We start from the raw sequence: 57,671 nt of genomic DNA on the forward strand, positions 1-57,671 counted from the left end.
GTAGCCGTCGAGCAGGCCGTCGCCCGCGGGACCGATCACGCATGCGTCGACGGTGAAGTCTGTGTCGAGCGTGACGGCGCCGGTGAGGTGCACGTGACCCGATGCCGAGCCGGTGGTCGTGCTGCCGGAAGAGTCTTGCGATCCCGCGTCACCTTGCGAGGCCGAATCCGTAGCACTACTGTTGTGCGCGCAGCCGGCGGTCACAAGACCAAGGCATATGACAGACGTGAGCAAGAGCGAACGAGCATTATTCATCGTGATCTCCTTGAACGGGTGGGTAGTATCGCGTGTTCTCTTGGGCATCGTACGCTTGGCATCGTCCGAAAAGCATCCGAAAACCGGCAATATCGTCCCGGCGCAATGCCCAAACGTCGGCGTCAATAGCGGATGGCCGACACGAAGACAGAATGAGAATGGTTATGGCGATTGCAGGCCCCGAAGCCGGGTCGGACTGCCTGCAGATACAACTTTTCAGCCGACTGCAGCTTTTCTATCGCGGCGAGCCGCTCAAGTTCAACGCACCAGCCAAGACCGCCGCGCTACTGGCCTATCTCCTCATCAATCGCGACCGGCGCGTGACCCGCGAAACGCTCGCGTTTGCCCTGTGGCCTGACGAATCCGAAGAAAAAGCGCGCGCCAATCTGCGCCGCCACATCCAACTGCTGCAGCGCACGCTGCCCGCGGCCGCGCATCAACCGTGGATCTTAAGCGAGCGGGGCGAGGTCCAATGGAATCCGGAGAGCGAGTTCCGGCTTGACGTCCTTGATTTCGAACTTCTGAGCGGCGAGGCGGATAGCACCGCGGCCGCGATCGACTCGTATGTCGGCGATCTGCTCGCCGACAACTTCGACGATTGGCTTTTGCCCGAACGCGAGCGCTTGCGGCGGATGCAGTGCGCCAACCTCGAGCGGTCGACGGATGCGCACCGGCGCGATCTCGATTTCCGGGGGGCGATCTTGAGCGCGCAGGGGCTGCTCGCGCACGATCCGTGGCGGGAAGACACGATTCGCATGCTGATGTCGCTGCGCTACGAGTCGGGCGATCGCGCCGGCGCGCTCCGGGAATACGAAGCGTTCGCAAAGCGCTTGCGGCGCGATATGGATGTCGAACCGATGCCGGAGACGCAAGCTCGCTACGCATCCATCACGCGCAATGTCGGGTTGCCCGCGGCGAGCGCAGACGGCGAACCGCGGCGTGCGGCGGCCGGCCAGTTCGCGTTGCCATTCGTTGGGCGCGAACACGAACTAGCGCAGCTCAACGAGTGGTGGACGCGCGCGGCCCACGGTCACGGCCGGTTCGTGTTGATCGGCGGCGAGGCCGGCATCGGCAAGTCGCGCCTGATCGCGCAACTCAGCGGCATCGCCGAACGTCAGGGTGGGCGCGTCATCGCCGGCGGCACGACCTTTCCGGAGACGATGCCGTATCAGGCCGTTGCCGAAGCGTTGCGCGAGGCACTCGCGATGATCGCGGAACGTGAAATCGAGCCGATGTGGCTGGCTGCGGCGTCCGCACTTCTGCCCGAACTGCGCCAGATCGGGAGCGAGCTCCCGGCATTGCCCGTTCTCGAGGCCCCACGCGAGCAAGCGCGACTTTTCGAGGCGCTGGCGCGATGCGTCGAAGGAATCTCGCGCGCTCGCCCGCTGCTCATCATCCTCGAAGATCTCCACTGGTCCGGCGGCGCGACCGCCAATCTGCTCGAGTATCTCACTCGCCGCATTCGCGCCCTGCCGGTCTTGATTGCCGCGACGTACCGCAACGACAGCGCCGATCGCTCCCATCCGCTTCGGACTTTGCGCCGGACGCTGCATCGAAGCGGCGCATTCGGCCATCTCTCGCTCGGACGGCTCGCGCAGGACGAAGTCGAACGCTGCCTGGCTTCTATACCCGAGCTGGCGGACAAATCGGTCGACTTCGCCGGCAGAGCGCACGCGCTGTGCGACGGGAATCCGTTCTTTCTCGCGGAGATCGTGCGAGACTCCGTCGCGTCGAAATCGCCGGAGCCGGCACTTCCGCAGAGCATGGATGCGGCGATCGCAAGTCGCATCGGCCGGTTGTCGAACGATGCGAGCCGCATCGCTGAAGTCGCGTCCGTTATTGGACTTGCGTTCGATGTCGACGTGATCAGCGCAGCGTCGGGTCAGCGAGAAGAGCAGGTCCTTCGCAGCTTGGACGAGCTGTTGGACAGCTATCTCATCGTCGAACGAGGCGGGATCCATCTTGGGTCGCGATACGATTTCAGCTTCGCGCACGAGATCATTCGTGCACAGCTCTACTCGAAAATTCCGCAAGACGTCCTATTGCGCAGGCATCGACGCATAGCCCGGGTCATGGAAGAGCTCTACGCGCCTGCGGATATTCCGGCGTCAGAGCTTGCGCTGCATTTCGATCGCGGGGCGGAGCCGTCCAAAGCCGCAGCGTACTACCACATCGTCGCGCGCAACGCGCTCGCGGTCTTCGCGGATGAAGAGGCGAAACGTGCGCTGTGCCGGGCGCTTGACATCGGTGCCGACGACGTGCAGCGTAAGGATCTATTGCTCTTGAGAGAGGGCATCTATAGCCGCAGCGGCTCGCGGCCCGAACAGCTCGCCGACATCGTCTCGCTCAAGGAGTCGGCCATAGAGCTCGGCGACGAAGACGCCGGCCGCGAGGCGCTTCGCCGGCACATCGAATATGCTCGCGTCACGGGCGACGTCGACAGTCAAAAATCGTTGATGGACGCGTTGGACGAGAGCATCGCCCACGCTGACCTTGGAACGATGAGCGCGCACTGGCGCGCGACAGCCATGGAGCAACGCGCGGCGATGGGGATCGCCGCCGGCCAGTACGACGACGGAAGGGATCTGGCGCAACGCGCACAGAGCGTGTACGCCGCGCTTGAGGATGCCGGCGGCCAAGCGCGCGCGTTATGCCTGATCGCGGAATCGTATTCCCACCAGGCGCGAACGAGCGAGGCCCAGTCCGCGGTGGACTTGGCGCTCGCGTTCGCTCGAACCAGCGCCAACGAGTCGCTTGCGGCGCACGCGTTATCTGCCGCCTCGCTCGCGGCTCACTTGGCTGCCGACTACGATCGAAGCAGAAGCTTTGCCCTCCAAGCGTTGCAGATATACCGTGCCATCGGCGATCGCGAAGGAGAAGCAGACTGCCTCTCTCGTCTTGGGAACATCGACAGCCGCTTGTTCCATGTGCACGACGCGAGCAATAATTTCGCCAAGGCCGCCGGGATCTACAAAACGCTCGACAAGCGCCGCGGCGAAGCAGTGGTCATGTTCAATACGGGCCTGCTGTTCCTCAAAGTCGGCGAGTATGAGAGAGCGCTCTCCGGTTTCCGGCAAGCGAATGAGATCTTCGCCGTGCTCAATGATCTGCGCGGCCGTGCGGTCTGCGCCGTCAACGTCGGGATGCTTGCTTATTTTCAGCGCCGGTACGCCGCATCCCGGCGGCTGTCGCAGCAAGCGCTGAACCGGGCCCGACAACTCAGCAGTCCATACTTGGAAAGCGCGGCGCTGGGGAATCTCGGAGCTGCGGAGCGCGAATTGGACATGCTCCCCGACGCGATTGCACACTGCGAAGAAGCGCTGCGCATCAAGCGCGGCATGACGGGCAGTGCCGACATCGGCTCGGACCTTGCCGACCTGGGACTTACCTATTTGCGTGCCGGCGATCGTACGTCGGCGATCGCGGCGGCCGACGAGATTCTGAGTCTCGGCAACGACTCGCTGGAAAGCGTCATGTATCCGCAAAACGTGATCTGGAATGCGGCGCAGATATATGGCGCCCTCGGGCTGCAGCAAGAGCAACAGGCAGCGGTCCGGCGCGCTTCAGCCGCGCTTGACAAGCGTCGCGCCCTGATCCCGGATGACGCGTGGCGCCGGACCTACGACGAGCTGCCTTTCAACCTTGCCATCAAAGCGGCCGCTGAGGTGGCTGTCGGCTCGCTCTAACGTCGAAATCGGACGTATTTCGGACGTGCTCGCGGTTACGATGCGTGGGTGGACACTAGCATAGGCCGCACCAAACACATCTTCGTCGTCGAAATGTGGCGCGAAGGATCTCCCGACGAAACGCTATCGTGGCGAGGCATGGTCAAACATGTCGCCCACGGCGAGCAGCGTTACTTCGTGGATTTCGGTGATCTCACGCGCTTTTTGATGCTGCGGCTGCAAGCGGACCATTCACCTGAAGGGGACCAATCATGACGAGATTACCGTTGCCACTCGTGTGCGCCATCGTAGCCGCTCTCACGTTGGGCTTCAGCGGATGTGGCCAGAAGAGCGCCGACACATCGAGCAAGCTGGTTGTCTCGAGCGCGAGCGCCGCGCCGGACGCACAAGCGAGCTCGACGGACGCAAGCGATAGCAGCGGCGTGATCGACTACCGGACCAAGGATCCCGCAACGCTCGGCATTCCGCTTTACCCGGGTGCGAAGACAACCGAGGGCGGCAGCGTTGGCTCGAGCGACAAGACCGGCAGCGGCCAGGTGGTGAATCTCACGAGCCCTGATTCTTTTGACACCGTGTACGGCTGGTATAAATCGCAGCTCCCGGCCGACGCACAGAAGATGAAGACCAGCGTCATGGGTGCGTCAACCGCGACGTTCCAAGTGGGGCCCGGTGACGAGAAGACCGGCAAGTTCGTGACGGTCAGCAGCACCGGAAAGGGCGACACGTTCATCACGCTGAGCGTCGGAAACTCGACGGGGGCCGACGCCGGATCGTCGCCTGCGCCTTCGAATGCGAGCGCGGACCAATCAACCGGATTGCAGCATGACGATCTCGGCACATTTGGCGTGCCCACGTATCCGAACGCCACGGAAAGCGTCATGCTTCCGGCGATGATCGGCGACGAGGGAAAATCAGAGCACGGCCAGCTTACCACCAAAGACTCTTTTAGCACGGTGTATGCGTGGTACAAGCCTCGTTTGCGTGCGGGCTCTGAGGACGCAGAAGCGGCTGCGAGCAATCATATCAACAGCGACGGGGACGAAGGCGCGATGTTCGAGATCAGCAAGGACCCCGAATTCAACGTCGTGATAAGTCGCTCGAAGGGTGACGACGAGACCACGGTGGTGTTCCTGAGGCTGACGAAGGTCAAGTAGTGTAGTAGGGCGAGCGTCGCTCGCCCAAAACAGCAGATGTAGTAGGGCAAGCATCGCTTGCCCAAAAAAAAATTAGGGCAAGCGATGCTTGCCCTAGTACATTTGCCCTCCTAAATTTTCCCGTGGGCAAGCGATGCTTGCCCTAGTACATGTGCCGTCCTACATTTTCGTCTACTTACGAGGCGGTGACGGTCACCGCGACACGGGTGGCTTTTGCGTTCACCTTGACTTGCGCGGTTGAGCCGTTGGTCGTCACGCTCATGTTCCAGTCGCCGCCGGCACCGGCCAACGGCACGACTTGAAGTTCGACGCGCTGCGACGCACCCGGCGCCAGCGTGATCGCAGTTTTATTCGGCTCGCAAACCTTCGGCGTGCAGAACGACAGCAGCCAGTGCGCGGGCACGCCGGTCGCGACAAAATGCACCGTGCGCGTTTCCGCGGACGGATTGTGCACCATGACGTAGAGCTTCGCGGGCGTCGTCGTGGTGGACGTCGTCGTGGTGTTTCCGCTCACCGCGAGATGCCATGGCATCGGGTTGAGCGCGACGTATTGTTCTTCGGCTTGTTGTCCGACGATGGAATCCGGCGTCACCGCCGGAGCGTTCCTGAGTACGGCGCGCGCAGCGGCGACGTTGCCGGCCATGAGATACGTGCGGCCCGTCTTCAGCCAGACGCGCCCCAATTCGTACGCGGCTTTCTTCTTCGTCGGATCGGCGGCGTAGGTCGCGGTCGCAAGCGCGAGCGCTTTGCCTTCGGCAGCCAAGGCTGCGGTATAATTCTTGGCGCCGTTGTTCGCCGACGCGAGGGTGAGCCAGTTTTCCGGATCGTCCGGCGCGATGTTCGCGGCGGATTGCGCGTAGGCGACCGCGGCAGCGTATTCTTTCAGTTCATAGGCGGCGGAGTATCCCCCGCCGTACGCATCGACGTCGTCGGGTGTCAACGCGATCGCCATGTCGAACTGCTTTTGCGCGTTGGTGAAATCTTCGGCGTCCTGGAACGACTGACCGCGGAGCATCGCGGCTTGAGCGCCGTCCTTCTTCGCCTTGTCGTCGGTAGGCACCGGTGCCGCGGCGGCCCGCGCCGCATAGGCATCCGCCCAAACCACATTCATGGCATCGCGAAGCTGCGTGCTCTTATAGTAGTCGATCGTGGCCGAATCGTCGGCGTTCTGCAGTTTGTCGAGTCTGTCGGACGCAGCTTGGCCCGCGGCGATCGCGTCGTCGACTTTGCCTGCTTGAATCTGTGCGGCGATGGCGGCGGTTCCCGATGTGGCGGTAGCGTAGAACGCGGTGGCTGTCTTCGAATCCGGCACCGGCCGGCCTGCGATTATCGCGCCGAGCGCGAGTGCCATCGTGGGCGCGTCGAGCTGGTCGACTTGCCGGTAGCGGACGATCCCGTTGCGGTCGAGCACGAACGTGGTTGGTATCGCCCGAATATCGTAATTCTCTTCAACTTTGCCGTCGCCGTCCAGCGCCAGACGGTACTTCACACCTTTTTGCTTCGCCCACACCGAGACGAGTTGCGCGCTCTCGCGATCGTCGACACCGACGAAGATGACGCCGTTGCTCGAGAACCGGCGCTCGGCCGAGATGAGGTCCGGCGTTTCCGCGCGGCACGGCGGGCACCACGTCGCGAAGAAATTGACCACGACGACGTGACCGCGCAGCGCCTTCAGATCGATGGATCCTCCGCCGATCTGCGGCAGGGTGAAGGTGGGGGCGGTCGACCCGTTCGTGGGCGAAGCTGCGGAACTTTTGTCGGCGGACGCGGCCGTGATGGCGGCGACGGCCGCGAATGCGAGGCACAAGGATCGTGCGCTGTTCATGGATGGTGCTTTCTCAAAGATTTAAGAGCGAGCAAGGTCGGCGGTTGCCAGGTTGATTTTTCAAAGTGGAAGTGTTAGAGTCTTTCTACGCAAGCTGCCACCCACCATGGCCGCGCGGCTCTTTTCTATTTTCGTTTGGTGAAAACCCCGAGGAATCGAAGAATTGGCCTTCCAGGACCGGACCCTCACCTGTCGCGACTGCAGCGCGACCTATATCTTCACCGCCGGAGAGCAAGAATTCTACGCGCAGAAGGGCTTCCAGCACGAGCCCACGCGCTGCGTTTCGTGCCGGCAAACTCGCAAACGCGACCGCAGCAACGGAGGGCCGGCAGGTGAACGCACCATGTACGACGCCGTTTGCTCGCAGTGCGGCGCGGCGACGCAGGTGCCGTTTTCGCCGCGGGCCGACAAGCCGGTCTATTGCGCGGAGTGCTACAAAGCGGTAGTCCCGCGCCGGACGCGCGCGTAGCATATGACCTAGAGCACAGGTCCCCAATCGTTAGTCTTGTGTGAGAAGGCGTCCCGGCGGGGTGCCCTAGCGCAGGCCGCAACGGCCGGGGCGAGAATCAATCCGGTAGTCGACACCTATTCATACGGTAGAAACCGCTGTAGCGCGGGCGACCGATTGTGCTTGCCTGGGGACCATCGATGCACCTTACAGCCCGCGCGCTCCGTCGCGCGATCGGAGCCGCCTTCATCGTCTGCGCTTCAACCCTTGTGGGCTGCAGCGGCGACGGTTTATTCCCGGATGGCGGCGGCCCTCATTCAATGCCCGCCGCGCAACTGGACCATCTGGTGCGAGGCGCGGCAAGCGCCCACGGATTGTCTGCGGCTCTCGTTCGCGCCGTCATCGACGTCGAGTCCGGCGGCGATCCGTCTGCGATCTCGAGTGCGGGTGCGATGGGGCTCATGCAGTTGATGCCCGGCACGGCCAGCTCGTACGGCGTGGCCGACGCGTTCGATCCCAACGAGAACGTCGACGGCGGCTGCTCGTATCTGCACGATTTGCTCGGCCGTTACCACGGCAATCTGAAGCTCGCGCTTGCCGCGTACAACGCAGGTCCTGGCGCAGTGGATAAATACGGCGGCATTCCGCCTTACGCGGAAACGCAATCGTACGTCCGCAACGTTACGGCGCTATACGCAGCGGCAACCGCGTTGCCCAGGCCCCGCCGGTAAGCTTTAGAAAATGGCCCGCGTGACCCCCAGCCAAAGCAGCATCGCCGCACGGTCTTCCGTCAGTGCTAGCGCGCTTCATCAGCCGCTCGAACTCGACGCAGCCGAGCCCGGCGAGCGCCTCGATTGGCTTTCCGCAGGCCAAGGCTATCGCGCGCCGGACTCGCCCAAGCACGGGCTGAATCTGCTCAACCGGATCTCTATCCTCGATCGCTATCTGCTCGGGGAGATGCTGTCGCCGTTCGCGCTCGCGCTCGCGATCATCACGCTTCTCCTGATCATCAATCAGCTTTTCCTGGCCGCCGACTACGTCATCAATAAAGGCGCGCCCGCAGTGCTGGTCCTGCGCTATTTAGTGCTCCAATTGCCGGCGCTGTTCTATCTCGCGTTCCCGTTTGCGAGCTTGGTGGCGGTCCTTCTCGGGTTCGGACGCCTGGCCGGCGACAACGAAGTCACCGCTATGCGCACGAGCGGCATCAGCGTGCATCGGATCGCCGTGCCGTGCTACGTGCTCGGCCTACTACTTTCACTGACGTCGTTCGGCATCAACGAATCGCTCGCGCCGTATGCCGATAAACGCGCCGAAGACACGTTCCGGCAGATCATGTATCACTCGAGCCAGCCGATCATCGAGCCCGACCAATTCATGCGCACGCCCGATGGCCAGCACATGATCTACGTGGGATCGATCGATCCGACATCGGGCGCGATGCACAACATCGTGATCGAGACGTTTGGCAATAACCCGAGCCCCGATTCTATGCAAGCCGCTACGGGCCGGCAAATGGACGGCAAGATCGTCCTCACGGACGGTGTGTATACGAAATATGGCCCCGACGGCCTCGTGACCACGCAGAACAAATTCAAGACCATGGAGTTTCCGCTCGGCGATGCGAGCGTACTCTACTCTGGAGCGTTCTCGCCGTTCGCCGAGAATTCGAGCCAGTTGAGGACCGAGATCAAGAACCTCAAAGCCAGTGGCGAAGACACCAAGAACCAAGAGATGATTCTCGAGCAGAAGTACGCCATGCCCGTCGCGTGCCTGATCAGCATCCTCATCGCCGTGCCGCTTTCGATGATGTTCGGCAAGTACGGCCGTGGGGTAGGTGCGTTGATCGCCGTCGCAGCGGTGCTCTTGTACTACGCGGCGATGGCCATCGGCGGCGCGCTCGGCAAGAACGGCGCCGTGCCCGTATTCGTCGGCTCGTGGCTGCCAAATGCGGTGATGGCGGGAGTCGGCGTAGCACTGCTCTTCAACGATAGGCGCTGATGCGCACTGATCAGAGGTAGGGTCGATCGATTGATCGTCCGCCGCACGCTTGGCCAATTCGCGCACGGAGCAAGCAAAGCGTGCGCCGTCGCCTTGTGCGTTGTGCTCGCATTTCCGCCAATGGCGGCGCTTGGCACCGGGCGCGTTCATTCGGCCACCGCACGGGCGAAGACACACCATAGCTCGGCTGGCCGCGTCAACTCAGCCTTAGCGGAAGCGTTAAGTACGCCGGCACCAACGGCCACACCGACAGCGAGCCCGGCGGCGAGCCCGCTCCCGAGCCCCAGCATGAGCCCGATGCCCACGCCGACGGCGCCGCCGGCGGTCTACGCGACCGAGCCTCCCGACAACTCCGACTTCCCCAACTCGAACAATTCCGGCGGGCCGCCCGAACCAAACGCGACGTTCGCTCCTGCGCCCGGACCGTCTGCTTCGGCGCCCGCTGGGGTTCCGGCGGGCGACATTCGGATCACCGCGGACCGCATCGCCGGCAACGCCAAAGGTGACATGACGGCGCAAGGGCACGTCCACCTGACGACCGACAGCGTGGACATCTCGGGCGATCAAGCCGTCTACACCGCGGTGGACAAGACGGTGAGGATGACCGGCAACGTCCACTTTGTCGGCGCCGATGGCGACACGGCAACGGCCAAGTCGCTTGCGTTCAACACCGAGAAAAACACGTTTGCGATGTTCGACGTCGCCGGCCAGACCAACGCGGTAGCGGTTCAGGGCCAGCCGATCCAGGGCTACATCTACTATCGCGGCCAGGAAGTCGACGTCGCCGCCGACGGCCACTCGATCATCCGTCATGGCTGGATCACGACGTGTTCGCTCAATCACGTCGCGTATCATATCACCGGCAAAGAGATCGAGATCCGGCCGCACGACCGCATCATCGCGCACAGTTCCGCGCTGTATCTCGGAGGCTTGTTGGTGGCCGCGCTCGGCATCGTCGTGTTGCCGCTATCGGCGGAGGCGGCGCACCGTTCGTCCGCCATCGCGCCGGACTTCGGCTACAACTCGACCGAAGGCTACTTCGCGCGCACGTACATCAATTTCTATCGCAGTCCGAACTACTACGGCACCTACCACGTCGACTATTTTCAGAAAGTTGGCGTCGGGCTCGGAATGGACGTGTTCTTCGCGCGCAAAGACGGCAAAGGCAGCGGCTACGGCTCTTTTTATACATTGCAGAACAACGCGTACGAGCGAAATCTCAGCGGCCAGAAGAGCTCGTATCAAGCCCAGCTCAGCATGTCGCGGATGCTTGGTCATCACGTGACCGGCTCGCTGCAATTCTCTTACAGTGGCCAGAGCGTGGTGGCGTCCAACATTCCATCGTCCACGACAGCGGGTTTGACCTTCACGCACGCCGGCGCGCGCAGCACCACGACGTACATCGGCAATCTGTCGAGCAGCGGACCATCGAACAGCATCGGCGCCAGCGTCAACCACACGATCAACTTCACGCCGACGTTCAGTCAAGTTGTGGGCCTGCAGTTTCAGGGCAACACCAATCCGCTGAACTACTCGCGTCAGATCAACTTCACGAGCGACACGCGCTTTGTGGCCAGCGCATTTGACGGCGACTTAGAAATCTCGACGTCGCACGGAACGCAGATCACGCAGCCCGGGCCGCTTGTGTCGCCGTTTCCGTCGCCGCTGCCCACGCCGATGATCGCCAACACCAACGGCTTTCAGAAGGTCCCCGAACTCACGCTGCGCGCGGTGCCGTTTCAAATCTCGTCGTTGCGGCTTCCCGTAGAGGTCACCGTCACGGACGGCATCTATAACGACCAGTTCGACAACGCGCCGAACGGCATCAAGACTTCGCGGCTCGATCTCACGACGCAGATCGGCAGCGCATTTTTCCCCGTCGGTCAAAGCTCGGACGTCACCGCGACCGCGACGCTGCGACAGGACGCGTATGGCACGGGGGATCTGCTCGGGACCGTCGGTGAGGACGTCAGCTTGCGCACCCTCTTCGGCACGCATGCCGACAACACGCTGTCGTACACCAGCTTGAGCGTGCGCGGCTATACGCCGATGCCGTCGTTCGATTCGGCGTTCGGCACGGATGATCTCGGCGAAGATCTCAACATATACAACGGCAACAAGTATCGATTTTCAGCGACCACCAGCTACGACTTCCACCAGAAGTTCTTGAGCCCGGTCGCGTACCAATTGCTGTGGCAGCCGGCGCCGCTGGCGAGCCTCAGCCTCGGCACGACGTACGATCCGCACGGCACTGCGGGCGTCGAGCGGCCCGGCTACTCACCGCTCAACATCGCGCTTGCGACGCCCATCGGCGCGGACGATTATTTTCAGATGCAGTCCAACTACGACTTCAAGCTGCACGGCTTGCAAAACCAGTCGTATTTCCTAACGCACACGGTGAATAATTGCTATCAGGTCCGCGTCGCGTACCGCCAGGCGCTGAAAGAAGTGGATTTCTCGGTCAATCTTCTCGCGTTCCCGAACCAAGCGGCGAACTTCGGCATCAACAGCAACGGGCCGATCATCGCCCAGAGTTTCGGCCAATGACGAGCGTGGCGCTGCGGTTACTGATTCGGGATCGGGATGACGTCGATTTCGCCGCCGAGGATGTACGCGTTGGGATCGGACGGACCGCCGCCGGGTTTGCTCGCGCACGCCTGGAACGTGTAGACGTTTTTCGTCGACAGGCTGATGTTCGGAATGGTATCCTGCGAATTCAACCCGCACGTCATCTGGTCGAGGGCGTTTCCGTTTTCGTCGGCCGTGAACAACTGGACGAAGAGATTATCGGGCGTGGGCTGCGGATTGGCGGAAGAGGTCGGGCCCGGCGACGGAGTTGGGCGGACGTCGAGCTCCGAGATCGGGATGGTGATCAACATCGCGTTGTTGGTGCCGCCGGAGAAGCCCGCATTGGTGAAAAACGTGAATTGGTTTGCGGAAAGAAATATTCTCTGCCAGCGCACGAGCGTTTGGCCGATGCCGATGAACGACTTGTCAGCATAGTAGAAATTGTTCGTCGGAAGGCCGGTGATGCAGAAAAAATTCTGCGTCTGCGCGGGCGGGCACACGCCGTAGAAGAGCTCCTGATCCCAGTGCCCGTACGTCAGGCCTTGCGCCTCGGCAAGAGTTGGGTAGCCTGGCTGCTCCGGCGCGCCGTAGACGTTGTTCGCCCCCTGATTGATGTTCAACGCGATGATGTACGAATTGTTGCTCGGGGTGATGCTGCCGTTTTGCGACACGTAGAATTTGAACGTGATGGTGCCGGCTGCGGCGATCGTGCCGCTGGGCGGGAACACGGGGCCACGGCCGCATGCGGCGATCGCCACCGCGCCGAGCGCGACGGTCGCAGCGAGAGCGCGCCAGAAGCGGGTCGCGCCGATGGCTAAAGTCACATCCGGATCCTTAACGTATTGGGCGAAGTTTGGCATCGCATTTCTCGCGCCGGTCGCCCTCGCACTTGCTTTTCCGAAAACGGATTGGTGGCCGCTTTCGTTCATCAGTCTCGCGCCGTTGTTCTGGCTGTGGAGCAACGCGTCCTGGAAATCGGCCTTCTGGTGGGGCTGGCTCTCGGGCACCGTCTATTTCGGGCTCATGCTCAATTGGGTTCCCAACTCGCTCGGCGATTACATCGGCGCGTGGACCATCCTCGCGCTCATACTCTTGGCGAGCTGGCAAGGGCTAGCGTTCGCCGCGACCGCTATCGTCGTGTCGTTTATCCGGCGCCGCGGATTCGGGTTCGGCGCGCTGTGCGTGTTCGCCGCGCCGGCCGCGTGGTTCACGATCGAGTTCGCGCGGACGCGAGGCGGGATGGGTGTGCCATTCGCCAGCCTCGGGCTCGTCGCGGCGCACGTGCCGTGGCTGCTCCCCATGGCGGCATACGCCGGCGTCTACGGCGTCGGGGCCATCGTCGCATTGATCAACGGTGCGCTGACCGGCATCGTCTGGGGCACGGCGCGCGGGCGGACAGCCGGCTGCGCCGCCATCGTGGTGATCGCGCTGCTGGTGACGGCGGGCGACATCTCGCGCGCGCACGTCGTTCAACCGGCGACGCGGTGGAAAGTCGCGATCGCGCAAGGCGATATCTCGCAACGCGTCAAGTGGAGTCCGAGCATCTTCGCGCACACGATCCAAGTGTACAGCGATCTCACGCATCAGGCTGCGAAGAGCGGCGCGCGCATCGTGGTGTGGCCGGAGACGGTCGTCACGGCGTATCCGCTTCAGGAGCCGTGGCTGCTGCACGACCTCGAGGCCATCGCGATGTCGTCGCGCGTGTGGCTGGTGGCCGGCACCGTGGACAAATTGTCGCCGCGCGGTTATCGAAACGCGGTGATCGATATCACGCCCAAGGGCACGCTCGCCGACGTGTACGAGAAGCATCTGCTCGTGCCGTTCGCAGAGTTTCTCCCGTTTGATGGCGTCCTGCGCAAGCTACCGCTGTTGAATCAGGCGTCCGATTTTTTCCCCGGCCCGGGCCCTCATCTTCTCCCCGCGGATGCGGTGCCATTCGGCGTCCTCATCTGTTATGAATCCGGATTCTCGTCGTACGCGCGGCAGACGGCGAACGCCGGTGCGCAGGCGCTGATCATCGTCACCGACGACGCGTGGTGGGGCGACACGTCCGGCCCATACCAGCACTTGGACATGGCCGTCATCGATGCGGTCGAAACGGGCCGCTGGGTCGTGCGCGGCGCGGCCACCGGCGTCTCCGCCGTCATCGATCCGCACGGAAGCATTGTCTCGTCGCTGCCGCTCGACCGGCAGGGACTCCTGGTCGCAAAGATCGGCGGACCCATCGACACGCCCTACGTCCGCTTCGGCGCTTTGTGGCTCGTGCTGCTCTCCTTGGTCATGCTGGGCGTCGGATTGGGCCGGGGCCGCGCGCGCACCGTAGGATGGCGTTCGGCACGAGGACCGGCGTGATTGCAAGCGACCGCAGTGGACGTCCGACGTGGCGCTTCTGGCTGATTGCTGTCGCGGTTCTCTTTCTGGGCGGCTACCTTTATCTGTTCATCAGCGCGATTCTCGCGCCGCCAATGCCGCCGTTGGTCGGCTCCAACTCGGTGGTCATGCACACGCTGCACGTGATCGGCCAGCATGGGCCGAAGCTCGGCTGGAGCTTCAGCGCGGATTCGTCGTCCACGTCGCTCGACGGCGCCTACACGACGTATCAAAATGTCCGCGACGGCACGTACTACGATCACGGTAAACCGGCGTATCACATTTCCGCGCGTCAAGTCACGCTGGACACGCGCTCGCAGAACTACGCGGCCACCGGCGACGTGCACATCTGGGCGGTCACCGGCGTGCAACCGCGCGACATCAGAGCCGACGGATTGACGTGGAATCAGCCGCTGCAGACGCTCACATGCCCGACCAACATGACGGTGCACTATAGCGGCTCCACGTATAGCGGCGCCAACCTCATCGTCAACTTCCGCGACGGCACCATTCACACGGGCCCGTCCGCAGTGACCTACGGCAAGGACAAGAAAAAGCCGTAGTGTACTAGGGCAAGCATCGCTTGCCCCATCTTTTCCTTGTTTTTGTAGGAGGGTGAGCAACGCTCACCCCGTTTTTGTCTTACCCTCGTACTAGGGCAAGCATCGCTTGCCCCAGCGGCTCCAAGACGTGACGTTGTGATTGTGCCGCGACTGCGAACGCCTCCTCGTCATCCGCTCGTTGACTACTCGGGTCCGCGAGTGTTCTTCATTACGTTTTGCGTCTGGAATCAACGCCGGATATTCGCCATGCCTGCGGCTGCTGAGTCCATGCGCGATGTCATCTTTCGGTATCGAGAACGCCAGTGGTATTGGCTTCTTTCATACTGCGTGATGCCCGACCACGTCCACATGTTGCTGAAACTTCGATCTTCCGATCGCACTCTCTCGCGCGTAGTCGCTACGTTGAAAATCGAGCGCATGAAAAGCCTAAACCGCAGAGGCGAGACGCTTCGATGGAAATATGGCTATTACGACAAGATCCTGGTGGCAATGACGCGGAATTCGGCATCGCTCACTACATAACGCAAAATCCTGTGAGGGCCAATATAGTCGACGAGTCGGGCGACTATCCGTTTACGGGGATAGTCGATCGATTCTGGTAAGTTTAGACGCGGTGTTTGGTTGGGCAAGCGATGCTTGCCCTAGTACGGTTGCCCTTCTACGGCCGATAAAAAAACGGGGCAAGCGATGCTTGCCCTAGTACCGTTGCCCTCGTACGTGACGCTGATCAGATTATTTCTTGGCGAGTTGCTGTTTGAGCCAGTCGATGGCTTTGACCGGCGTGGGATCTTCGCCGTAGGCGAGCGCGAGGTAGCACGAGGCGTAGTCGCCGGTGTAAACAAGCGACATGGTGCGCGCAAACGCGCTCGACCCGCTCGCCCACGCCTCGTCGATGCGAACGTGGCGGTCGGCGAGAAGTTCCTTCGTGAGTTCGACGCGCCGCACGATGTGCGTGGGCTCTGTGTGGTCGCGCAAAATGACGACGCTCAAATTCTTTTCAACGCCCGCTTGGCCATGTGTTCCGCTCCACCCGACCGTTTCGTTGTGATTGAGCTCCGGGAACACGTTTGCCGCGGCGAGCGCCTTGGCGTTTTCCGAAATCTGCGTCTTCCAGCGGTAGGCCACGACGCCGCGCTCGGCTTGCGAACCGTAGACAATCGGGATCTTGCCGACCCACGCGTTCGCAAGCTGCTTCGCGGGATTGGAGGCTGGAGGCACATCGGGACCGAGCAGGTTGCGGACCTTGAGCAGCACGCCGGCGCCCTCGTCGATGTCGCTCAGGACCGAGTTTGGCAAAAGCCCGAGGCGGACCGCAGCGACGACGAGCGGCACGAACGCGTAGCCCACTGCTGCGCGCGGCTGCATGCCGGTGACGGGCAATTTGATGACTGGAACGCCATCGGTTTCAGCGAGCTCGTCGAGCTTGCCGCCGGTCGTGACCGCGAGAATCGGCGCACCCGCGCGGCGCGCTTGCGCGTAGACGCTGAGGGTTTCTTCGGTATTGCCTGAATTGCTCGCCGCGATCACGAGCGTGTCCGGACCGACGTACGCCGGCAATTGATAGTCGCGCACGACCGTGACCGGACACGTCAACCAAGGCTCGAATGTGGCGCGGAGCAGATCGCCGCCGATGGCAGATCCGCCCATGCCCGCGATCAAGACCGATGCGAAACGGCGTCCCGCGAGGGCGCCGAGATCGGCGCCGGCCGCGATTTTTTTCGCGTCGCCGCATTGCTCGGGCAAACCGTGGATGGCTCCGAGCATATCGCCCGGGTCGTTCGCTTTGAGGTGAGCTAGATCGGTCAGCGCGTTCGGCGACATCGATTAACCTCGGGAGAAGTCATTCAGCGGAGCGCTTCGCCTCTTCGATCAAGCGCTTTACTTTTTGTCCGCCTTTGTGACCTATCTCTTCGTAGAATGCTTGCCCGTATTTGTCCTTGACCGCGTTGCCGCCCTTTTGCCCGATGTTTTCATAGAAGCCCGCGCCATGGCGCTCTTTTGTGGTCTCGCCGCCCTTGCGGCCGATCGCTTCGTAGAACGATGGTCCGTACTTGTTGCGTACCGCATCGCCGCCTTTTTTGCCGGCTTCTCGGACCGTCATGTCACCGTTACGGTCCTTTTCTTTTGCTGTCATGCTGCTGCATTATCCTCGCGATCAGCCTTCAGTAAATCGAGAGACACGCCGCTTTAGACCAGAGTGCCGTGCGTATCATACCCGGATGCTCTCATACTAAACAGCCGTCAGGCCCAATCGGGAGGCTCATGTGCGAATTTTTGTGAAGGAGGTTTGATGCTGGACGTCGTGTTGGAACACGCTACAATCGTCGACGGTACGGGCGCGCCAAGCTTCCGCACGGATGTCGCGCTACGTGGCGAGCGCATCGTGCGCATCGGCGACTGCGTGGGCCGCGACGCGGCGCAACGCGTGGACTGCCGCACGCTCGTCGTCGCACCGGGATTCATCGACATGCACGGCCACTCCGACGAGGCGCTGCTCGCACTGCCGACCTCCGACAGCAAGATACTACAAGGCGTGACGCTCGAAGTCGGCGGCAATTGCGGTGCGTCGCCCGGGCCGTTTTCGCAGAGCACGCTTGCTGAGCGCCGCGCCGAACTGCAATCGCAATACGGCCTCGATCAGACGTGGGAGGATTTTGGCGGCTTCCTCGACGCGCTCGACGCCTCGCCACCTTCCATGAATTTCTGCTGTCTCGTGGGTTTGGGCGAGACGCGAAAAGCCGTGGGCGCGGTGACGCCCGGACCGCTCACAAAAGAACTGCTGGAACGGCAGCGCGCGCTCGTGCGCGAGGCATGCGAACGCGGCGCGATCGGCATATCGTCGGGGTTGATCTATCAGCCCGGCAGTTTTGCGGACGTCGACGAACTTGAAGACCTCGCTTGCGCCGCGCGCGATGCGGGCAGCCCGCTGTACGCGTCGCACATCCGCAGCGAAGGCGACCAGCTCGTCGAAGCTGTTGAAGAGGCGCTCAGCGTCGGTCGGCGCGCGGGCGTCGCCGTTCAGCTCTCGCACCACAAGGCGTCCGGCCGTAAGAACTGGGGAAAGGTCCACGACACGTTGGCCCTTGTCGAGCGGGCCCGTTTGAGCGGCGTCGACGTCGTGCTCGACCAATATCCCTACAAGGCGTCCTCCACCGGCCTCGATGTGATCCTGCCGGTGGACGTCAACGTCGGCACCAGGCGCGAGATCGCGGACCGACTCGGAGACCCTGCCTATTTCGCGCTCACCGCAGGCAGGATAGCCCTCGAGTACGGCGGCCGCTGGGACGAGGTGCTCATCGCCTCGGTCGCCAGCGAACGGAACAGGCACTTCGAGGGGCTGACCGTGGCCGGCATCGCCGAGCAGACAGGCGACGCCCCAGCCGCAGCTGCGCTTGCGTTGCTCCGCGATGAGTCGCTGGACGTCGCCGCCATCTACTTCACGATGTGCGAGGACGATCTGCGCGCCGTCCTGCAGTATGCGAACACGTGCATCGGCAGCGACGCGACGGTGCGCGCATTGGAGGGCATCACCGCTCGCGGCAAGCCCCACCCGCGGGCTTTTGGCACCTTTCCGCGGTTGCTCAAGCGCTATGTCCGGGAGTCGCGGCTGCTTTCGCTCGAAGAGGCTGTGCGACGCGCCACGGGTCTTGCTGCCGGCCGCCTAGGGCTGCGGGAGCGTGGGCTGATCGCCGAAGGCTACTTCGCCGACCTCGTGCTTTTCGATCCGGCGACGGTCGCCGATCTGGCCACATATGAGGAGCCTCACCGCTACCCTGCCGGCATTCACTCCGTCTTCGTGAACGGCAGCGCCGTGGTCCGCGACGGGAGGATCACAGGCGCCCGGCCCGGCAGGGTGTTGCGGCGCGGACGCGATCTTTAGTCGTCGTATGCGCTGCGTAACTTGACCGCGTCGCTGGCCACGGTATAATCAAGTAGATGGAGACTCCGCCGATCTCGGTTAGAACCGCGAGATGGTTTTTCATGGCCCTGCTGCTGGCAGCCTGTGCCATGCCGGCGCTCGCGTCGCCGCACGCCCGTACAACCCAGGCGGACCACACCCGTCCGTGGGTTGAGGGCGTCGATCCGGGTTTGGAAAATTCGCTTTTCGGCGCCACATACCGGGCGTTGCCCGAGCACAACATCCTCAAGGTCTATGCATTCGCGGCCGGCGGCTACGAATCGGCCGGCATCCGCTTTTCGGCTCGCGTTCCGCACGAGGGGCGCGACCTCACCGCGGAAGAGATCGCGCACGAAGCTGCGATCCTCATCCGCACGGCGTTCAACGACTATCCCGATGTCGAGGAAGTCGACATCTGGGGTACCATTCCGGTGAACCTACACCAGCTCAAGTCGATCGAGAACACCGTGTTTTCGGTATCCGCAACCCGAGACGTTTTCGAGCAGTTGGAGCGGCAGCCCGCGATGGCGGATGAAGCGTTCGTGGATGCGTTCGGGCGTGTCTGGTTCGCGCCGCAAGTGCCGCGATGAGCCGGGTGTGGGCAGGCGCCATGGCACTCGCCGCAAGTATGGCTCTGTTCGCCGGGCCTGCAGAAGCCGCCATTCGACCCGTTGCCCAGCCGTTGCCGTTGGCGGCGCCGGGAGTCCAAACGCTGCATCTCTCCCTCGAGAGAGCCGATCAGGTTTGGCGCGTCCCCATGCACCGGCGCTTGATCGCGCTCACTTTTGACGACGGTCCGTACCCGTTCTACACGCCATTGCTGCTGCACGTTCTCGACCGCTCTCACGTGGCCGCCACGTTTTTCTGCGTCGGCCGCTCGGCGCAAGAATTCCCCGAGCTGATCGACCGCATCATCGAAGCCGGCGACGAGATCGGCAATCACACGTTCAACCACTACGCGCTCAAGGGTCTCAGCGACGAGCAGATCGCCGAGCAGATCATGGAAGGCGGGGCCATCCTCTCCACGTTTGTCGGCCGGCCCCTCGATCTGTTCCGGCCGCCGCACGGCAGCTACGATCGGCGCGTCCTCGAGATCGCCGCAGCGATGGGCTACCGCACCGTTTTCTGGAGCGACAGTCCTGAGGACACGAAGGACATCTCGCCGGCGCTAGAAGTGCAGCGCGTGCTGGCACAAGCGGAGCCCGGCGGCATCGTCTTGCTGCACAGCGGACAATACCGCACGATCGAGTCGCTGCCGGTCATCATCGATAGGCTTCGCGCGCGGGGCTACACGTTCGTGACGGTCGGTCAGCTGCTGGCGTCGGGCAATCTCTAACTGTTGCCGCGTAGCCGCACAAGTTTAGCCCACGCTTCTTTAGCCTCGTGCTGCAGCGCCGCGAGATCGCCGTCGTTGCGGATCACGATATCGGCGCGAATTTCGTATTCCTCGTCGCTGAGCTGAGCCGCCATCCGCGCTTCGACTTGTGCGGCAAGTACGCCGTCGCGAAGAACCACACGCTCGACGCGCAACGCCCGCTTCGCGATCACGCACACGACCCGGTCGCAATACGCGTCGAAACCGGTTTGCAGAAGCAATGGAACTACCAGCACAACCATCGCCGATGCGGGCTGCGCTTTCATCGCGGCGATCGTCCGCTCGCGGATCGCCGGATGGGTCAACTGATTTAAGCGCGCTTCGCGAAGACGATCGCCAAACGCAGCCGCCGCGAGCGCCGCGCGGTCGAGCGTGCCGTCGGACTTGAGTATGGCGCCGCCAAACTCTGCGGCGAGCGAGTCGAGCACCGCGCTCGGCGGTTTCACGACTTCGCGCGCGATGACGTCGGTGTCGATGATCGTGGCGCCCATGCGCGAAAAAAAATCGGCAACGGCGCTTTTGCCCGCGCCGATGCCGCCTGTGAGGCCGATGATCATCCGTTATTCGATATCCGGGGGCTCGATCACCAACGGTTCTTCGACCGGAGGTTCTTCCGCGGGCGCGACGGCATCGCCGATGGTGTTGCCGGACGAATCTTCCTGACCCGCGAGATAGTCTTGAACCTCGGAGCCTTCAGTGCTTGATTCGTTGACCTTGGACAAGCTCGCGGTGATCCGTCTCGTGCCGGTGTTGATGGACAGCAATCTGACCTGCACCGTTTCGCCCTGCGCGGGCGGAGCCGCCGCGTCGAACTCCGACTTCGGCACCATGCCCGTGACGCCGGGCAACAGTTCTACCAAGAGGTAGTTCTGCGTGGCCTTGATCAACTGCGCCGGAACCACCGTGCCCTCGACGAGCTGATCGGGCACCGTCTTCCACGGATCTTCGAGCGAGTGCTTCACGGAGAGGCTGACCTTCTTCGCATCCGCGTCGAATTTCATGACCTCGACCATGACCTTGTCGCCGATCTGCACCACTTCGCTCGGATGCTTGATCCGCGACCACGACAACTCGCTGTTGTGGATGAGCCCGTCGATGCCGCCGAGGTCGACGAATGCGCCGAAGTCCGCAAGGCGCACGATCGTGCCTTCGCGGATCTGACCGGCTTCCAACGTGGAGAGCAGCTCCATTTTCTTTTGGTTCAGCTCTTCTTCGAGCACGACGCGCTGCGACAGCACGACGCGCCGGCGCTTGTGATCGAGGTCGATGACTTTGAGGCGCAGCTCTTTGCCGACGAGTTCGTCGAGATTGCCCACAGGATGGCGCCGGATCTGCGATGCCGGCACGAAGCCTCGCATGCCGAGATCAACGAGCACGCCGCCTTTGACGACTTGCGTCACTGTGGCGTTGATCGCGTCGTTGCGCTCGTGCGCTTCCAGAACTTTCTCCCAGGTCTTGAGCGCGCGCGCGCGCTTCTCCGAGAGATACATCGTGCCGTCGCCGTCGCCGTCGATGCGATGGACGAGCACCTCGAGCGTGTCGCCGATCTTCAGGTCGGCGATGGAGATGCCAGACGAGAGCTCGCGCGACGTGACCACGCCTTCGGACTTGCCGCCGATATCCACGAGAAGTTCGTCATTTGATTTTGCGACGATGAGGCCATGGAGCACTTGCCCTTCGTCGAGGGTTTTCAGGCTCTCTTCGTAGAGCCGTTGTTCGAGAGCGAATTCATCGTCGGCTTCTTGTGCGGGCTCGACGACATTTGTGTCGGACATTATTGGGGGTTCACCTATGCTTTTTCAAATTTCGACCGTTTGGCGGTCGATGATCTTGCTGGCGGACCGGATGTGAATCGGCTGCATTATCGCTGGCAATCGGAGCAATAGAAGGTGCTACGTTGGGCCAGCAGGATACGCCGTACCGGGGAGCGGCATTGCTTACACGGCAAGCCGACGCGCCCATAGACGACAAACTGCTTCTGAAAGCCGCCTTCCTTTCCTTCCGCGTCCACGTAGTCGTTTAGACTTGAACCGCGATGTTTAATGGCTCGTCGCAGCACGCGCCGTAGACTCTTGAGCAGCCCGATCCGTTCTGCAGCGGTGAGTCGGCCCGCCGGCCGGCGCGGCCTGATGCCCGCGTAGAATAGCGCTTCGCACGCGTAAATATTACCGACGCCTGCGAGGCGGCGTTGGTCGAGCAGCCACGACTTTATCGGCGTGCGACGTCCCGCGAGCAATTCCGCAAACATCTCCGCGTTGAGACGCCGGTCAAACGGATCGACGCCGATCGCGAGGACTTCAGCCGCATCGCCCTGGAGCAATCGTACGCGGCCGAACTTGCGCGGATCGTCGAACTTCATAGAATCGCCGTCATCGAAATCAATTCTTAGGCGCTCGTGCCGGCGCGCCGGCTCCGATGCCGGTCCGACCAGCAAGCTTCCGGTCATGCGCAAGTGGATCGTCAGCGTGCGGCCATCTTCAAGAACGATCGCGACGTATTTCCCCACACGTCCGACGTCGACGATTCGCTGACCGTCGAGCGACGCCAGCGGCAAGCTGCGTTCGTCAACGGTGCGCAACCACGCGACGCCGACGCCGCGGATGCGTTTGCCGCGGATCAGCTCGCGCAGACCGCGCGCGATGGTTTCGACTTCAGGCAGTTCGGGCATCGGATGCTACGCCATGTCTCCCCAACTGGGGCCGGACTTGAAATCGACCACGAGCGGCACGCGCAAGGTCATCGCGTTTTCCATCGCATTGCGGACGTCTTCGCGCAGCGCGTCGAGCGCCTGCATATCGACTTCGAAGATCAGCTCGTCGTGCACTTGCAAGAGCAACTGCGCCGGATGGCGTTGTTCTTCGATGCGCCGCGCGATGCGCACCATCGCCAGCTTGATGAGATCGGCCGCGCTGCCTTGCAGCGGCGCGTTGATGGCCACGCGCTCGGCAGCGGCCCGCATGGCGTGGTTCGGCGATTTCAGATCGGGCAGAAGGCGGCGTCGGCCGAGCAATGTCGTGACCTGCCCGTCGACGCGCGCTTTGTCGATCGCGCCGGCGATGTATTGTTTGATCTGCGGAAAGCGGGCGAAGTACGCGGCGATGAAATCGCGCGCTTCTCCGCGCGAGAAGCCAACGCTTTGCGCGAGGCCGAACGAGCCCATGCCGTAGAGGATGCCGAAATTCACGGCTTTCGCGCGTCGGCGCAGTTCTCCAGGCACCGGTTCGCCGGCGGGCACGGCGAAGACGGCGCGCGCGGTGTAGGCGTGGATATCCTCGCCGCTCTTGAACGCGTCGATCAGCGTCGGATCTTCCGACATGTGCGCGAACAGACGCAGCTCGATCTGCGAGTAGTCCGCCGCAAGCAGCACGCGCCCTTGCGTGGGCGGGAGAAAGGCGAGGCGGATCTCGCGGCCGAGCTCGCTGCGGACCGGTATGTTCTGGAGATTTGGATTCGTGCTCGACAAGCGGCCCGTGGCTGCGCCGAGCTGGTTGAGCGTGGTGTGGAGTATGCCGTCGCGTTTGTCGATCAGAGCCGGAAGCGCGTCAACGTAGGTGGACTTGAGCTTAGACACCTCGCGATATTCGAGCACGCGCGCTGCGATCTCGTGCTCGCTCGCTAATGGCGCAAGCACTTCTACGCCCGTAGCCCAGGCCGTCTTCTTCTTCGATCCGCCGGGCATCTGCAGTTTCTCGAACAGAATCGCGCCGAGCGCCTTGGGAGAGTTGATGTTGAACTCTTCGCCCGCGAGCCGGTGCACCGCGCTTGTGGCTTGTGCGATCGCATCGTCGAGTTTGCGGCGGATCCGGTCGAGCTCTCCGATGTCGAGCCGGAAGCCTGCCTGCTCCATGTGCGCGAGGACCGCAGCGAGCGGCATCTCGATATCGTTGAACACCCCGGACATGCCGGCGTTGGCGAGATCGTCTTGCAGCGGCTCGGCGACAGTGGCGATCGCAGCGGCGGCCGAAGCGTGCTCCGCCGAAACGCCGTGCCCGGCTCCGAACAGTTCCATCGGCGCTGCGGTCGCATCGTACGGCATGACCGGAGGCGCGCCGTATGCCGCTGCGACGCCCGCAAGGTCGGTGTTCGCGCGATCCGGATCGAGCAGCGCGTATGCAAGGGTCAGGTCGAACCTCACGCCGCGCGGCACGATGCCGTTGCGGCCGCCGAAGCGCGCCAGCTCTTTGGCGCCGAAAACGATCTTCGACGGAACGTCCGCGGTCAGCAGATTCTTGAAATCCGCATGCGCTTTCTCATCGTCCAACAGCGCCGGCGCCGGTGCGACGACCGCATCGCTCCCCGGCCACGCAAATGCAAAGGCGACGGGCGGTGCGCCGGGCGCGCCGATCGCGGCGAGCGCGATCTCAGGTTGCGCCATCGCACGCGAAAGCAGATCGCGCGCATCTGCGGGCGTCGCGGCGAGGATATGGCGGAATTTTGGTTGTGGCCGTCCTCGGTCCGGCATCGCGCGAGCGGTCGCGGTCGCGGATGTGCCAAGGACTTCCTCGGGTTTGGGATCGCCGCGACCTTCATTCCGGCTGAACAAACCGCGGAACTCGAATTCATTGTACATGGCGGCGAGACGTTCGCGCTCCGGCTCGCGGTAGGCACATTCATCCCACGTCAATGCGATCGGTAGCGTGCGTTTTGCCAACGAGACGTCGCGGCAGCGGCGGGCGAGGTCGGCGTGTTCGACCAGCAGCGCGCCGATGCGGTCTGGTTTCACCTCGCGCGCGTGCGCGAGAACTTCTTCGAGCGTGCCGAATTGGGCGATGAGTTTAACGGCCGTTTTCTCGCCGATGCCCGGCACGCCGGAGAGGTTGTCGGACGGATCGCCCTTGAGCCCGCGATAGTCGGCGAGCTGCGATGGCCGCAGGCCGTAGCGTTCGAAAACCGCGGCCTCGTCGTAGCGCATGAGGTCGCTGAATCCGCGCTTGGGTGTGAGCACCGTGCAATGCTGGTCCACCAGTTGCAAGAGATCCAGATCGCCGGAGACGATGACCGACGCGAACGCCTGCGACGACGCGCGGGTGGCAAGCGTGGCGATGCAATCGTCCGCTTCTTCGCTCTCCACTTCCACTGCTGCGACGCCGTACGCCGCGAGCACTTTTCGCACGAGCGGGAACTGCGAGCGAAGCTCGTTGGGCATGTCCGGCCGTTGCGCTTTGTAGGTCGGCATGGCCGCGAGCCGCTCTGCGGGGATGCCCGCGTCGAAACAGGCGACGGCGTGCGACGGTTTTTCCGAGGCAAGCGCGCGCGCGAGCATACGCTCGAAGCCGTACACGGCGTTGACTGCCGCGCCCGACGACGTGGTGAGCGGCGGCAACGCGAAGAACGCGCGATAGACCAGCGCGTAGACGTCGAGAAGGAGCAGCTTGCGTTCGGACACGTGAGTTGCCGATCAGATGCGGGCGGGCATCATGCGGGTTTGGCCATATCCGGGAGCGCGCGCGTTTCCCCGCTTCGCGCGGAGCGTCCTTCGCTTTCACCCGGCAGCATCGCGGTGGCCAACGTGCCGGCGACCGAGATGCCGACGAGCACCCACAGGACCGTTAGCAATCCCGACATATCGGCAAGGCGGCCCAATCCCGCCACGGCCAAGCCGCCGACGCCCGACGTGAATCCGATGACGAGCGATGCCGCAAGCGCGAGCCTGCTCGGCATGAAGTCCTGCGCCATCACCACGCTGATCGACGTCGTGGATATGATGCAGGCGCCGGCGAGCGCGAGCGCGACCACGCCGGCCGCACCCGGAGAGATGATGTAGAACGCGAGGAGCACGGGAACGCATGCGAGGCTCGCGAGCATCGTGCTCTTGTTGCCAACTTTATCGGCGATCGCGCCGCCGAGAATCGTGCTCGCTGCTCCCGCGCCCAATACCGCGAACAACAGCGGGCCGGTGGACGATGCAGGATGATTCAGCACGTGCACTGCGTAGAGCGGCACGAAGATGAGGATGCCGCTATAGATGATCGACCGCAACGCGACGACCGTTACCAACATCGTCATGGCTCCGCGGCGCGAACGCGTTCGGCCTTTGGGTGAGGCGGCGAAGTGCGCGGTCTCCGCGCTTTGGATGGCCGGCGCGATGAATGCCGTGATGATGGTGACGATGATGCCGGGGATGAGGTATATCCATGTGCCCTGCGGGCCGACGGAGACGACGATCGCCGTAACGACCAGCGGTCCGAGCGCAACGCCGATGTTGCCGCCGATCGTGAAGAACGACATGCCGGTGGCGCGTTTGGTGCCCGAGACGAAGCGGGCAGATTTCGTGGCTTCTGGATGGAAGATGGCCGAACCGATGCCGGTGATCGCGACGGCGCCGAGCACCAGTGGGTAGGTCGGCGCAAGCCCGAGCACGGCGAAACCGCCCGCCGCGAGCAGCACGCCGAGGGGAATCAGAAAACGCTTCGCCCCGCGATCGGAGATCACGCCGAATATCGGTTGGGTGATGGAAGACGTCACCTGGTATATGGTGGAGACCGCCGCGAGCAGCAAGTACGACAACGCGAATTTGCCCTGCAGATATGGAAGCATGGCGACGAGCGCGCCGCCGGTGACGTCGACGGTGAGGTGGCCGAGACTCAGGAGCGAGAGCGCACGCCGCTTCACTTGGGAATATCCGTGTGGGGCCCTTCACTGTGGCTGGTCGACTCTTCACTGTGGGGCCGACCTTTATGGTCGGCCAACCCTTCGCTCGTAGCGAGCGTATGGCCGGCGAGTATCTCCCCGACGACAATTTGCGTTCGCGTCGACTCGACGACTTTGTGGCGGCCGAAGTACGCCGCGAGCTTTCCTAGATCCGCGGCATCGCGCACGGAGAAATTCCCGACGAGCGGCGCGCACGATAACCCGCGTTTGCTCGCGGCGACGAGTAGATCGGTGGCTGCGTCGCCACCGGCAAAATCGACTTCAGCAAAAAGATCCGTGGGTGCGTTGATCGCGGCGAGGTAGATCGTGCCGCGGTCGCCGGCGCCGAACGCAAGACCGTATTGATCCACTTGTCCGAGCGCGGAGTACACGACATCATTCGGCACGTGCGGGGCATCGAGGCCCATCAATGCGACGTGCGTGAACCCGCGATCGAACGCGGCTTGCGCGCCGCCGTTCCAGCGCGCGCCGGTGTCGGATCCGGGCACGCCGGCGATCTCGCCTGCGCCGCCCGCCACTTCGGCGAAATCCGCGGCGTCTTGAGGCGGCACACACCACAGGAGCGAACAGGCTGCTTCGGCTCGTCCAAAACGCTCGGCGATGTCCTCAATGATGGCGCGGGCGAGGCGCGCGTCGTCGACCTTTCCGATCCGCGATGAGAGAACAGACGCCGGCCGCCGGTCGGGATGCTCGGCGATCACCGCAAGCACCGCCTGCCGTTTTCCGATGCTCAAAGATGACAATTCCTTTTGTGTAGTAGGACGAGCATCGCTCGCCCAATAGCCAAACGGTGCGCGCCGGCGTTAGAGGTTCGCGCGTCCGGGGCGTGGGAATGGGCGCGGATGGTCGGCTTTTCGCCCGCATTTGAGTTGCGGCCTTCGACGCTCGCACTGTTCGCGATGCTCGCTGTGGTGCTCGTCGCAATCCCGGTGTTCGCGCTCCTGCGTGCGCGGGCGGATGATCCGGACCGGGCACATGAGCGGAGTGCTAAACACGCGCGATACGCACGCACTCTGCTCGTGCTGTGGGGAATCACCGCGCTGGCTTTATATGCACTTCGACTGTACGGACTTGGTCCAGCCGATGTCGGGCTCCGCACTCCCAACGAACCTTGGGAATACTGCGCCGGGCTAATAGTGCCGGCGATGTTCGCGTTCCTGAACATCGGACGCGGAAGTGTCGATCGCGATTATCTGCGCCGGGTGGGCCGGGTGATTCCGATCGACTCGTCCGATTGGATTTGGTTCGTGCCACTATCCGCGACCGCTGGCATCTGCGAGGAGTTCCTCTATCGCGGGTACGCGCTGACCCAGATCGCCGCGTTGACCGGCAGCCTCGGCGCAGGTTTCGTCTTGTCGAGCGCCGCGTTTGGGCTGGCCCACGTGTATCAAGGCAGAATGGGCGTCATCGGCACAATGATCACGGGCGCGCTCTACGCCGGCGTTTTCTTGCTCACAGGCTCGATCGTGCCGTGCATGATCGGACATTTCGTACAGGACATCGTCGGCGGGCTCGCGTTGTCGCGGCAAATTCGCGCGGTCTCCTCTGGTCCGACAAACACGCATTAGGCTGGCTTGTCCGACCCTTGGGCCGACGATATATTCGGCCGCGGCGACGAGGTAGACGAAACGCACTGCAAGCGGTAGGGCCGGCTCGCGGGCCGCGCGAAGAGCCACGGGCTCAACCAGGAGGCCCTCCGTGACCTACGTCATCTGCCAGCCGTGCATCACCGTCAAGGACAAGTCGTGCGTCGACGTCTGTCCGGTCGATTGCATCCACGGCGGCGACGAAGACGAGCAGCTCTATATCGATCCGAGCACCTGTATCGACTGCGGCGCGTGCGTCGCCGCGTGCCCGGTAACCGCCATCTACGCCGAGAGCGAAGTGCCGGCCGAGTGGACGAACTTCACGAAGATCAACGCCGACTACTTCGACAAGAAATAATCTCCAATTTGTATTAGGGCAAGCATCGCTCGCCCAAAAAACGGGGCAAGCGATGCTTGCCCTAGTACGGTCGACCTCGTACAACTAGGTTTTGGGTTTGACGAATTGCCAGCCGAAGCGGCCCTTTATGCATAGGTGGCCGTTGGTCACGTCGTGATCGATAGGTGACGAGACCTTGACGATCTCGCCGTCTTGAGCGTGCACGGTGAGCGTGCACCCCACGCCGCAGTATCCGCAGATCGTGTCGGTCTTCACTTGGCGTGATTCGTCCCAAGTGCCGGCCGCGCGCATCTCGTGCTCGGATGTGAACATGAGCGCGCCGGTCGGGCAGACCCCGATGCAATTTCCGCAATAGACACACGCCGAATCGGGCAGTGGAACTTCATATTCGGTGGCGATGTGCGCGTCGAAACCACGCCCGGCGGTGGCGATCGCAAACGTGTTCTGCGCGTCGGTGCCACAGGCTTCCACGCACTTGTAGCACAGAATGCATTTCGAATAGTCGCGGACGTACAGCTCGTTGTCGACCTTGACCGGCTGGGCAACCGTTCGCGCCTGCTCGCCGTAACGCGCCGGCTTTGCATCGTAGCGCTGCATCTGGCGCTGCATATCCGCGGCGAGTGAGACGTCCACCGAGGATGCGAGAAACTCCAACACCATGCGGCGGCTCAGCCGGACGCGCTCGCTGTCGGTCTTCACCTTCATGCCGTTCTCGCATTTTCGAGAACAGGCGGGCACCAGCGTGCGCGCGCCCTCCAGCTCGACCACGCAGACGCGGCACACGTTGACCGGCGTGAGATTTTCGAGGTAGCACAACGTCGGCGTTTCGACGCCTTGCGCGCGGCATGCGTCGAGAATGGTCGCGCCGTCGGGGACCGTGACGGCAACGCCATCGACCTGCAGTTCCACGCTCATGCCTGATGCCGTCCTGCGAATAGATCGAATTTCGCGATCGCCGATTCGATCGCGCTCGAGGCCGTTTGCCCAAGTCCGCAGATCGACGCGTCGCGCATGACCTGACCGATTTCGGCGAGCAGCCGCCGGTCCGCCGAGCCCGCGTCCCCATCCCCACCGGCCGCGAGGCGATGCAACAGCTCTTCTTGACGCACCGTCCCCACGCGGCACGGCACGCATTGCCCGCACGATTCGTCTTTGAAGAACGCGGCGATGCGCCGCACGATGACGCGAAGATCGACCGTCTCGTCGAAGATCATGATCACACCCGAGCCCAACGTGGCCCTGATCGCGCGAACGCCGTCGAACGTGAGCGGCGTATCGAGCTCATCGGGGGTGACGAACGCGCCGGCGGCTCCGCCCAGCAGCACCGCCTGCAGGCGCTTGCCGCCGCGCACGCCTCCGGCGAGATCGAGCAAGGCGCGCAACGTGATGCCGAACGGCACCTCGTATAGTCCTGGGCGCTCTGCGTGACCGGAGATGCAGAAGAGTCTTGTGCCGGTGGCGTCGGCTGTTCCCGTTGCGGCGAACGCCTTGCCGCCGTCCTGCACGATGTCGAGCACGTTGACCAGCGTCTCCACGTTGTTGATGATGGTTGGTTTTCCGAAGAGACCCTTTTGCGCGGGGAATGGCGGCTTGTTGCGCGGTTCTCCGCGATAGCCTTCGATGGAATTGAAGAGCGCCGTCTCTTCGCCGCAGATGTACGCGCCGGCGCCGCGGCGGATCTCGATGTCGAATCGCAGACCATTGCCCATGATCTCGTCGCCGAGCAGGCCGTGATCGCGCGCCTGGCTGATGGCGCGCTCGAGCGCGGCCCGCGCGCGGGAATATTCGCCGCGGACGTAGATGAAGCCGCGCTCGCACCCGCCGGCAAACGCGGCGATGGTCATCGACTCGACGATGGCGAATGGGTCCTCTTCCATCAAGATCCGGTCTTTGAACGTTCCCGGCTCCGATTCGTCGGCGTTGCAGACAAGATAATGCGGTCGTTCAGGTTCACGCGCGACCGATTCCCATTTGCGGCCGGTGGGGAATGCCGCACCACCGCGTCCGACCAATTTGGAATCGAGCACCTCGCGAATGACGCCCGCCGGACCAAGTTCCAGCGCGCGGCGCAACGCGTTGTATCCGCCGGCGGCGCGATAATCATCGAGACTTGCCGGGTCTATGTGACCGATCCGGCGCAGAAGACGCAACCCCGGATCGCCATATTGCGGCAGCGAGACCCGCGGCTCGTAATTGATGTCGCGCCGTCCGTCGAGCGCCTTGCCGATGTCGCTCTCAAGCGCAGGTGCTATCGGCTCTTCGTGATGGTCGGGCCCGGCGACGGAAAGCATGGCTGCCGGCGCTCGTTCGCACAAACCCAAACACGGACTTCGCAGCCACGTCGCACGGCCCATTCGCGACGCAGCGCCCAGCGCCCGTTCGGATCGCTCGAGTTCGCCGCAGAGGTCGGCCGTCGCAAGGCACGCGATATCGTCGCAGACGTGCACCACTGTCGGCGGCCGCTGCTTGGTGGCGAACAGCCCGTAGAAGCTCGCCACGCCGAATGCTTCGGCGGGCGGTATCGTGAGCCGGCGGCTTATGTGATTGAGCGCGCCTTCGCTGATCCAACCGACCCTGTCGGCCAGCGCGTGCAACGCAGGAAGCAAAAGGTGGCGCTGGTCGCGGGCCGATTTTCCGCCGGCGGCGAAATGGCGATCTGCGGCAGTGCGCTCTCGTCCACCCGTCCAGCCGGATGCCGCTTCGCCCAACAAAGCATCGACCGCCTCGCGCTCCTCATCGGTTGGCTGAGCGGATGTGAAGTGGAGGTCCAACGATCAGTCTCCCGCGATCGACGCTACGGGCGTGAGCTTATCGATGTGAACGGCCGTCGCCTTGAATTCGGCCGTACCCGATTTCGGATCGTTCGCTTCGATCGTCAGAAAATTGGAAGCGACATCGAAATGAAAGGTCATGAAAGCCAGGCCGGGCCGCAGGGTCTCGTCGACACGAACCTTGACCTCGACCGCACCGCGACGCGATCGCAGACGCACGAGCTCGCCTTCGGCGACGCCGTAGCGGACGCAATCCTCCGGCGAGAGATCGAGACTCTCGCCGCGCCGCAGCGGTGACGAATACGCCGCCGTCTGCACGCCGCTGTTGAACGAATCGAGCCGGCGGCCGGTGGTCAGCAGCAGCGGATATTCGTCGTCGATGACGTCGACGGGCGGTTCATGCACGACTGCATGGAACGGGGCGCGCGGCCCGCGGAGCGGCTCTTCCCACAATCGCGCGTGCAGAAAACGCTCGCCCGGATGGTTCTCGTCGTAGCACGGCCAGCGCAGCCCGTTGTTCGCCTCCAAACGCGCATACGACATGCCCGCGTGCATCGGGCTTAAACTGCGGACTTCGTTCCAGATCGCTTCGGCGGTAGGCGTGCCCCAATCCATGCCAAGGCGGCCCGCCAATGCGGACACGATATCCAGGTCGTCGCGCGCGCTTCCTGGCGGGTCCACCGCTTTGCGCACGCGCTGCACGCGCCTTTCGCTGTTGGTGACCGTGCCTTCGGCTTCGCACCAGCCGGCGGCGGCGGGCAGCACCACGTGCGCGAGTTGCGCGGTGCGTGTCAGCGTGAGATCTTGCACGACGAGGTGATCGAGCGACGACAACAGATGTTCGGTGCGATGACGGTCGGCTTCCGAAACCGCCGGATTCTCGCCGAGCACGTAGAGCGAATGCAATTCGCCGCGCTCGATCGCGTCGAACATCTCGTTCATGCGCCATCCTCGCTGCGCCTGGAGCTTCACGCCCCATGCGCGCTCAAATTTCGCACGCGCTTCGTCGTCGGCGAGCGGTTGAAATCCGACGAGGCGATCCGGTATCGCACCCATATCGCCGCCGCCCTGCACGTTGTTCTGGCCGCGCAGCGGATTCAACCCGCTTCCGTAGCGGCCGACGTGGCCGGTCAAGAGCGCGAGATTGATCAGCGCCAAGACGCTGTCGGTCGCGTTGTGATGTTCGGTGATGCCAAGCGTCCAACAGATCATGGCGCGATCGGCGCTTGCATACGCGCGAGCCAATCGACGGATCGCGTCGGCGGGCACGCCCGTGATTTCCGCGACGCGGTCCGGATCGTAACCGTTCAGCGATTCGCGATACGCTTCAAACCCACTGGTCGCGCGTTCGATGAAGGTGCGGTTCTCGAGCCCGAGATGCAAGATCTCATGCGCGATCGCGTTGGAAAGCGCGATGTCGCTGCCGACGTTCACGCCCAGCCATTCGTCGGCCCACTGGGCCGTGACCGTGCGGCGCGGATCGACCACGTACAACGAAGCGCCGCGACGGATGGCCTTGAGAACGCGATGAAAGAAGATCGGATGCGTCTCGCGCGCGTTCGACCCCCAGAGTATGATCAGGTTGGTCTCTTCGACCTCCCGATACGAGCTGGTGCCGCCCCCGGCACCGAACACTGCCGCCAGACCGGCGACGCTAGGAGCGTGTCACGTGCGGTTGCAGCTGTCGATGTTGTTGCAGCCTATGGCGACGCGGACGAACTTCTGCGCCAGGAAATTCAGCTCGTTCGAAGCCTTCGAGCAACTGAACATCCCGACCGCGTTCGGCCCACCCTTTTTGACCGCTCCGGCGAACCCGGCGGCAGCCCTATCGAGCGCTTCGTCCCATGTGGCAACCCGCAAATGATCGCCGTCGCGAACCAGCGGCTCGGTAAGGCGCGCGGACTGTCCCTTCATGCGTTACCCCTATGGAGTTATATGATGAAGTCGGCCTTCGCGGGGCCAAATATTCGCCCCTCCGGCAGCGCCTAAGGGGCTAGCTTGCCCTCGCCGATATTATGTATACAGCAAGTCTAAACGACAAAGCCGGCCGCCTCCCCGATGCGGCCAGACGGGGTTCCGATTTCCTCCAGTGGGCGATAACTTCAAGACACGCATCACTAAACTACTCGGCCTGATGAGCGGCGGCCTAACCGGGCTGCCTGCTGCGCGCGAGGATCAGCGCGGCCTTGCGCCGCTGCCGTCGGGAGTGCGCACCGCAATAGACGATCCGCCTGCGCCCGCCCCAGTTCCGGGCGGCGACGATGACTTCGACATCCTGCTCAACGAGAGCCGCATCAGAACGGTATTCCAACCGATCGTCTCGCTAGCTGACGGCACGGTGTTCGGTTACGAAGCGCTTTCGCGCGGACCGATCGGCACGCACCTCGAAAGCGCCGACGCGCTTTTCAATGCAGCGAAGGTCCGCAACGTCACCCGCCAACTCGAACGGATCTGCCGGTTCAAAGCGATCGCGAGCGCGTCGAGTCTGCCGCCGGGATGTTATCTCTTTTTGAACATCAGCCCGGGCGTGCTCGAAGAGCGAAACGCGGGCTTGTCGCGCGACGTCATGGACCAGCATCATCTCGCGCGCGAGCGCATCGTCCTCGAGATCACCGAAAAAGAAGCCATCAACGATTTCGACCTTTTCAAACGCACGCTGCAGCACTATAGCCGCCAGGGTTTCAAGGTGGCCATCGATGACGCGGGCGCCGGCCACAACAGTTTGCGCGCCGTCACCGAAGTCCGTCCGCACTACATCAAGCTCGACATGGCCCTCGTGCGCGACATCGACCGGGACCGCGCGAAGAACGCGCTCGTCTCCGCGATCATCATGTTCGCCCGGCGGATCGACGCCCGCGTGCTCGCCGAAGGCATCGAAACGATCGAGGAGCTCTCATCGCTGATCGAGATCGGCGTCGACTACGGACAGGGTTACTTGCTTGCGCGCCCGGCCGCCGGGTTCGTCGAACCCAAGCCGGAGATCGCCGCATTCATCCGCGAGCGCTCGGTGGCCAGCCGCACGATGCCTGCGCCGAAGCGGTCGGCGATCGGCACGATCACGCGCCGCGCGCCCGCGCTTCCGCCGAGCGCCTACACGAGCGAAGTCCTGGAGATCTTCGACCGCCATCCGGATTTGGACAGCGTGGTCCTCACCGAATTCGGCGCGCCGGTCGGCTTGGTCAGCCGCACAAAGCTTTACGAGCGGCTCTCGCACCAGTTCGGCTACTCGATCTATTCCAAGCGGCCGGTCCGGCTCGTCATGGACGATTCGTATCTCTCGGTCGACGCGAAGGATTCCATCGACGACGTCGCGCGCAAAGTCGTCCATCGCCGCCGCACCGAGCTCTACGACGAGATCGTCGTGCTCGAGAACGACATCTATGCGGGCGTGGTTTCGGTCCGCGACCTCTTGCACACGATGACGGAGTTCCAAGCGTCGGTATCGCGCCACACCAACGCGCTCACCGGTCTCCCGGGGCGCGCGCTCGTACAGCAAGAGATCGAACGGCGTGTCGCGTCCAGCAAGCCGTTCGCGCTTTTGCACGTGGACATCAACCATTTCCGTGCCTACAACGACCGGCATGGATACGGCCGGGGCGACGAGGTGATCCGCGCGCTTGCCGATTGCCTCGCGCAAGCCGGTCGCGATCTCGACGGCCCGCAAAGCTTTGTCGGTCACATCGGCGGCGTGAATTTCGTGATGTTGTGCTCCGAAGAGCACGTCGACGCCATCGGACGAGCGGTGCTCGAACAATTCAACCGCAGGATTGCGGCCTTGCACGTCTCACGTGATCTTGCGGTGCTCAGCGATGAGCCGTCGACCGGACCATCCGAGGTGACCCTCGCACTCGTCGGCATCACCGCCAACAGCACGACGGCGCCGTCCTATGCCGGTCTTGCCGGCCGCGCGCAGCGCTACAAGCGGATGGGCCGCGGTGTCGCGCAGGACTCGTTCGTGCTCGACGGCCGCATCGTCATCGGCAACGTCGGCAGCGTCACGGTGCTCGGTCGTCCGAACGCCGGATTAGGCCCGCAGAGCGCCTAGGTACGGTCCGCGCCGCGCTTGGCGCATGGCAGCGTGAACGTAAACGTCGTGCCCTCGCCCTCGGTGCTCGACACAGAGATGCTGCCGCCGTGCGCTTCGATGAGGCCCTTGGAAATCACGAGTCCGAGACCGGTGCCGGGCCTGTTGCGTCCGCCGCGATCCACTTGTGAGAACTTTTCGAACAATCTCGGCAAGGCCGACGACGGAATTCCGACGCCCGTATCGATGATGTCCACGCGCAAGTACGCGCCTTCCGAGCGTGCGCGCACGCTCACCGAGTCGCCGCGATGCGAATACTTGATGGCGTTGGACAAAAGGTTCGACATGATCTGTTCCACGCGATCGGGGTCCACAACGACGGGCGCCAGCCCGCGCGCGAAATCGGTCGTCACCGTCACGCCATACTCTTCGGCGTAGCCGGTCATGCCGTCGACCGCGCGCTCGAGTAGGCGTTCGGGGTCGCACGGTTGCTTGCGGATGGTGAGTTTGCCGGCTTCGATTTTCGACGCGTCCAACAAGTCGTTGATGAGGCGCAAGAGCCGCTCGGAATTGTTTCGCACCATCTGTAGCAGCTCGAATGCATTGCCCGAGTCCGCGGGGACTTGCTCGAAGAGCAGGGCGGTCGCCCCTTTGATCGACGTCAGCGGCGTGCGCAGCTCGTGGCTCACGGTGCTGATGAAGTCGGCTTTTAATTGTTCGAGCTCGCGCGCGGCCGTGATGTCGCGAAACGCGTGCACCATGGCGGTCACCGCTCCCGACGCGTCGCGCAGCGGCGACGCCGACACGGCCACCCAACGTGACGTCTTTGCGAAGAAGACTTCGTAGTTCTGCACGGTCTGCCGCGAGCCTGAGTCGGTCTTCGCCGCGTCGAACGCGTTGCGGTCCAATTCTTCCAAAGAGCGGCCGCGGCGGTCGGCGCCGCTCAGCGCGCCGTAGCCCTGCGCGAGCACTTCGTCCGCCGGTGCGCCCGCGATGCGCGCGGCGGCGACGTTCCAAAGCGAAAACTTTGCATCCGCACCGGTCACGTACACGCCGTCAGCGGTGCCTGCGAGCACTTGCTCCAGCGTCGACTTTTGGTCGTGGATCTCGCCGAACAAAATCGCGCGGCCGAACGCCAAAGCCAGTTGGCCCCGCACGAGCCTCATGGTTTCGAGATCGGTCGAAGAGAAAAGCCGCTTGCGGCGTGAGACGAGTTCAAGCGCACCGACGACGCGGCCGCGATCCATGAGCGGCAGCGCGACGAGCTGCGTCACGCCGAGCAGCTTCCAGATCGCTTTCACGGGCGCGGGAAGATCGCTTGCGACGATGTCGTTGACGATCACGTTCTCGGTGGAACTGACGGCGCGTCCGACGGCGCTCTGTTTGTCTGCGCCGACGGTGCGGTCGAGCGAGCGTGTATCCGTCGGGGCGATTCCCGCGCGCGTCACGACCGATACTTCGTCGTGCGCTGCATCGTAACGCCACAGCACCGCACCGTCGGCGTCGAGGATATCGAGAACGGAAACGAGCGTGGCGGGAAGTACGGCGCTCAGATCGGCGGCGCCATTCAATGCGGCGCTCACGTCGTTCACGCCCTTCAGTTGATCGTTGAATCGCCGGATCGCTTCGTCGCTGTCCATGCGCAGAAAAACGTCTTTGTTCGCGGATTCGGTGCCGCGCGCGTGCTGCAGTTCGAAGAGCGCAGCGGCCTGCGCCGCGACGGCTTGCGCGCGTGCAGCAAACGACGCCGTCGCCACCGCTCCCGCGGCCGGCGCCGCTGCGGTGAGGCACACCGCGCCCACACAGATGCCTGCGACGGTGATCGGTGCGGTGGCAAGACTGCGGGTGGTGGTCGCTTCGCACGTCTTGCGAGCGAGATCCAATGCACGGGTTTCAGCGGGTATGAAGGGCGATGAATCGTCGACGGAGACACCGCGAACCGCCGCGATGCGTATTATTTGCGAGTCGAGTTCGATCGACGAAATGAGGGAAACGCGCGCGCAGTTCTCGGTCTGCGATGCGAGCGCGACAAGGCCGCGCAACGAGTCGACGAGACCGTTCTGTGTGTATTCGCGGGACGGTGATGTGAGAACGATGGGCGCGGACGCTTGTGCGGCCGGCCTCGCCCGGCGGGGGGCTGCCATTACATATATTATCGGCAACGTTGGGCCGATAAGGCCGGTTTCGCAGTCAAATGGGCCCGCTAACTTGACAGCCCCTAATGGCCGAAAGTATGATTGAGGTCACCTTTGTCTCAAAGTCTACAGACGGATTCGTGCCCATGTCGCTTTTCGACTCCATACTCAAGGTCTTCGCCAACCGGAGAAGCAGCAAGCGCGGTAACCCGCGCCGGATGCCTCGGCTGATGGTCAGCCATCCCGTGCGGCTGCGCGCCACGTCCACACTCAACGATCAGCCGGCGCTTCTCGAGGACCTTTCATCGGGCGGCGCATGCGTGCGCACGGCGCTCCGGATGCGCTCCGGCGATAGCGTCGTCCTCAATGCCCACCTCTCATCCGCGGTCCGATTCGAGCAGCTGGCAAAAGTCGTCTACGTTCAGCGCCAGCAGAGCGGCTATCAATCGCGTTACGGACTGCGTTTCGTCGACCTGCGTTCAGAAGTCAAGCTCGCCATCGCGCAATACGTCGCCGAAGAACAACACGGTCGCAAATTCGGCGTCCAGCCTTTTTCGCACACGGCAGAGCCCGCGTAGCCAAATTTTTGTAGGGGCCGACTTTTCAACCGTACTAGGGCAAGCATCGCTTGCCCCATCTTTTATCGATCTGTAGGAGGGCAAGCATCGCTTGCCCCATCTTCTTGTCGATCTGTACTAGGGCAAGCATCGCTTGCCCCACCTTTTCAACCGTACTAGGACAAGCATCGCTTGCCCATCCGCCAGGCCGCGCTCGACGCCCCGCAGAACGTGGGCGCGTCGTGCATCTGATCGCCCAAGCTTGGGCATTTGCGGTCACGCATCAAGGCTCCATCCAAACCGCGATCCGCGAACATCTCGCGCTGAGCGCGACCGCGCTCGGCGCGGCGGCTGCGGTGTGTCTTCCGCTCGGCGTGCTCGCGTCGCGACATGCATGGGGACGCGCCGCCATTGCAGCCGTGAATGCCGTGCGCGTCATCCCAAGTCTTGCCATCCTTGCGCTCGTGCTGCCGTGGCTCGGGCTTGGATTCGCAAGCGCGCTGGTGGCGCTCGTGGTGCTCGCGTGTCCCCCGGTGCTTGTGAATACCGACGTCGCGTATCGCAGCGTCGATGCAAGTGCCGTCGAAGCCGCGCGCGCGATGGGCATGACCCGCGCCCAAGTGCTGTGGCGCGTCGAGACGCCGCTGGCCCTGCCCGTCGTGCTCACCGGCTTGCGGGTGGCTGCCGTGGAAGTCGTCGCGTCGGCCACGCTGGCAACGCTCATCGGCGCCGGCGGGCTTGGCGACATCATCGTCGCGGGTCTTGAATTGAACGAACCGGCGGAGCTGCTCGTGGGTTCGCTTGCCGCTGCGGCGCTCGCGCTTGCGGCGGCGGCCGCGTTCGCGGGCGGCGAACGTCTGGCGGCGGCGCGCCGATGAAAGGATCGACGATATGGCCTCGCAGATGATGACGCGCTCCGCCGCGCTCCGCGTTCTCGCGGCGGCGGCTCTGATCCCGGCCGGCTGCGGCGGGAAGCCCGCTTCCGTGATCAAGGTCGGATCGAAGAATTTCACCGAAGAACTGCTGCTCGGCGAGATGTATTCGCTCGCGTTGGAGCGCGCCGGATACAACGTCGAACGCAGGCTCAATCTGGGCAGCACGCAGATCGCGATGGAAGCCATGCAGCGCGGCGAGATCGATCTCTACCCGGAATACACCGGCACCGCGTTGGTCGTGCAACTAAAATTAGCGCCGATGAGCGACCGGCGCAAGGTGTTCGATTTGGTCAAGGCGGCGTACATCCGGCAATACGACATGACGTGGCTCGATCCAGCGCCGATGAACGACATGCAAGCGCTCGCCACCACGCAGGCCGTCGCTGCCAAATATGGACTGCGCACGCTTTCGGAATGCTCCCGTCTGGCGCCGCGCCTGCGGCTTGGCGCCGGCCATGAATTCATCGAGCGCCCGGACGGCCTGCCGGGCTTGCAGCGCGCTTACGGCGGCTTTCACTTCGCGTCGGTGAAGATCACGGCGCTCGGACTCAAATACAAAGCACTGCTCGCCGGCGATGTCGATGTCGCGCTCGCGTTCGGCACCGATGGTGAGATCGACGCCGACAAACTCGTCGTCCTCGACGATGACCGCCATTTCTTTCCGCCGTATCAAGTGGCGCCGGTCGTCCGCACGAACACGCTCACGCAGTTCCCGAAGATCCCGAGCGCTTTGAACGCCCTCAGCCCGTTCATCACCGATGCGACGATGCGCCGCCTGAATTGGCGCGTCGACGGCAACAAGGAAGAACCGGCCGATGTCGCGCGCGATTTCGTCACTCAGGTCCTTGCGAATCCGGCAACGACGTAGGTGAGCGATTCCGTTCCCGCCGTCCGCTTCGATGGAGTCGTCAAACGATTCGACGGCGCGAGCAGGCCGGCAGTCGACGGCGTATCGCTCGATGTCAGGCGCGGAGCATTCATCGTCCTGCTCGGTCCGTCTGGCTGTGGAAAGACCACGCTCCTGCGGACGGTCAATCGACTGGTGACGCCAAGCTCCGGCGCGATATATGTCAACGGCGAGGATGTCGCTTCTTCCGATCCGGTTCGCCTGCGCCGCGGGATCGGCTACGTCATCCAAAACGTCGGCTTGTTCGCTCACATGACCGTGGCCGAAAACGTTGCGATCGTTCCCGGTCTACTGGGTTGGGATAGCGACCGCATACGGGCTCGCGTCGACGAATTGCTCGAACTTGTCCACCTTCCGGCGGATGAGTACCGCACGCGGCGGCCACGAGCGTTGTCGGGCGGGCAACAGCAGCGCATCGGCCTTGCGCGGGCGCTCGCGGCCGATCCCGCAATTCTCTTGATGGACGAGCCATTCGGCGCAGTCGACGCCATCGAGCGGACGCACCTGCAAGACGAGATCGCCGCGTTGCAAGCGAGACTGCACAAGACGGTGCTGTTCGTGACCCATGACGTCGACGAAGCATTTCGGCTGGCCGACGTCGTGATCATCATGCGCGACGGGCACGTGGAGCAATGCGCGACGCCGACGGAAATCCTTGCGCGGCCTGCGACGCCGTTCGTGGCCGAGCTTGTCGGCGCGGGCGATATCGTGCGGCGGCTGCGCGCGTTGCGGGTGAACTCGGCCATCGATCATACGTCGTCCGGCAACCAGCTCGGACTTTCCTCGATCGCGGCGCAAGCCACGCTCGGCGAAGCACTTGCTTTGCTTCTCGACGGCGCGAGTGCGCTCGAAGTGAAAGACGATGCAGGGGCTGCGCTGGGTGTCGTGACCGTTGCGAGCGTGCTCGCTGCGGCGCGGCGCGCGTAACGCTGTGTCGTACCTGTTCGGCCATCCGGATGTCGTGTTCGCCGCACTTGGTCAGCACATAGCATTGAGCGGCGCTGCGCTCGCCGCGGCTTTCGCCATCGCATTGCCGCTGGGCGTGGCGGCGGCGCGCGTGCCCGGACTGCGCTTACCCGTCTTTGGTGTTTTGAACGTGATCTACACCATTCCGAGTCTCGCGCTGTTCGCCATGCTCGTGCCGTTCCTAGGCCTCGGCTTTGCTCCGGCGGTCTGTGGCCTCGCGCTCTACGCGCTGATGATCATGGTGACGAACGTGACGGCGGGCATCACGTCGGTCGATGCGGCAGTCGTCGACGCGGCGCGCGGTCTGGGGATGAGCACGGCCCAAGTGTTGTGGCGAGTGGAGCTGCCGCAGGCGCTACCTGTGATCATCGGCGGGGTGCGCATCGCGTCGGCAGCGGTGATCTCGATCGCGACCGTCGGCGCGCTCGTCGATGCCGGCGGACTAGGGACGCTCATCCTAGCCGGCATTGATCAAGATAATCTGCCGAAGGCGATCGCCGGTGCGATCACGTGCGTCGCGCTGGCGCTCATCGTTGACGGCGGCCTGCGCATGGTGGAGCGCCGCGCCGCACATTGAATTGAAAACCCGTAGGAGGGCAAACGTTGATTGCCCCGTTTTTTTGTGTGAGCAACCCGTACTAGGGTGAGCAACGCTCACCCATTTTTTGGGCAAGCGATGCTTGCCCTAGTACAGTTGCCTCCTACGATACTTACTAGGCGCGGAGCAGGTTGCTGCTGAACATTCCGGCCGCGTCGGTCCAGGTGTTCGTCAATTCAAAACCGGTCTGGCTGGCAAGATCGGCAAGCCGTTCTCGATCGTACTTGTACGACGATTCGGTGTGGATGGTCTCGCCGCGATCGAAATGGACTTCTATCCCAAGGGCCGCGATCGGCACAGTTTGCTCCTCCCGGCTGACGAGATGCATTTCAACCCGGCCGAGACTTTCGTTGTAGTGCGCCCGATGTGCAAATTTCCGAAGGTCGAACTTTCCGCCCAACTCGCGGTTGATGCGCGCTAGCACGTTGAGATTAAAGGCCGCCGTGACACCCTCAGAGTCGTCGTAAGCCGCTTCGAGCACCGCACGATCCTTTTTCAAGTCGGCGCCGAGCAAGAGCGCATCACGGTCTTTGAGCACTTCGTGCACCGCGCGCAAGGTGTTGACCGCGTCGTGCGGTTCGAAATTGCCGATGTTGGAGCCCAAGAACAGGACCATACTGCGGACGTCGCCGTTGCTCGAGATACTCTTCAGGCCCTCGAGATAGTCGGCGGCGACGCCGTCGACCATGATATTCGGATATTCGCGCGACAGCGCCTCAGAGCTAGCTTTTAACGCCGACGGCGAGATGTCGATCGGCCGGTAACGAAGTGTGGGCTGGCGTTCGAGCGCTGCGCTTATGATGCGGCGCGTTTTGATCGCGCTGCCGCTGCCCAATTCGATGAGGTCTATCGGAGAGCCGACCGCGTCGACGATTTCGCGCGCGTGACGGTCGAGGATCTCATCTTCGGCTCGCGTGAGATAGTATTCGGGAAGAAGGCAAATCGCGTCGAAGAGCGACGAACCGAGATCATCGTAGAAATATTTCGGTAAGAGCCGTTTCGGCGATGCCGACAACCCGGCTTTGACATCCTGAGCAAACGGCACGCTGGCACCTTGCGCGCCCGCGCTGGAGGTCCCTGCGCTTCGCGCGCGAACCGCGCCCGCCATGGAAAAGCTCATCAATTTCGACGACGGCGCGTCGACCACGCTCGAGACGTGGGGCCAAGACGAACCCGCGCTGCTGTGCGTGCATGGGATGACAAGTTCTCGAAAAGCGTGGACCCGCTTGGCTGAAACATTCGCCGGCCGTTATCGCATTTGTGCGTACGATCAACGCGGGCACGGCGATTCGACCGAGTTCAACGGGCCGATGACGCTCGCACGCGGCGTCGCAGATCTACGCGCGGTCGCCGGACACATCGACGGCAATATCGCGGCGCTCGTCGGTCATTCGTGGGGCGGCGCGATCGTGATATTGGCAGGATTCGATTCGCTCGCGAAGTCCGTCGTCGCAATCGATCCGGTGCTCAGAGTCTTGCCCGATACGTGGCGCCGCGAATACTTGGATGACGCCGAGACCGACTTCGCCAAACCGTTCGACGAGTTGGCGCAAGATCTGCGCGGCCGTCTCGCGGAGTGGCCGGCGATCGATGTCGAAGGGAAGATGCACGCCGTGCGGCACATGACCGCCGAACCCATCGCGCGCCTCGGCAGCGATAACCGGGTCGAAGAGGGCGGGTGGAATATTCTCAGCGACGTTGCGGCCTACCCTAAACCGCTGCTCGTATTCGCAGCGCAGCCGGGCGAATCGGTCATGTCCGACGACGATGTAGCCGTGCTGCGTGCCACCGGCGGCGTGAACGTAACGGTGCACGAATATCCCGATCACGGCCACAATCTGCATCGCACCGCGTTCGAACGGTTCGTTGCGGATCTGACGGCGTTCCTAGATAGTCAAAGATAGTTCTCTTAAAAAGGTGGGGTGAGCGATGCTCACCCTAGTACGGGAACAAAAAAATGGGCAAGCGATGCTTGCCCTAGTACGATGGCCCTCAGAAACAAAGGGTCGTTCGTTACTTCGCGGCCATCACGTGCAGGTCGTGAAGATCCTCGAGGATGTTCAGCGTCACTGCGTCTTTGACGTCCGAGCCGGTCAAGCCGATGTCGCCTTGGATGCGCTTGACCGTGTCGTCGCCGTGGATATAACCCTTCACAGCGTCGTTGTGTTTCTTGATCGTGTCTGCATCGGTCTTGCCGTTGGCCTTTACCCAGGCCTCGAATTGGACGTACGTGGGCTTCGTGGTCTTGACGAACTCGATCACTTTCTCGCGTTCGAGGCCCAAGTCGGAGATCGTCATCTGATCGAAGCCTTTGCCGCAATAGTCATGGCCGTCGGGCAACATGCCCGCGTTGCCGAGTGTGAGCTTCGTCCATAGCCGCGGCAGGTGCATGGCGCCGAGCGGTCCGACCGTCGACGAGCTGATGATGGGGATGTATTTGGTGTCGGTTGCGGTAGCCATTTCAGAGAGACCTCCAATAGTAGAGAGCGAGTGAAGCGAAATGCGTCGTCAGTTCTTGGACGCGACGGCGCGCCGCGATTTGAACGTCAGTTCTGCGATGCCCGATTTGTCGAGTTCTCCCAACCCAGCCGCGCACATCGCGTCGAATTGCTGTTTCGATGCGGCCGCGACGGGAAGATCGAGTTCGGCCTCGCGCCCGAGCTCGAGCGCGATCCCCGAATCCTTCGCCGCGTGCGCGGCAGAGAAATAACATGCATGATCGTGGTTTTGCATGTCCTCGCCGTCGGTTTCCAAAACCCGAGAATTGGCGCCGGTCTGCGCGAATATTTCGCGGAGCATCGTGAGATCCAATCCAAGGGCTTCGCCTAATCCAAGTCCTTCGGCGAGCCCGGCGGTGTTGATGTTCATGACCATGTTGACAAGCGCTTTGACTTTTGCGGCCCGGCCTGCCGGTCCCACATAGCGCAGCGACGAGCTCATCTTGTCGAGGATGGGTTTGACGTGATCGAACGTCAATCGTTCGCCGCCGCACATGAGGTAGAGCGTGCCGTCTCGGGCTTGCGAAATCGAGCTGGCCATGCAGGCTTCAAGCGACTGCGCGCCGCGCGCCTTTGCGAGCGTCTCGACTTCGACGTGCACATCGGGCGTGATGGTGGCGCAGTTGATGAAAACCTTGCCGGCGGCGCCGTCCAACAGCGAGGCGCCCGATTCCGCGAAGATGCTCCGCATGGCCGCGTCGTCGGTGACGACCGTGATGATGACGTCGGAAAGTTCGGTGACTCTGGCCAGCGTGCGCGCAGCCTCGGCGCCGATCTCCGCCGCGAGCGCGCCGGCCGACTCAGGGCGTGCATCGTACACGGCAGCGACGCTGAAGCCGGTGTCTTTCAAACGGCGCGCGATGTTGGAACCCATCCGTCCAACGCCGACAACGCCGATCTTCGGAGAAGACGCCATGCAGTTATGTCCTCCTCGCCCAAAGTCGGGGCGGCTGTGGTTAGGCGCGCCCCGTTCGCTTTCCCCTTGTGGCCCCTACGGATACACGCCGCGCAGCATGGTGGCTTCCGCAACGCGGCCGACAGCCAACACGTATGCACCGCGACGCATGTTGATCTTGTGCTGCTTCGCGCGATCGTAGGTGTCGCGGAACGCGCGGACCATCATGCGCTTGAGGCGGTCGTTGACCTCGTTCTCCTCCCAGAAGTTCTCCTGAAGGTTTTGCACCCACTCGAAATACGAAACCGTCACGCCGCCGGCGTTCGCCAAGATATCGGGCAGCACCATGATGCCGCGATCGAACAAGATGTCGTCTGCTTCGGGCAGGGTGGGGCCGTTCGCCGCTTCGGCAACCACTTTGGCGCGGATGCGCGGCGCGTTCTCGGCGGTGATGACTTTCTCAAGCGCGGCCGGGATCAACACTTCGCACTCGTATTCAAGCACGTCTTTGTTCGATGCCGCAGCGCCGCCGCTAAAGCCAGTCACCGAACCGGTTTCGGCTTTGTATGCGACGAGTTTCTTGACGTCGAGTCCCTTGTCGTTGGCGATGCCGCCGTGGCTGTCGGACACTGCGACAATCTTGTACCCGGCGTCTTGCATGAGTTCGGCTGCGTGCAATCCGGCGTTGCCGAAACCTTGAATGGCCACGCGCGCGCCCGCTTGCTCCATGCCCAATTCTTTCAGCGCTTCGTCGACGACGAACATGCACCCGCGCGCCGTGGCTTTGTCGCGGCCGAGCGATCCGCCGATCGCGATTGGCTTGCCCGTGACGACGCCGGGAATCGAATAGCCGCGCAGCATGGAGAACGTATCCATGATCCACGCCATGATCTGCGGCGTGGTATAGACGTCGGGTGCGGGGATGTCGCGCTCGGGGCCGATGATGATGGAGATCTCGCTCGTATAACGGCGCGTGAGATGTTCGAGCTCGCGCATGTCCATATTTTTAGGATCGCAAATGATGCCGCCTTTTGCGCCGCCGAACGGAATGTTTACCAGCGCGCATTTCCAAGACATCCACATCGCAAGGGCCTTGACCTCGTCGAGCGTGACGTCGGGATGGAACCGGATGCCGCCCTTCGCAGGTCCGCGCGACATGTTGTGCTGCACGCGATAGCCTTCGAACACGCGGATCGACCTGTCGCTCATCTCGCACGGCACTGAAACCGTGAGGATTCTCTTGGGGACGCGCAAATACGCGTGAATACCGGAGTCCAGACCGATGAGCGTGGCGACATCGTCCAACTGCGCCTGCGCCATCTCCCAGACGTTGCGCGACGCCTGCGCCGCGGATCGATCGAGCGTTGACGACATGAAGTCTCCCCTCGCGCTGTGAAGCGCAACAGCAATGCGGCCTCGGCATCCATGCCGGGGCCGCAAGGCTTCTGCGCGAGCGGGACCGTTTTCCCGTCAGCCGGACGTCACAGTGTGCGACGCCACGACGTATGGGGCCGATTTTCCTAATGCCGATATAGCCGGGCCCAATCAAGCGGCCCAAACTGTCGGTTCATTTTCTTTTAATAAGGGGACGGCCGATACTACGAGCGATCGACCCAGCATTTGTTAGGAGATGGTGCCGAAGACAGGACTTGAACCTGCACGTCCTTGCGGACACAAATACCTGAAACTTGCGCGTCTGCCAATTTCGCCACTTCGGCGCGAGCATTTATGTTCGGAGAGCCTAGGAGCGCTCCTTCCCCGCCGCGCCGACCAAAGAGGGCGCACTCCGCTGCGTCCGTAAGCGAATGTGCGTGGATACGCACGTCGGGCCTCATACGGCCAGTCTTGAGCGCACTCTGCCGCGCGCATATTATTTCGACGACGCGATCTATAACCGCGAGCGCGAACGGATCTTTTTCCGCGACTGGTTCTTAGCATGCCGAGACGAGCAGATCACCGTGCCGGGTGACTATCGAAGTGTCGGCGTGGCCGGCGAAAGCGTCATCATCGTGCGAGGCAAGGACGGCGCATTGCGTGCGCACTACAACGTCTGCCGGCATCGCGGCAGCAGGCTCGTCCCCGAAGAATCGTGCGGCACGTTCGCAGGCGGCATCCGCTGTCCATATCATTCGTGGACGTACGAATTCGACGGCCGCTTGCGCACCGCGCCTTTTCTCGAAGATGCGGACGGCCTGCACAAAGATGAGCTCGGCTTGCATCGTGTGGGCATCGACGTTTGGGGCGGCTTCGTCTTCGTGAATCTGACACCGGAAGCAGCGGCTGCCGAGGGACGCACGCTTGCCGTGCAGTTGGAAGGCGTGCCCGAGCGGCTGAAGCGGTATCCACTTTCCGAGCTCCGCATCGGCGCCACCATCACGTACGAGATCGCAGCCAACTGGAAAGTGATGCTCGAGAATTACAACGAGTGCTATCACTGCGCCGGCGTGCATCCGGAGTTATCCGCGCTCGTTCCTTCGTTCAAGAAAAAAGGCGGGGCGGACTTGGATTGGGAGCGCGGCATTCCCCATCGCGAAGGCGCGTACACATTCACCTTTAGCGGCACGACAGACCGCGCGCTGTTCGCCGGCCTCGACGACGACGAACGCACGAGGCACAAAGGCGAACTGATCTATCCCAATTTCTTACTGAGCCTCTCCGCCGATCACGTCGCAGCTTTCACGGTCTTTCCGCGTGGTCCGCTCGAGACCACGATCGTCTGCGACTTCCTCTTCCATCCCGACGAGATACGCAAAGCCAGCTTCGACCCGTCGGACGCAGTTGAGTTTTGGGATCTCACAAATCGCCAGGATTGGAAGATCTGCGAAAGCGTGCAGCGCGGCATGGGCTCGCGCGTGTGGGAGTATGGATACTACGCGCCGATGGAGCGCTGGAGCTTGGATCTCCGGCGCTACGTGAACGAACGGCTCGGCCCTTAGTGGCGCGCGATTTCGACTACATCGTCCTGGGCTTGGGCGGCATCGGCAGCGGCGCCGCGTATTGGTTGGCCAGGCGCGGCTCCGTCACGGTGCTCGGACTCGAACAGTTCGAACTTGGCCACGTGCGCGGCGAGTCGCAAGACCACTCGCGCATCATCCGGCTGTCATATCATGCGCCGAACTACGTCCGTTTGGCGAAGCGGGCGTACGAATCGTGGGCCACTCTCGAAGCGGAAAGCGAATCGCAACTCGTGCTCAAGACCGGCGGCTTGGATCTCGGCCCGCGCGCGGGGGCGATTCCGCTGCAAGGCTACGCCGACGCGATGACGGCGTGCGACGTGCCGTTCGAGCGGCTCGATTCGCGCGAGATCATGCGGCGTTGGCCGCAATTCACGCTGACCGACGACATCGAAGGGCTATTCCAAGCCGAGAGCGGCATCGCAATGGCGGCGCGAGCGAACGATGCTCATCGCAAGATGGCGCGTGCCCATGGCGCGGTCTTGCGCGACAACGCGCCGGTCGAGCGGATCACCGACCACGGCGGCGAGATCGAGGTCAGCGCCGGCGGCACGACCTACCGCTGCGGCAAGCTTGTGATCGCCGCAGGTCCGTGGACCAATCGCGCGCTCGCCAATTTCGATATCCACATGTCGCTCGAGATCACAAAAGAACAGGTGACGTATTTTGCGGCGCCCGATCCATCGGCGTTCGCGCCCGGCCGGTTTCCGGTGTGGATTTGGATGGACGATCCGTCGTTCTACGGCTTCCCCGTTTTCGGCGAGGCCGGCCCGAAAGTGGCGCAAGACGCCGGCGGCAAACCCGTGGACGCCGACACGCGAACCTTCGAACCTGATGCGGAAAACTTCGCGCGCGTCGAAGGGTTCTTGCAGCGTTATCTCCCGTCGGCGCTCGGTCCAGTGATCTATACGAAGACGTGTCTCTATACGCTTACGCCGGATCGCGATTTTGTGATCGACACCGTTCCCGGCCACCCCGACATTTCGTTTGCGATCGGCGCCGGACACGCGTTTAAGTTCGCGTCGGTCATCGGGCGCATTTTGGGCGAGCTAGTCGCAGACGGCAAGACACCAAGCGATATCGCCGCGTTCGGCGCCGGCCGTGAGATCCTGACGATGACCGATCCGCCGAAGTCGTATATGGTATAATCCGAAACGTGAACCCCTCGGCCAGCGTTTCGCAGTCATGAAGAAGCTGATTATCGCCCTCCTGCTCGTGGCGCCCGCTGCGGCGTCCGCCGCGCCGCTCGTCCCTTATCTGCCGGTGCCCAAGGACTCGGCGGTCATCTTGGACACCGGATCCACCAACACGCTGGGTTATCGCATCGTCGTGCAGCAGTCAGGCGACGCAGAGTACATCAACGGATCGCGGCGCGCGAAGGTCGAGTTGCCACCGTCGCTCGCGGCACAGTTCTTCAAAGACGCTCAAGCCGCCATGCCGCTGACCGCTCGGGGCGCATCGGATTGCATGAAGAGTTCGTCGTTCGGCTCATCGTTGTTCGTGTGGTGGAAGGGTTCGCGTTCGGGCGATCTCACGTGCGGCGGCGCGAGCGCAGTCGCAAACGATGCGCTGAAGATCGCGCAATCGATCGGCATGTCCACAAGCGTGCGCACGCCGCTCGTTCGTCCGATACCGATGCTCACCAATGAGCCACGCAAGCCATTGCCTCCGCAGCCCATGCCGAGTCCGTCGCCGTAAAAAGATTTTCGGCCCAGAACGTTTCGACGAGTCAACGAAAGGACGCCAACGGACTTAAAGTTTCGCGATGAGGCCCGCGGATGCTCACTCGCGGGCTTGGGCGCGGTGCTCTTTATTACGTCGCTTGTCGAGGGAAGCGGCCCGGCATTTGGATGGAGTGGTTGCGTCTACCACTGTGGCTTTAGACTATGTCGCCGTTACTTCGCTCGTGGCCGTCATTCTCGGGACCTACCTTGCTTACAGGAAACCGCCAAATATGTGACGCTCTTTGCGGGTCGTACGATAGACCTGAGTTGAGCAAGAGAATTCGCACGACGCTCGGATTTCGCGCCCATTCCGGATGGGCGACGGTGGTCGCCCTCAAGGTTCCGGTCCACGCACCGTCGGTGATCGAGCGGAAAAGAATCGCGCTCGCCGATCCCGAGACGCCGGGCTCCATGCAGCCTTTTCATGCGGCGGCAGAGCTGAACAAGACGGCCGCCGCAAGGTTTATCGCGCTATGCACCAGCGCCACGAACGCGATGGCAAAGCGAGAGCTTCGCGCGGTCGTCAAGGATTTGTCCGATCGTGGTCACGTGGTGGTCGCCTGCGGCAACCTGCTCGGTTCCGGACGTTCGCCTGCCACGCTTGCCGCGGCGCTCGCGTCGCATCCCATGTTGCACACGGCGGAAGGTAAATTTTTCCGCGAGGCGCTCAATGTCGCAAGCCGGCATTTAGGATTGCAGGTTTCGGGAATCGTGGAAAAGTAGGCGCTCGAGATCGGGTCCGCGGTGTTCGGGATAAGCTCGGAACAATTGCGACGAACGTTGAACGAACTGGGCCGGCCACTGGGCTCGCCCTGGCGTCAAGACGAGAAGCTCGCAACGCTGGCGGCTTGGCTCGCCCTCGCGGAGGGACGCACTAAGAAATCGCTTAGATCCCGGTGACCACTTTCACGAGCGCGCTCCCGAACGGCACGCCGATCCCCGTTGTGAGATCGTAGCCGGTCAGCGCATTGTAGCCGGGATCGAGCTGATTCGGGTTGGTCAAGTTGAATACGGCGTTATTGCCGTACGTGACATCATAGACTGTCTGCGCGTAGCTCGGCAAACCATAGAGCTTGTAAAATATCACGTTTGGATTGCCGAGCCGGTATGGATGCGACGATGGCCCAAACCCGCATTGCGAATTGAGTCTGCACGCCTGCAAGACCAGCGCCCACATCGCCGCTGCATCGGGCGCAGCCGCGCTCGTGCCGCCCACGGCACCGAGCGCCACAGAGTTCGGATCGAATGCGTCGATCACGACCGCATCGCCGGTGATCAGATCGGCGTTGAGCGCGATATCGGGAACGCCGCGCGCCGTGCCGACGATTCCGGTGAGCGCGTTCTGATATCCAGGCCGCGCGAACACGACCGACAGACCGCCGCCTGTGGCGCCGCGGCTCCCGAGCAAGCCGGTCTGCACTCCCCATGCCGTGATCGGCCCACCGAGGCGGCCGTCCGGCAAGATCGGCGTCGTGGTGCCGCCGACTGCGCTCACGTTCGTATCGCTGGCCGGATAAGAGACGCACAGCAAGTCTTGCGTCGCGCGGACGCCGTCGCTTTGGCAACCTTCCGCACCGGTATCGCCGGACGCCAAGAACGTCGCGATTCCTTCAGCGGCGAGCATGGCGAACTCGTCGGGTTCGAGTCCGGTCCCGTCCGGGTGCAAGATCGGATTGTTTGGCGACGCGATGTCCGGCTCTCCGCCGCCGGCACTGAGGCTGACGACGTCGGCCGCATTGTCCGCGATGGCTTGCTGCAATTCGTCGTCGACCTCGCCGATGCCGAGCGCCGGCGTGGGCGGATCGTTCGTGCACCGTCCGGCGGTGTAGCATTCATTCGGATTGTAGGCGAGGTAGAAGAGCACGCTTGCATCGCGCGCCAAACTGGACGACTGCTCGGTGTCGAGTTGCGCTTCGATGTCTTCCGGATTGCAGACGTTATAATCGGGCGGATCCGTCTGCTGACAAGGCGGCGTCACCGGCGGCGGCGTTTGCAGCCCGGTGCTGCACACCGGACAGACGGTGGTCACGTTCACCTGTTTCACCGTGCCGGTTCCGGGGACCGCGTACAGCCCGCGATATGCCGGAACGTCCGCCGTCGACATCGGCCCGGTGCCGATGATCCCAATCGTGATGCCGCGGCCGGTTATGCCGGTGTTGTACGCACCCGTGTAGTCGAAGGCGCTCGCAAGCTGCCAAGGTGAGTAGCCTAAAAGCAAGTTGTTGCCTAGGCCGCCCGCGACGTGGATCGGCGGCGTCACGACGATCATCGGGTTGTGCAGTCTGCGGCGCGTGACGATTCGCGCGACCCCTGCGATGTGCACGCCTGCGTCGACCGTCGGTTTGTACATCGGTGCGAAGAACGTCCGGTTCCCGGTGGTATAGACGCCAAACGACGTATGAAGCGCCGCCTCTAAGCGAGCTTGGCCGCCGAATATGCGCAGCGCACCGCGTTGCGGCCAGCTCTGCACGGCGAGTCCTGCTTTGGCGAAATAGTTGAAAGCACCGTTGTAGTCCGATAGCGCGGCGCCGAAGCTATCACCGATCTGTGCCGGCGTGAGGAAGTGCCGGTATACCGGCGACGACGGATCGTTCACGAGCCTTGCAAAATCGAGCAGCCCTTGTTCATCGCGCAAGGGAACGATCACGTCTATGCCAAGCGTGCCCAGATGCGCGCGGCCGGTGAAGCGCGCGCCGGCAAGCGCATCTGAATCGTATTGAATGCCCAGCGCCGGCCCGGATATCACCCGGTGCGCAACGGGCAACGTCACTGAGGACGCCGCGGACGCGAGCGTTGAAAAGGCGCCGAGGCCGATCGCCGCGACCAATGCTGCCGCGATCCGAGGCGTTGTCATGATGGGTGCGTTCTACGGGCGGATGACCGCGCGCTGAATGGACGGGTATCGGCCGCGCGTGCGCGCCGCACCGTGGTCTGCATCGTTTTTGCCGAATGCATGCGTACTGCGTCCACCAAACGGGCTGCGCCGCGCGCGACCAGTTGGGCCGGTCGACGTTCGCCACTCGCGAGCACCGTTTCGCTTTGCAGGCCGATGGTCTCGTCGATGACTGTGAATTGTATCGGCTTACCCTCGAAAAACGCGAGGCCGTTCTGGCCACTGAAGTCGTAGAACGCGGTCAGCACATCGGCACGCGTGACGCACGCGACGCCGCGGCCCTGCACGACGTACGTGTGCACGACCGTATTGTCTACGGTACCGAATATCGGGTCTACCGAAGTGTGGTGCTCGGCGATGTCGCTGCCTTGCGCGCCAAACGTGACGGGCAGCACGCACGCCGCCGGAATAGTCACGAGACCATTGTCCAAGTATGCATCGCTTGCCAATCCGCCGGCGGGCAGCCAATCCGGCACGGTGAAGACGATCGGGGAGGGCTGCGGCGACGCGCCGGGCTCGGTGACCGTGATCGCGATTTGGCCGCCTGCGGGCGCGGCGTAGGTGTAGTCGGTCTCGATCGGCGAGCCTTTCAGAACTTTGTACAATCCTGAGCCATCCGCGTTCGAAAACGCCGATGAGGATGTGCCATCTGGGAAGCTGTCGGTCTCACTGTACGAGCCGTCGTCGTTTACGAGCCGGTTTGAGGTCTGGCCATCGGGATCTGTTTCGGCCGTCGTCAGCCGTGCGTTATTGGTCCACGTGCTGCCGCCGGTCTCAGGCAGCATGTCCACCACGCCGTTGCCCGCACCGCGCTGCACGTCGTTCAAGACGAAATTGCTGTCGAGCGATTGATAGCCGTTCTCGATGAGTGGCCCGGCGCCGCCGGAGGGAAATTGGAAGTAGTCATCGGTGAGCGTCGTGATGGTTTGCAAACCCGCATCGACTTCGGTCTCGCCAAAGTCGGTCAGCCCGGTCGTGCCGTGAAATGTCGTGTTCGTCTTGACGGTCGCGACGTTGTCGACCGTCCAACTCGTCGTGCTCGTCGGCACTGGCGACGGAGCATTGGACGGACCCGGCTGCGCCGGACGCCAAAAAGTTTCGATGAGCGTGCCGTTATAGTGAAAGGTGTCGCCGTTTTGTGCCGGGCGAGAGGATCCGCCGGGCGACGGTCTCGGATTGGGTCCGGGCGTCGTGGAGCCGGAGCCGCCGCCGCACGCGGCAAGCGCGAGCAGCAGAGCCGCGCCGAGCATGGCGCCCGGATAGATCCTCACCTAAAACGTGGTGCCACTCGAAAAGCGGAACCCTTCGATCCGGCAGGCGGGCAGCACGTGACTTTCCGACCGGACGAGATCTTTCGCCAGCTCGCAGCGGCCGAGCGCGCCGACGATCGATTCATTGAAGCGCATGTTTCGCAATCCGCGCACGATCTGACCGTCCTCGATGAGAAAGAATCCGTCGCGCGTCATGCCGGTGATGATGGTTTGAAGCTTGTCGACGAGGCGGATATACCACGTGCGGCACACGAGCAGACCGCGTTTGGTCTCACGTATGAGATCGTCAGCGCTCTTCGTGCCAGGCGTCAGCACTATGTTCAGCGGCAATGGGCCAAAGGTGTTTGGCGCAGGCAGAGCATGGCCGGTGTTCGCGTGCTTCAGCTTGGCCGCGTAGTAGGAATCGTAGACGACGCCGCTTGCGACGCCTTTGTCGATGAGGGTGACAGGCTGGCGCGCTACGCCTTCAAAGTCGAACGGCATGCCCGCGCCGGATGGATGCGCGAAATCGTCGCCGATCGTGATGTTGTCGCCCATGAGTCGATCGCCGATGCGGCCGGTCATGAATGACGAGCCTTCCGAGAACGGCATCGCGCCGAATCCCGTCCATGAGAGGTAGCCGAGATATTCGCGAAACGCCGGCGGCTCCAAGATCACGGTATACTCGCCCGGCTCGACCGATCCGGGATTGCGGCCCGCAGCCGCTCTGCTGGCCGCCGTTTCGCCAAGACGCGCCGCGTTCAGATCTGAAAAGCGGCGTGAATAGCCTTCGGCATAGCCGCTCGAGTCGTCGCCCATCGCCTTGATGTTGATGGCGGAGTCGGTCGAGCGAAAGAATTGCTTGATCCCCTTCGTGTTGGCGATCGCGACGCTGCCGCTGCTCGTGGACACGTAGCCGGCGGCGGTGAGCTTGTGGCCTACCATGACCTTGACGATGTCGGCGACCGCAGCGGCGCGCGCGGCCGGCGTCAACGCCGCCGTCTGCTCGTCGTATGCCCACTCCATGGCGTGCGTCGCGGGGCCCGAGCTTGGTAAGCCCGGAAATTCTTCGTCGGCCGGCGAGACGCGCGCGATCTCGATCGCGCGTGCCACCGCGGTCCGTATGCCTTCCCGGTCGAGTTCGTTCGTGGACGCGACTCCGACGCGGTTTTGAACGACGACGCGGATGTTGATGCTGCGGTCGCGCTCGATGAGATTCTCGTGGATGACGTTATGCGTGATGCGCGAGAGCGCGAGATTTTGGGAAGTGAGGATGACTTCGGTCTCGTCGGCCTTCGATTCTTCGAGCGCGATATCGAGAACGGCGTCGGCCGCGGCGCGGTCGGTGGCAAGATCAGCGGTCATAGCCGACCACCCCGACGTCGACGTTGCGGAAGCGCGCCGGCGACGCGGCTTGGCACGAGCGCGCGGTCTGCATGGGTTCACCCTTGCCGCAGTTCGGCGTGCCCCACGCGACCCATGAATTCTTGTCGCCGATCGCATCGCACGAGCCCCAGAATTTCGGGGTCATGCCTGCGTACGTGGGATTCTTGAGCATCTTCCCCTTCTTGCCGTTCTTGATCTCGTAACCAAGCTGACACCCGAACTGAAAGTTCAGGCGCTTGTCATCGATGGACCACGACCGATTGCTCTCCATGTAGACGCCGTTTTTGATGCCGTCGAAAAGTTCGGCTTCGGGCGTCGTGCCGTGCTGCAGATTCACGTTGCCGATGCGGATCATCGGCAGGCGGCCCCAGTACTCTGCGCGCACGCAGCCGCACAGGTCGACGTTGGCCGCCATGGCCGTGTCGCGACCGGCCATGTAGCCGACGAGAATGCCGTCTTTGATGAGATAGACAGACGCGGCCGGCGTGCCTTCATCGTCAAACCCGTGCGTGGCGAATGCGAGCGGGCACGTCATGTCGCAGACCACATTCACGATCGGGCTGCCATATTTGAAGTTGCCTAATTTGTCGAGCGTGGCGAACGAGGTGCCGGAAAAATTCGCTTCCCATCCGAGCACGCGGTCGAGCTCGAGCGCGTGGCCGATGGATTCGTGGATCTGCAGCGATACTTGATCGCCCGAGAGTATGACGTCCATCGTGCCGCTCGGACACTGCTCGGCTGTGAGCAGCGCGACCGCTTCTTGTCCGATGCGGCGCGCGTTAGAAGGCAGGTCGGCTTTCTTGACGATCTCGTATCCGCCCGTTTGATACAATCCGCACGTGCCGGGAAAAAGACGGTCTTGGACGTCGCCTTCGCCCACCGCGAGCGCCTCGCACGCACTGCCGCACTGCAGCAATTCTTGCGAGATGCGGCTGCCTTCCGTGCTCGCGAATTCTTTCGTCGTGCGCCAGGCGTCCATCCACGCGCGCCCGACTGTGACGCCCTTGGCCGCTCGCACTTCGGCTTCGACGTCGAGAAGGAACTTGATGCGCTCGTCCACCGAAACGTCGTTTGGATCGATTTCAAACGGCGTCTTGAATGTGCCGACCTGTTTGCCGGCAGGCAGCAATTCGATGCCTTCGGCTTTAACCGTCGCGCTCGCTCGCGCAACCTCGACGGCCAGCGCGGCGATGCGGTCGACCTCGCGTTTGTCCATCGACGCGCTCGATGCAAACCCCCACGCGCCATCTACCAGCGCGCGAACGGAGAAACCGCGGCTCTCCGAATCGCTGAAGCCATTGACAACGCCGTTGCGCACCTCGAGATGCTCGTCGCGCACGATGCCGAACCGCACGTCGGCATAGACTGCGCCTCGCGCGACGGCAGTGTCCATCGCCGCCTGCGCTTCGGATTCAAAAAGCACGAATACCTCCGGAAACGATTCGCTGTTTGTGGTGGATAGCTTGGATTATGCGCGCTTCGGAGGGCGACCTTGCGGCACCCCGCGAATCCCGCGACGGATGAGCGAGCGAACCTCCCGATTCGCGGCCGGACTGGCCGAATTGTTCCGTGAACAGTCGTTGTCTGTCGAGGCGGCGGCTGCTGCGGCTGGTCTCGAAGTTGCCGATGTGAACGCCATACTCGCGGACGGCAGCGAGGCACCGAAGATCGGTGACATGGCGCGTCTGTGCTTGGCACTCAAGCTCGATCCGCTTGATTTTCTCCATCGATGCGGCATGTTCACCGACGTCGACTACGCGATGGGCCTCGATCCCCTGTTCTTCCTGAATGAAGGTGGCGTGCGGGCGATGATGCGCATCACGTTGCGCGAGCGATTCAACAATCCGAAGCCAATCGAAGGCGAGCACGTGATACGTCGCAACACCGTGATACGCGCGCTGCAAGACGACCGCCTCATCGACGATCCCGCGCGCATCGAATTGCAGATGCGCTACCTGCTCCTTGCGGCTAAAAACGCGGGTTGGATCGAGGACCTGTAGCCAGACCCTGTGGGAGGGCAAGCATCGCTTGCCCATCTGTGGGGCCGACCTTCATGGTCGGCCGGCCGATGATAAACATCGGCCCCACATTTCATGTCGGCGCCGCTCTCTTTGTGGGGACGACCTTGTTGGTCGGCCGAACCGAGCAGGCGCATGTCAATTAGCTCGCCAACCCCGCGACGATGTTCACCCAGGAGAACGGCATGCCAGCGGTAGCTCTCGCCGACAAATCGGAGCACGCGCTCGTGCCGGCCGTCGTCAAAGCGTTTCGAGTTCTTGAGGCGCTGGCCGACTCCGTCGAGCCGCTGGGCGTATCGGAACTGGCCCGACGTCTCGACATCGGCAAGAGCACCGTTCACGGATTGCTGACGACCCTAGCTGCTCTCGGCATGATCGAAGCCGGCAACGGCAGTCGGCGCTATCGCATCGGCCGAGGATTGCAC

General features: G+C 62.9%; 50 protein-coding genes and 1 tRNA gene (1 of these 51 running past the window's edge). 27 read left to right on the forward strand and 24 right to left on the reverse strand.

Translation table 11 applies throughout. From position 1 onward, the window contains the following. Positions 1-255 (reverse strand): hypothetical protein (locus tag VII69_00265; GenBank protein HEY5093529.1); only part of this gene is annotated, 255 nt, incomplete at its 3' end. Positions 256-419: 164 nt separating this feature from the next. Between VII69_00265 and VII69_00270 the strand changes: the two genes are divergently transcribed. The 3 genes from VII69_00270 to VII69_00280 are packed head-to-tail and all read left to right on the forward strand — an operon-like array spanning position 420 to position 5,095. Then, positions 420-3,941 carry an AAA family ATPase gene (locus VII69_00270; GenBank protein HEY5093530.1) on the forward strand — a complete coding sequence of 1,174 codons (3,522 nt, stop codon included), beginning with the start codon at positions 420-422 and terminating at the stop codon, positions 3,939-3,941. Positions 3,942-3,989: 48 nt separating this feature from the next. Continuing rightward, positions 3,990-4,196: a hypothetical protein gene (locus tag VII69_00275; protein ID HEY5093531.1), complete on the forward strand. Its 207-nt coding sequence runs from the start codon at positions 3,990-3,992 to the stop codon at positions 4,194-4,196. After that, positions 4,193-5,095 (forward strand): hypothetical protein, encoded by a 903-nt coding sequence (locus VII69_00280; GenBank protein HEY5093532.1) that lies wholly within the window; start codon positions 4,193-4,195, stop codon positions 5,093-5,095. Before VII69_00275 ends, VII69_00280 begins: the two co-directional genes overlap by 4 nt. A gap of 175 nt (positions 5,096-5,270) precedes the next feature. On the opposite strand, the gene VII69_00285 is transcribed toward VII69_00280, so the two are convergent. Beyond that, positions 5,271-6,920: a TlpA disulfide reductase family protein gene (locus VII69_00285; protein HEY5093533.1), complete on the reverse strand. Its 1,650-nt coding sequence runs from the start codon at positions 6,918-6,920 to the stop codon at positions 5,271-5,273. Between the two features lie 163 nt (positions 6,921-7,083). Here VII69_00285 and VII69_00290 point away from each other — a divergent pair, with 163 nt between their 5' ends. From VII69_00290 to VII69_00305, 4 genes are all read left to right on the forward strand, one after another. Then, the gene (locus tag VII69_00290; GenBank protein HEY5093534.1) at positions 7,084-7,389 is read left to right on the forward strand and encodes a zinc-ribbon domain containing protein; all 306 of its coding nucleotides are present in this window, start codon (positions 7,084-7,086) and stop codon (positions 7,387-7,389) included. 179 nt (positions 7,390-7,568) lie between these two features. Next, positions 7,569-8,099 (forward strand): lytic transglycosylase domain-containing protein, encoded by a 531-nt coding sequence (locus VII69_00295; GenBank protein HEY5093535.1) that lies wholly within the window; start codon positions 7,569-7,571, stop codon positions 8,097-8,099. 19 nt (positions 8,100-8,118) lie between these two features. Then, positions 8,119-9,366, forward strand: a complete 1,248-nt coding sequence (locus VII69_00300; GenBank protein ID HEY5093536.1) for an LptF/LptG family permease — start codon at positions 8,119-8,121, stop codon at positions 9,364-9,366. A gap of 30 nt (positions 9,367-9,396) precedes the next feature. Further along, positions 9,397-11,913: a hypothetical protein gene (locus VII69_00305; GenBank protein HEY5093537.1), complete on the forward strand. Its 2,517-nt coding sequence runs from the start codon at positions 9,397-9,399 to the stop codon at positions 11,911-11,913. Between the two features lie 17 nt (positions 11,914-11,930). Here the strand turns inward: VII69_00305 and VII69_00310 are convergent, their stop codons facing one another. Next, positions 11,931-12,758, reverse strand: coding sequence for a hypothetical protein (locus VII69_00310; protein ID HEY5093538.1), 828 nt, complete (start codon positions 12,756-12,758; stop codon positions 11,931-11,933). On the opposite strand from VII69_00310, the gene lnt reads away from it, so the two are divergent. Together lnt and VII69_00320 are read left to right on the forward strand one after the other, a co-directional pair. Then, the gene (gene lnt / locus VII69_00315) at positions 12,745-14,286 is read left to right on the forward strand and encodes an apolipoprotein N-acyltransferase (protein HEY5093539.1); all 1,542 of its coding nucleotides are present in this window, start codon (positions 12,745-12,747) and stop codon (positions 14,284-14,286) included. The genes VII69_00310 and lnt overlap by 14 nt on opposite strands. Beyond that, positions 14,283-14,867, forward strand: a complete 585-nt coding sequence (locus VII69_00320) for a hypothetical protein (protein ID HEY5093540.1) — start codon at positions 14,283-14,285, stop codon at positions 14,865-14,867. The genes lnt and VII69_00320 overlap by 4 nt, the downstream gene beginning before the upstream one ends. A 732-nt stretch (positions 14,868-15,599) precedes the next feature. Here the strand turns inward: VII69_00320 and VII69_00325 are convergent. After that, entirely contained in the window at positions 15,600-16,688 is a 1,089-nt protein-coding gene (locus tag VII69_00325) for a bifunctional phosphoglucose/phosphomannose isomerase (protein HEY5093541.1), read from the reverse strand. A gap of 19 nt (positions 16,689-16,707) precedes the next feature. Further along, positions 16,708-17,001: a hypothetical protein gene (locus VII69_00330; protein HEY5093542.1), complete on the reverse strand. Its 294-nt coding sequence runs from the start codon at positions 16,999-17,001 to the stop codon at positions 16,708-16,710. Between the two features lie 156 nt (positions 17,002-17,157). Here VII69_00330 and VII69_00335 point away from each other — a divergent pair, with 156 nt between their 5' ends. The 3 genes from VII69_00335 to VII69_00345 all read left to right on the forward strand — a co-directional run bounded on the left by VII69_00335 (position 17,158) and on the right by VII69_00345 (position 20,101). After that, a complete protein-coding gene (locus VII69_00335) occupies positions 17,158-18,747 on the forward strand; it encodes a D-aminoacylase (GenBank protein ID HEY5093543.1) in 1,590 nt (529 codons plus the stop codon). 101 nt (positions 18,748-18,848) lie between these two features. Then, positions 18,849-19,355, forward strand: a complete 507-nt coding sequence (locus tag VII69_00340; protein ID HEY5093544.1) for a hypothetical protein — start codon at positions 18,849-18,851, stop codon at positions 19,353-19,355. Beyond that, positions 19,352-20,101, forward strand: coding sequence for a polysaccharide deacetylase family protein (locus VII69_00345; GenBank protein HEY5093545.1), 750 nt, complete (start codon positions 19,352-19,354; stop codon positions 20,099-20,101). Before VII69_00340 ends, VII69_00345 begins: the two co-directional genes overlap by 4 nt. Here the strand turns inward: VII69_00345 and coaE are convergent. The 6 genes from coaE to VII69_00375 form a co-directional block, all read right to left on the reverse strand. Beyond that, positions 20,098-20,697, reverse strand: a complete 600-nt coding sequence (gene coaE / locus VII69_00350; protein ID HEY5093546.1) for a dephospho-CoA kinase — start codon at positions 20,695-20,697, stop codon at positions 20,098-20,100. The genes VII69_00345 and coaE overlap by 4 nt on opposite strands. Positions 20,698-20,700: 3 nt before the next feature. Then, the gene (locus tag VII69_00355) at positions 20,701-21,915 is read right to left on the reverse strand and encodes a S1 RNA-binding domain-containing protein (GenBank protein HEY5093547.1); all 1,215 of its coding nucleotides are present in this window, start codon (positions 21,913-21,915) and stop codon (positions 20,701-20,703) included. A gap of 86 nt (positions 21,916-22,001) precedes the next feature. Then, complete coding sequence (mutM, locus tag VII69_00360; GenBank protein ID HEY5093548.1) at positions 22,002-22,808, reverse strand: bifunctional DNA-formamidopyrimidine glycosylase/DNA-(apurinic or apyrimidinic site) lyase; 807 nt, start codon at positions 22,806-22,808, stop codon at positions 22,002-22,004. Positions 22,809-22,814: 6 nt separating this feature from the next. Further along, positions 22,815-25,526 carry a DNA polymerase I gene (gene polA, locus VII69_00365; GenBank protein ID HEY5093549.1) on the reverse strand — a complete coding sequence of 904 codons (2,712 nt, stop codon included), beginning with the start codon at positions 25,524-25,526 and terminating at the stop codon, positions 22,815-22,817. A 29-nt stretch (positions 25,527-25,555) separates the two neighbouring features. Next, positions 25,556-26,752, reverse strand: a complete 1,197-nt coding sequence (locus VII69_00370; protein ID HEY5093550.1) for an MFS transporter — start codon at positions 26,750-26,752, stop codon at positions 25,556-25,558. Then, positions 26,749-27,525, reverse strand: coding sequence for a DUF2064 domain-containing protein (locus tag VII69_00375; protein HEY5093551.1), 777 nt, complete (start codon positions 27,523-27,525; stop codon positions 26,749-26,751). The genes VII69_00370 and VII69_00375 overlap by 4 nt, the downstream gene beginning before the upstream one ends. Before the next feature lie 108 nt (positions 27,526-27,633). Here VII69_00375 and VII69_00380 point away from each other — a divergent pair, with 108 nt between their 5' ends. Further along, on the forward strand, positions 27,634-28,359 hold the full coding sequence (locus VII69_00380; protein HEY5093552.1) for a CPBP family intramembrane glutamic endopeptidase: 726 nt from the start codon (positions 27,634-27,636) through the stop codon (positions 28,357-28,359). Between the two features lie 130 nt (positions 28,360-28,489). Further along, positions 28,490-28,735 carry a ferredoxin family protein gene (locus VII69_00385; protein HEY5093553.1) on the forward strand — a complete coding sequence of 82 codons (246 nt, stop codon included), beginning with the start codon at positions 28,490-28,492 and terminating at the stop codon, positions 28,733-28,735. Between the two features lie 84 nt (positions 28,736-28,819). Here the strand turns inward: VII69_00385 and VII69_00390 are convergent, their stop codons facing one another. The 3 genes from VII69_00390 to VII69_00400 are packed head-to-tail and all read right to left on the reverse strand — an operon-like array spanning position 28,820 to position 33,420. Next, the gene (locus tag VII69_00390) at positions 28,820-29,650 is read right to left on the reverse strand and encodes a 2Fe-2S iron-sulfur cluster-binding protein (GenBank protein ID HEY5093554.1); all 831 of its coding nucleotides are present in this window, start codon (positions 29,648-29,650) and stop codon (positions 28,820-28,822) included. After that, positions 29,647-31,506 carry an NADH-ubiquinone oxidoreductase-F iron-sulfur binding region domain-containing protein gene (locus VII69_00395; protein ID HEY5093555.1) on the reverse strand — a complete coding sequence of 620 codons (1,860 nt, stop codon included), beginning with the start codon at positions 31,504-31,506 and terminating at the stop codon, positions 29,647-29,649. The genes VII69_00390 and VII69_00395 overlap by 4 nt, the downstream gene beginning before the upstream one ends. Positions 31,507-31,509: 3 nt before the next feature. After that, complete coding sequence (locus VII69_00400; protein ID HEY5093556.1) at positions 31,510-33,420, reverse strand: molybdopterin-dependent oxidoreductase; 1,911 nt, start codon at positions 33,418-33,420, stop codon at positions 31,510-31,512. Positions 33,421-33,640: 220 nt separating this feature from the next. Here VII69_00400 and VII69_00405 point away from each other — a divergent pair, with 220 nt between their 5' ends. Then, the gene (locus VII69_00405; GenBank protein ID HEY5093557.1) at positions 33,641-35,551 is read left to right on the forward strand and encodes a bifunctional diguanylate cyclase/phosphodiesterase; all 1,911 of its coding nucleotides are present in this window, start codon (positions 33,641-33,643) and stop codon (positions 35,549-35,551) included. On the opposite strand, the gene VII69_00410 is transcribed toward VII69_00405, so the two are convergent. Then, the gene (locus tag VII69_00410; protein HEY5093558.1) at positions 35,548-37,674 is read right to left on the reverse strand and encodes an ATP-binding protein; all 2,127 of its coding nucleotides are present in this window, start codon (positions 37,672-37,674) and stop codon (positions 35,548-35,550) included. The genes VII69_00405 and VII69_00410 overlap by 4 nt on opposite strands. 137 nt (positions 37,675-37,811) lie before the next feature. On the opposite strand from VII69_00410, the gene VII69_00415 reads away from it, so the two are divergent. From VII69_00415 to VII69_00435, 5 genes are all read left to right on the forward strand, one after another. After that, a complete protein-coding gene (locus tag VII69_00415) occupies positions 37,812-38,243 on the forward strand; it encodes a PilZ domain-containing protein (GenBank protein HEY5093559.1) in 432 nt (143 codons plus the stop codon). 221 nt (positions 38,244-38,464) lie between these two features. After that, positions 38,465-39,100 (forward strand): ABC transporter permease, encoded by a 636-nt coding sequence (locus VII69_00420; protein HEY5093560.1) that lies wholly within the window; start codon positions 38,465-38,467, stop codon positions 39,098-39,100. A gap of 13 nt (positions 39,101-39,113) precedes the next feature. After that, positions 39,114-40,025: a glycine betaine ABC transporter substrate-binding protein gene (locus VII69_00425; protein HEY5093561.1), complete on the forward strand. Its 912-nt coding sequence runs from the start codon at positions 39,114-39,116 to the stop codon at positions 40,023-40,025. Continuing rightward, positions 40,026-40,991 (forward strand): ABC transporter ATP-binding protein, encoded by a 966-nt coding sequence (locus tag VII69_00430; protein ID HEY5093562.1) that lies wholly within the window; start codon positions 40,026-40,028, stop codon positions 40,989-40,991. Positions 40,992-40,995: 4 nt separating this feature from the next. Further along, positions 40,996-41,607: an ABC transporter permease gene (locus VII69_00435; protein HEY5093563.1), complete on the forward strand. Its 612-nt coding sequence runs from the start codon at positions 40,996-40,998 to the stop codon at positions 41,605-41,607. Positions 41,608-41,743: 136 nt separating this feature from the next. On the opposite strand, the gene egtD is transcribed toward VII69_00435, so the two are convergent. Further along, on the reverse strand, positions 41,744-42,736 hold the full coding sequence (gene egtD / locus VII69_00440; protein HEY5093564.1) for an L-histidine N(alpha)-methyltransferase: 993 nt from the start codon (positions 42,734-42,736) through the stop codon (positions 41,744-41,746). Between egtD and VII69_00445 the strand changes: the two genes are divergently transcribed. Continuing rightward, positions 42,735-43,532, forward strand: coding sequence for an alpha/beta hydrolase (locus VII69_00445; GenBank protein HEY5093565.1), 798 nt, complete (start codon positions 42,735-42,737; stop codon positions 43,530-43,532). The genes egtD and VII69_00445 overlap by 2 nt on opposite strands. 109 nt (positions 43,533-43,641) lie before the next feature. On the opposite strand, the gene VII69_00450 is transcribed toward VII69_00445, so the two are convergent. From VII69_00450 to VII69_00465, 4 genes are all read right to left on the reverse strand, one after another. Further along, on the reverse strand, positions 43,642-44,088 hold the full coding sequence (locus tag VII69_00450; GenBank protein HEY5093566.1) for a hypothetical protein: 447 nt from the start codon (positions 44,086-44,088) through the stop codon (positions 43,642-43,644). Positions 44,089-44,136: 48 nt separating this feature from the next. Then, positions 44,137-45,042 (reverse strand): NAD(P)-dependent oxidoreductase, encoded by a 906-nt coding sequence (locus VII69_00455; GenBank protein HEY5093567.1) that lies wholly within the window; start codon positions 45,040-45,042, stop codon positions 44,137-44,139. Between the two features lie 75 nt (positions 45,043-45,117). Then, positions 45,118-46,395, reverse strand: a complete 1,278-nt coding sequence (locus VII69_00460) for a Glu/Leu/Phe/Val dehydrogenase (protein ID HEY5093568.1) — start codon at positions 46,393-46,395, stop codon at positions 45,118-45,120. Between the two features lie 257 nt (positions 46,396-46,652). After that, positions 46,653-46,739, reverse strand: a tRNA-Leu gene (locus tag VII69_00465). A gap of 93 nt (positions 46,740-46,832) precedes the next feature. Here VII69_00465 and VII69_00470 point away from each other — a divergent pair. The 4 genes from VII69_00470 to VII69_00485 all read left to right on the forward strand — a co-directional run bounded on the left by VII69_00470 (position 46,833) and on the right by VII69_00485 (position 50,422). Next, complete coding sequence (locus VII69_00470; GenBank protein ID HEY5093569.1) at positions 46,833-47,957, forward strand: aromatic ring-hydroxylating dioxygenase subunit alpha; 1,125 nt, start codon at positions 46,833-46,835, stop codon at positions 47,955-47,957. Beyond that, positions 47,957-49,123 (forward strand): N-methyl-L-tryptophan oxidase, encoded by a 1,167-nt coding sequence (gene solA / locus VII69_00475; protein ID HEY5093570.1) that lies wholly within the window; start codon positions 47,957-47,959, stop codon positions 49,121-49,123. The genes VII69_00470 and solA overlap by 1 nt, the downstream gene beginning before the upstream one ends. Positions 49,124-49,160: 37 nt before the next feature. Beyond that, positions 49,161-49,673: a hypothetical protein gene (locus tag VII69_00480; protein ID HEY5093571.1), complete on the forward strand. Its 513-nt coding sequence runs from the start codon at positions 49,161-49,163 to the stop codon at positions 49,671-49,673. Positions 49,674-49,966: 293 nt separating this feature from the next. Then, positions 49,967-50,422, forward strand: a complete 456-nt coding sequence (locus VII69_00485) for a hypothetical protein (protein ID HEY5093572.1) — start codon at positions 49,967-49,969, stop codon at positions 50,420-50,422. 163 nt (positions 50,423-50,585) lie between these two features. Here the strand turns inward: VII69_00485 and VII69_00490 are convergent, their stop codons facing one another. The 4 genes from VII69_00490 to VII69_00505 are packed head-to-tail and all read right to left on the reverse strand — an operon-like array spanning position 50,586 to position 56,651. Further along, the gene (locus VII69_00490; protein ID HEY5093573.1) at positions 50,586-52,553 is read right to left on the reverse strand and encodes a protease pro-enzyme activation domain-containing protein; all 1,968 of its coding nucleotides are present in this window, start codon (positions 52,551-52,553) and stop codon (positions 50,586-50,588) included. Continuing rightward, a complete protein-coding gene (locus VII69_00495) occupies positions 52,550-53,863 on the reverse strand; it encodes a hypothetical protein (protein HEY5093574.1) in 1,314 nt (437 codons plus the stop codon). The genes VII69_00490 and VII69_00495 overlap by 4 nt, the downstream gene beginning before the upstream one ends. After that, on the reverse strand, positions 53,864-55,207 hold the full coding sequence (locus VII69_00500) for a TldD/PmbA family protein (GenBank protein HEY5093575.1): 1,344 nt from the start codon (positions 55,205-55,207) through the stop codon (positions 53,864-53,866). It lies immediately after the preceding gene. After that, positions 55,197-56,651, reverse strand: a complete 1,455-nt coding sequence (locus VII69_00505; GenBank protein ID HEY5093576.1) for a TldD/PmbA family protein — start codon at positions 56,649-56,651, stop codon at positions 55,197-55,199. Before VII69_00505 ends, VII69_00500 begins: the two co-directional genes overlap by 11 nt. Positions 56,652-56,748: 97 nt before the next feature. Here VII69_00505 and VII69_00510 point away from each other — a divergent pair, with 97 nt between their 5' ends. Together VII69_00510 and VII69_00515 are read left to right on the forward strand one after the other, a co-directional pair. After that, positions 56,749-57,228 (forward strand): hypothetical protein, encoded by a 480-nt coding sequence (locus tag VII69_00510; GenBank protein ID HEY5093577.1) that lies wholly within the window; start codon positions 56,749-56,751, stop codon positions 57,226-57,228. Positions 57,229-57,431: 203 nt separating this feature from the next. Beyond that, positions 57,432-57,671: the beginning of an IclR family transcriptional regulator gene (locus tag VII69_00515; GenBank protein HEY5093578.1), read on the forward strand. The gene runs 540 nt beyond the window's last position; only the first 240 of its 780 coding nucleotides appear in the window; it begins with the start codon at positions 57,432-57,434; its stop codon lies beyond the right edge, outside the window.

The sequence above is a fragment of the Candidatus Eremiobacteraceae bacterium genome (assembly GCA_036511855.1).
Classification (GTDB): Bacteria; Vulcanimicrobiota; Vulcanimicrobiia; order Eremiobacterales; family Eremiobacteraceae; genus JABCYQ01.

Coding starts and splice junctions, on each gene's coding strand:
- coaE (HEY5093546.1), bottom strand. CDS start 20,697: ATGATCATCGGCCTCACAGGCGGCATCGGCGCGGGCAAAAGCGCCGTT.
- lnt (HEY5093539.1), top strand. CDS start 12,745: ATGGCTAAAGTCACATCCGGATCCTTAACGTATTGGGCGAAGTTTGGC.
- VII69_00325 (HEY5093541.1), bottom strand. CDS start 16,688: ATGTCGCCGAACGCGCTGACCGATCTAGCTCACCTCAAAGCGAACGAC.
- VII69_00425 (HEY5093561.1), top strand. CDS start 39,114: ATGGCCTCGCAGATGATGACGCGCTCCGCCGCGCTCCGCGTTCTCGCG.
- VII69_00295 (HEY5093535.1), top strand. CDS start 7,569: ATGCACCTTACAGCCCGCGCGCTCCGTCGCGCGATCGGAGCCGCCTTC.
- VII69_00285 (HEY5093533.1), bottom strand. CDS start 6,920: ATGAACAGCGCACGATCCTTGTGCCTCGCATTCGCGGCCGTCGCCGCC.
- VII69_00410 (HEY5093558.1), bottom strand. CDS start 37,674: ATGGCAGCCCCCCGCCGGGCGAGGCCGGCCGCACAAGCGTCCGCGCCC.
- VII69_00340 (HEY5093544.1), top strand. CDS start 18,849: ATGGCCCTGCTGCTGGCAGCCTGTGCCATGCCGGCGCTCGCGTCGCCG.
- VII69_00500 (HEY5093575.1), bottom strand. CDS start 55,207: ATGACCGCTGATCTTGCCACCGACCGCGCCGCGGCCGACGCCGTTCTC.
- VII69_00450 (HEY5093566.1), bottom strand. CDS start 44,088: ATGGCTACCGCAACCGACACCAAATACATCCCCATCATCAGCTCGTCG.
- VII69_00405 (HEY5093557.1), top strand. CDS start 33,641: ATGAGCGGCGGCCTAACCGGGCTGCCTGCTGCGCGCGAGGATCAGCGC.
- egtD (HEY5093564.1), bottom strand. CDS start 42,736: ATGGCGGGCGCGGTTCGCGCGCGAAGCGCAGGGACCTCCAGCGCGGGC.
- VII69_00335 (HEY5093543.1), top strand. CDS start 17,158: ATGCTGGACGTCGTGTTGGAACACGCTACAATCGTCGACGGTACGGGC.
- VII69_00460 (HEY5093568.1), bottom strand. CDS start 46,395: ATGTCGTCAACGCTCGATCGATCCGCGGCGCAGGCGTCGCGCAACGTC.
- VII69_00355 (HEY5093547.1), bottom strand. CDS start 21,915: ATGTCCGACACAAATGTCGTCGAGCCCGCACAAGAAGCCGACGATGAA.
- VII69_00415 (HEY5093559.1), top strand. CDS start 37,812: ATGTCGCTTTTCGACTCCATACTCAAGGTCTTCGCCAACCGGAGAAGC.
- VII69_00330 (HEY5093542.1), bottom strand. CDS start 17,001: ATGACAGCAAAAGAAAAGGACCGTAACGGTGACATGACGGTCCGAGAA.
- VII69_00480 (HEY5093571.1), top strand. CDS start 49,161: ATGAAGAAGCTGATTATCGCCCTCCTGCTCGTGGCGCCCGCTGCGGCG.
- mutM (HEY5093548.1), bottom strand. CDS start 22,808: ATGCCCGAACTGCCTGAAGTCGAAACCATCGCGCGCGGTCTGCGCGAG.
- VII69_00490 (HEY5093573.1), bottom strand. CDS start 52,553: ATGACAACGCCTCGGATCGCGGCAGCATTGGTCGCGGCGATCGGCCTC.
- VII69_00390 (HEY5093554.1), bottom strand. CDS start 29,650: ATGAGCGTGGAACTGCAGGTCGATGGCGTTGCCGTCACGGTCCCCGAC.
- VII69_00445 (HEY5093565.1), top strand. CDS start 42,735: ATGGAAAAGCTCATCAATTTCGACGACGGCGCGTCGACCACGCTCGAG.
- VII69_00280 (HEY5093532.1), top strand. CDS start 4,193: ATGACGAGATTACCGTTGCCACTCGTGTGCGCCATCGTAGCCGCTCTC.
- VII69_00455 (HEY5093567.1), bottom strand. CDS start 45,042: ATGGCGTCTTCTCCGAAGATCGGCGTTGTCGGCGTTGGACGGATGGGT.
- VII69_00345 (HEY5093545.1), top strand. CDS start 19,352: ATGAGCCGGGTGTGGGCAGGCGCCATGGCACTCGCCGCAAGTATGGCT.
- VII69_00510 (HEY5093577.1), top strand. CDS start 56,749: ATGAGCGAGCGAACCTCCCGATTCGCGGCCGGACTGGCCGAATTGTTC.
- VII69_00380 (HEY5093552.1), top strand. CDS start 27,634: ATGGTCGGCTTTTCGCCCGCATTTGAGTTGCGGCCTTCGACGCTCGCA.
- VII69_00270 (HEY5093530.1), top strand. CDS start 420: ATGGCGATTGCAGGCCCCGAAGCCGGGTCGGACTGCCTGCAGATACAA.